The sequence below is a fragment of the Streptomyces puniciscabiei genome (assembly GCF_006715785.1).
Lineage (GTDB): Bacteria > Actinomycetota > Actinomycetes > Streptomycetales > Streptomycetaceae > Streptomyces > Streptomyces puniciscabiei.
In genome coordinates, this window is the sequence record NZ_VFNX01000003.1 from 281,328 (window position 1) to 337,982 (window position 56,655).

A 56,655-nucleotide genomic window follows, 5' to 3' on the forward strand; every position below is an offset into this window, starting at 1 on the left:
CCAGCCGCTTGTAGTACAGGGTCGTCGGGCGCAGCTCGCCGCCGGGACTCTCCGCGTAGTCGGGGATGACGCCGACCGGGGTCCAGCCGGCCGAGCGGTAGAGGTGCTCGGCGGGGCTGCCGGTCTCGGTGTCGAGGTGGAGCAGGGTGATGCCGTCGGCAGCGGCGGCTTCCTCGGCGGTGCTCAGGAGGCGGCGGCCCAGTCCCCGCCCGCGCGCGGAGCGGTGCACCATCAGCTTCACCAGCTCCGCGCGGTGGCGGCTGTTCGGCTTGTCGGGGTAGGCCAGGCTCACCGTTCCGGCCGGCCGGCCGGTGCCGTCGAGTGCCGCCCAGACGGCGAGCCGGCCCGCCGCCGTCGCCTCGGCCCGCTCCCGCCACCAGGCGGCGGCCTCCTCGTGCGTGAGCGCCGCGAGGAAGCCGACCGAGGCGCCACCGGCCACGGTGTCGGCCAGCAGGTCCGCCAACTCCCCCGCCCGGCGCCGTATTTGTGCGGCGTTCCAGCGCTCCACCCTCACGGCCGCACCACCGCCAGCACATACCGTGCCTCGACGGGGCCGGCACAGCGGAACCGGGTCGGGCCGAAGACACGCATCCGCAGGCAGTCCCCGGGGTCCAGGTGGTGGAGCTGCTCCCCGTCGGTCACCTCCAGGGCGCCGTCGAGCACCCACAGGTGCTGTTCCAGGCCGGTCACGGGCGGGCGGTCGTAGGCGATGTCGGCCCCGGGTGCGAGCCGGCCCTCGACCAGTTCGCCGCGCAGCCCCGCGTGCGGCGGGGACACGGACCGCCGGACGAATCCGGAGCCGCGGTCCTGCCAGATCCGCTGGTCGGCGGCCCGGACCAGCGGTGCGGGTGCCGCCTCGACCTCGCTGAGCAGCTGGGACATGGTGCGGCCGTAGACATGGCAGAGCCGGTTCAGTACGGAGGCGGTGGGGCTGATCTCCGCGCGTTCGGCGCGCGACAGGGTGGACCGGCTCACCCCGCTGCGCTCGGCCAGCTCCCCCAGGGACCAGCCGTGCTGGGCCCGCAGCTCGGCGAGGCGGGCGCCGAGCCGGGCGTCGACGGGCTCGGGGACCGAGCCAACCTCACCCTTTCTCATATCAGGGATGCTATCCCGGATATGAAACGCACACCACCTCGTCCGGCGCGCGGACCGCAGGTCCCACGCCGGCGGTTCCCTACGCCCGGGCCGCCTCCCGGAGGGCGTCCAGCACCGGGCGGATCAGCGGGTGCCCCTCGGCGCCGCGCCGTACGGCGGCGAAGACACGGCGCGTGGGGGCCACGCCGTCGACGGGGTGTACGACGACGCCGGTGAGGTCCATGCCGTTCAGCGCGGAGCGCGGTACGAGGGCCACGCCCGCGCCGGCCGAGGCGAGGGCGACGACCGCGCGGAAGTCGTCGGAGGAGTGTTCCAGGCGGGGCTGGAAGCCGGCGCTCTCACAGGCGAGGACGACCACGTCGTGGCAGGGATTGCCGGGGTAGGGGCCGATCCAGGGATCCTTGGCCAGCTCGGCGAGGGAGACCTCCGGGGCGTCCGCCAGGCGGTGGCCGACGGGTACGACCGCGTCGAACGGCTCGGCGTAGAGCGGGACATGGGTGAGCCGGGGGTCGTCGGCGGGCGGGGCGCCCCGGTACTCCACGGCCACCGCCGCGTCGACCTGCCGGTCCAGCACCATGGGCAGGCTCGCGTCGCCCTCGGCGTCCTGGACGCGGATGCGGATGCCGGGCGCGGTGTCCGCGAGCCGGGCCACGGCCGGGGCCACGACCTGGGCGATGCCGGTGGCGAAGGCGGCCACGGTGACCGTGCCCGCCTCGCCCGAGCCGTAGGCCGCCAGCTCGGCCTCGGCCCGCTCCAGCTGGGCGAGGACCGCGTTGGTGTGGCTGAGCAGGATCTCGCCGGCCGGGGTGAGCCGTACGCCCTTGGCGCTGCGCTCGACCAGGCGGTGGCCGGTCTCCTGCTCCAGGGCCGTGAGCTGCTGCGAGACGGCCGAGGGGGTCAGATAGAGGGCGGCGGCCGCCGCGGTGACCGTGCGGTGGTCGGCCACCGCACGGAGGATGTGGAGCCGCCGTGCCTCGATCATGCGGTCAATTATCCCAGGGGATCCGCGCTGGTCAGGCCACCAGTTCGGCGCGCGCGGCCACGAAGGCGTCGACCGCGCGGTTGACGTCGTCCGTGGAGTGCGCGGCGGACAGCTGGACGCGGATGCGGGCCTGGCCCTGCGGGACGACCGGGTAGGAGAAGCCGATCACGTACACGCCCCGCTCCAGCAGCAGTTCGGCCATGCGGCCCGCCTTCGCCGCGTCGCCGATCATGACGGGGGCGATGGCGTGGTCGCCGGGGAGGATGTCGAAGCCCTCCTCGGTCATGCGGCGCCGGAACAGCGCGGTGTTCTCGCGCAGCCGGACGCGCAGGTCGTCGGCGGACTCCAGCAGGTCGAGGACCTTCAGGGAGGCGGCGGCGATCACCGGGGCCAGGGTGTTGGAGAACAGGTACGGGCGCGAGCGCTGGCGCAGCAGGGCGACGATCTCGGCGCGGGCGGCGACATAGCCGCCGGAGGCACCGCCGAGGGCCTTGCCGAGGGTGCCGGTGATGATGTCGACGCGGTCCATGACGCCGTGCAGCTCGGGGGTGCCGCGGCCGCCGGGGCCGACGAAGCCGACGGCGTGCGAGTCGTCGACCATGACCATCGCGTCATAGCGGTCGGCGAGGTCGCAGATCTCGCGCAGGGGCGCCACATAGCCGTCCATCGAGAAGACGCCGTCGGTGACGATCAGCCGGCGCCGCGCGTCGGACGCCTCCTTCAGCTTCGCCTCCAGGTCGGCCAGGTCGCGGTTGGCGTAGCGGTAGCGGCGGGCCTTGGACAGGCGGATGCCGTCGATGATGGAGGCGTGGTTGAGGGCGTCGGAGATCACCGCGTCCTCCTCGCCGAGCAGGGTCTCGAAGACACCGCCGTTGGCGTCGAAGCAGGAGGAGTACAGGATCGTGTCCTCCTGGCCGAGGAACGCCGAGAGCCGGGCCTCCAGCTCCTTGTGGACCTCCTGGGTGCCGCAGATGAAGCGCACGGAGGCCATGCCGTAGCCCCAGCGGTCCAGGGCCTCGTGGGCGGCGGCGATCACCTCGGGGTGGTCGGCGAGGCCGAGGTAGTTGTTGGCGCAGAAGTTGAGGACCTCGCCGGGGCGGCCGCCGGCGGTGACGTTGACGGTCGCCGACTGCGGGGTGCCGATGACCCGCTCGGGCTTGTGCAGGCCGGCGGCGCGGATCTCGTCGAGGGTGGCGCGCAGGTCGTCGCGGACGGTGTTGAACATGAGGTGCTCCATCAAGTGCAGGGGGCGAGTGAGCCGAAGGGGCGCGCCGGTGTCGAGAGCCCGAGCGCGTGCAGGCCCGAAGGGTTGAGCACGGTCGGGCTCTCGACACCGGCTGAAAGCGCCCCGGAGGCGAACCGAGCCAGAAATCAAACAGTCCAGTCCAGAATGACCTTGCCGCCCTTGCCGCTCGCGGCGTCGGCGAAGGCCGCCTCGAAGTCGCGGTAGCCGTAGCGGCCGGTGATCACGGGGGCGAGGTCCAGGCCGCCCTCCAGCAGCACCGACATCGCGTACCACGTCTCGTACATCTCGCGGCCGTAGATGCCCTTGATGGTGATCATCGAGGTGACGATCCGGGCCCAGTCGACCGGGAACTCCTGCGCCGGCAGGCCGAGCATGGCGATACGGCCGCCGTGCGTCATGTTGGCGATCATGTCCCGCACGGCCTCGGGGCGGCCGGACATCTCCAGGCCGATGTCGAAGCCCTCGCGCAGCCCCAGTTCCCGCTGGCCGTCGGCGATCGTGGTCTCGGCGACGTTCAGGGCGAGGCTCACGCCGATCTTGCGGGCCAGCTCCAGACGCTCCTCGCTGACGTCGGTGACGACGACGTTGCGGGCGCCCGCGTGCCGGGCCACGGCGGCGGCCATCAGACCGATCGGCCCGGCGCCGGTGATCAGCACGTCCTCGCCGACCAGCGGGAACGACAGCGCGGTGTGCACGGCGTTGCCGAACGGGTCGAAGATCGCGGCCACGTCGAGGTCGACGGGGATCCGGTGCACCCAGACGTTGGACGCGGGCAGCGCGACGTACTCGGCGAAGGCGCCGTCCCGGCCGACGCCGAGGCCGACCGTGGCACGGCACAGATGGCGGCGGCCGGCCAGGCAGTTACGGCACTTGCCGCACACCAGGTGGCCCTCGCCGCTGACCCGGTCGCCGATGCGGATGTCGGTCACGTCCCGGCCGGTCTCGACGACCTGCCCGACGAACTCGTGCCCGAGCACGAGCGGGGTGCGGATCGCCTGCTGCGCCCAGCCGTCCCAGGCCCGGATGTGCAGGTCGGTGCCGCAGATACCGGTCCGCATGACCTTGATCAGTACGTCACCCGGGCCGATCTCGGGCTCCGGGACGTCCGTCAGCCAGAGCCCCGGCTCAGCCTTCTCCTTGACCAGCGCCTTCACGCGTGCGGCTCCTGTGGTGAGGTCCCGGCCGGCGGGCAGCCGTAAGAAGCCCGCACCGGGTCAGAGGGGTGGAATCACCCTGCAATCTGCCGTACGCGGAGGCCGGGGTCCATCGAGCTTTTCTTAACCGCCGCCTCAGCTTTCCTTCACGCCCCAGGTGCCGCCCGGCGAGCGCGTGCCCGGCCCGTCACAGGGGCAGTCCGTCCTCGGCGCTCCGTTCGAGGCGTACGACGAGATCGGCGGCCAGCGCCTTGATGGTCTCCAGGCCCGATCGGCCCCAGGCCCGCGGCTCGGTGTCGGCCGCGCACACGGTGCCGAGCGCCATGCCGGAGCTGTCGATGAGCGGGGCGCCGAGATAGGAGTGGATGCCGTACTCGTCCACGACGGGGTTGCCGGCGAACCGCGGATAGTCGCGGACGTCCTCGAGCACCAGCGCCTTGCGGCGGACCACCACATGGGGGCAGAACCCGTGCTCGCGCGGCAGGACCCGGCCGAACTCCGGCCGGCTGCCGTCCTCCCTCAGGAACGGCGGGACGACGGGGGCGCACAGGCCCGCGAAGAACTGGTGGTCCTCGCCGATGAAGTTGACCATGGCGTACGGCGCGCCGGTGACCCGGGCGAGATGGTCCGCGAAGGCGTCAAGCGCCGGGTCGGGACGGCCCACCAGGCCGAGCAGGCGCAGTCGGTGGACCCGGGCGGGTGCCTCCTTGTCCTCGGGGGTGAGCAGCAGACCGCGGACCGGCCGGGGCGGCTCGTAGGTCATGGCCGGGCTCCCGGCCGTACTCCTGGCCGTGCTGCTGGCCGCCGGGCTTCGGCACTGTGGGCGTACCTCATATGGGAACTCCGTGGGCGGTAGGGCGGGATCACATGTGGGCGCCATGGCTCGGCGCGGGCGCCGGGGCGTGGGCGAGGAGGTGGCGTACGAGGGTGAGCAGGGTCTGCACGCCGGAGCTGGAGATCCGGGCGTCGCAGCGGACGACGGGGACCTCGGGGTCTAGGTCGATGGCGGCACGCACCTCCTCGGGGTCGTAGCGGTAGGAGCCGTCGAACTCGTTGACGGCGATGATGAAGCCGAGTCCGCGTTCCTCGAAGAAATCCACGGCCGCGAAGCAGTCCTGCAGCCGGCGGGTGTCGGCGAGGATCACCGCGCCGAGCGCGCCCTCGGACAGCTCGTCCCACATGAACCAGAACCGCTCCTGCCCCGGCGTGCCGAACAGGTACAGCACATGGTCCGGATCGAGGGTGATCCGGCCGAAGTCCATGGCGACCGTCGTCTCCATCTTGTTCTCGACGCCGTCGAGACTGTCCGTGCCGACGCTGACCGTGGTGAGCAGCTCCTCCGTGCTGAGCGGCGCGATCTCGCTGACCGCGCCCACGAAGGTCGTCTTGCCCACCCCGAACCCGCCCGCCACCAAAATCTTCAGCGCGGTCGGGAACGGGTCAGAGCTGTCGTCGTAGTCCATCGAGCACTGCCTCCAGCAGAGACCGGTCAGTGGGTGTGTGGTGGAAGGCGGGGGGTTTGGTGGTCAGGACCCCGCAGTCGACGAGGTCCGAGAGCAGCACCTTGGTGACCACCGCGGGCAGTTTCAGGTGCGCGGCGACCTCGGCGACCGACACGGGGGCCCGGCACAGGTCGAGCGCCTGGGCGTGCTCGGGGCCGAGGTAGCCGAGTGGGGTGACGCCTGTGGCCATCACCTGCGACATCAGGTCCAGGGCGATGCTGGGCTCGGTGCGTCCGTTGCTGACCGTGAACGGGCGTACCAGCCGTCCGGCCGCGTCGTCCAGCCAGGGCCCGTCGCCGGCTGCGGCCACGCTCAAGGCCTCGTCGCCGTGGGTTCGACGGCGTGCTGCCGGGGCGCGGTCACCAGGTAGGGGCGGACGCTCTTGACGAGCATCGCCATCTCGTAGCCGAGCACGGCGGCGTCGGCCTCGCGGCCCGCGAGCACGGCGAGGCAGGTACCGGAGCCGGCGGTGGTGACGAACAGCAGGGTCGAGTCGAGCTCGACGACGACCTGGCGGACATCTCCGCCGTCGCCGAACCGGACGCCCGCGCTGCGGCCGAGCGAGTACAGGCCGGAGGCCAGGGCCGCCATGTGGTCGGCGCTGTCGATGTCGAGCCCGTGCACGGATTTGACCAGCCCGTCACAGGACAGGAGCACCGCGCTGGAGGTGTGCGGTACGCGCTGTACGAGGCCGCTCAGCAGCCAGTCGAGGTCGGACGCGTGGGCGGTCGGCGCATCGCTCGCCATGGTGGATCGACTCCTTGGGGTACGAAGGTCTGCGGGAGCGCGGGGAGTTGGGGGTACGTGGTCGCAGGTGGGGGGTGGGTGGACAAGGTGCGGGCGTCAGCCGGCCGGAGCGCTCCCGTCGGGCCGGCCGGTGGTATGCGCACCGTCGGATGCGGGCGCGTGGGTGCGCCCCGGGGATATGGGGGTGGGGTCCATGTGGTCGGAGCCCGTGTGGTCAGAGCCCATGTGGTCGGTCTGTGCACGCGGCGGGTCGGTGAACGCCGGCAGAGCGGGCCGGAGGTGATGGCTCATCATGGGGTCGGCAGGCGCTGTGTCCCTGTGTGCGGACTCCATGTGGGCCCCGTCCATGTGCGTGGCCTCCATGTGGGCGGGTCCTGTGGGGGCTTGGCCCATGTGCCCGGAGTCCAGGTAGCCGGGATCCGGGCGGGCGGGCTCCTGGCTCTCCATGCGCTGCTGCGCCTCGGCGAGTCCGATACCGCGCTGGAAGGCGGCCATCAGCCCAGGATCGTGGCCCGCGACGGTGTCGCCGTCCTGGCGGGGCGCGGGGCCGCCGCGCAACTGCGGGACGATGTGCTGCTGGGCGCGGCGACGGGGCAGTTGGGGCTTGCTCATGGTGCCGCGCACGGTGCCGGCGCGCGGCGTGGGCAGGGTGCCCGCGTGTGCCTCGACCACCGCCCGGTCCCCGGCGCTGATGCCGGGCAGGGCCTCGGCGGGGTTGGGCCGGTCCTGCCGGGCGCCGCGCACGGGCAACGGGGCGAGGCCGCCTTCGCTGCGCCCGCCGTCACCGTGCTCCGCGCCTGGCCACCCGCTCCCGTTCTCCGCACCGGCCGGCACGCCCCCGCTCTCGGCGTCGCGCGGCCCGCCGCCGCGCTGGGCGTGCCGCCGACGCCCGGTCACCGGAACCGGCCCGGAACGGGAACCGGCCTCGCCGCCATAGGCGCTTGCGGCCCCGATCCCGGATCCGTGCGGGGCCGTGGTGCCCGGCGCGGGCCTGGCTTCGGCCCCGGGCCGGGTGTCGGCCTCCGACCCGGTCCGGGCCGCGTAGGCGGTCCCGCCGCCGGAGGCGGACGCGGTCCCGCTCCCCGAGGCGGTTGGCCCGCTCCCCCGGGCGGCTGCCGGATGGCCGGCCGGCCCCATCCCGGTGTGGTCGCCGCCCCCGGTCCGGCCCCTCAGCGGCTGGGCGGGCGACGGCGCCTGCCCCTGCGGCCGCACCTGCGGCGACGCACCGGTGTCCGCTGGATCCTGGGGCCGGTGCGCGCCCGCCCCGGCGACCGCGCCGGCCGGCCCGGGTGCCGTACCCAACAAGGCCTGGGGGACGACGAGTACGGCCTGCACACCGCCGTAGATGTTGGTCTGCAGCCGCACGTGGATGCCGTGCCGCCGGGCGAGCTGGGAGACGACGTAGAGGCCGATACGGCCGTCGGCCAGCAGGCTGGCAACGTTGACCTGGTCGGGGTCGGCGAGCAGGGCGTTCATGCGGTTCTGTTCGCCGACGGGCATGCCGAGCCCACGGTCCTCGACCTCCACGGCGAGCCCGGAGGTGACAAGGCCCGCGCGGAGCAGCACCTGGGTGTGCGGGGCGGAGAACACCGAGGCGTTCTCGATGAGTTCGGCGAGCAGATGGATGACGTCGGCGACGGCGTGGCCGCGCAGCTCGCCGTCGATCGGCGGCACCAGCTTCACCCGGGAGTACTGCTCGACCTCCGCGATGGCCGAGCGCAGCACCTCGGTCATGCTGACCGGGTTGCTCCACTGGCGCCGGGAGACGGCGCCGCCGAGCACGGCGAGGTTCTCCGCGTGCCGCCGGATGCGGGTGGCCAGGTGGTCCACGTGGAACAGGCCCTTGAGCAGCTCGGGATCCTCGATCTCGTTCTCCAGCTCGTCGAGGATCGAGATCTCCCGGTGCACGAGGGACTGGAGCCGGCGCGCGAGGTTGACGAAGACCTCCAGCTTCTGCTCGCTGCCCGTCTGGCTGGAGAGCTGGGCGGCGCGCACGACGGCGGTGACGGCGCCGTCGTGCGCGCGGGCCAGGTCGGCGGCGAGCTGTTCGAAGTCGTCGGCGTCCTCGGGTGGCCGGCGGCGCGGTGCGCGCTGCGGCGGGGCCTCCCCCTGGCGCAGCGCGTCGACCAGGGCGTGCAGGTCGGCCTCGCCGCGCGCGGCGATGCGGCGCAGCGCGTCGACGCGGTCGGAGACCGAGCGGGCGGCCCGGTCGGCGGCCACCGCGGCGATGAGGATGCCGGCGACCGTCACCGCGACCGCTCCGGCGAGTACGGCCCAGAGCGTGGGGCCGGTGCGGGCGCCGGTGGAGCGGATGCTGAAGATGACCGCGGCCGAGGCGCTCAGTGCCACCGCGAGCGGCGGCAGCACGGCGAGCCGCATGAGCTGGGGCCGTATGTGCGTTTCGGGCAGTCCAGGAGCGGGCCGGGCGACCGGTCTCCCGTGCCGGCCGCCCTCTCGGCGGTCGGCACGGTTGGCCGGTGCTCGCAGGTCAGACATCTGCGTCCTCGTACTGGTCCGTCGGGCCCGTTCCTCACGCTGCGCGTGAGGCGGGCATGCGTCATCGCGGTGTCGGCCCGCGGGACCGGCGGACCCGGCCTCGCGACGCGACGGACACTCACAGTAGTTGCCTGAGCATCATGTGCGGTGGGCAGTTGACAAAGTCACCCGAGGAGCGTCCCGCTCTGGTATGAAGCCTCGTACGACAGACCGATAACCCGGTCACGGACCCTGCGACTTGACGAAAAAGAACGAACCGACCTGGTCAAAACCGGTCAGGGAAAAAGCGGGGGCGGTGGACCGCGTCCGTCGGCCCACCGCCCATCCGGTGCCTTTTGCGCGACCGGCAGTCCGCGCCCGCCACCGGGAAACCGTCCCGCTCGACTCCGCCACTCGTCACTTGATGTGACGGAGCGCGAAGCCTTGGCCCTGACTGCCGCGCGGACTCAGGCCCTCTTCGGCGGCTCCGCCACGAACGCGCCCACCGAGCGCCAGGTGCGCCGCACCTCCCCCGCCACGCCGCGCCACCACGCCTCCGCCGGGAGCTTGCCCTCCGGTTCGAAGGGCTCGCCCGGGCGGGGCAGGGCGACCGCCTGCCCGGCCTCCTCGGCCACCTCCTTCGTCCACTCGCCGGGCTCGGCCCAGGGGTGCGGGGCGAGGTTGAAGGTGCCCCAGTGGATCGGCAGCAGCGCGCCGTGCGGTGCGCCGCCCTGCAGGTCGAGGTGGGCACGCAGGCCCTCCTCGGGGGTCATGTGGATGTCCGGCCAGAACTCGCTGTACGCGCCGATCTGGATCATGGTGGCGTCGAACGGGCCGTGGTCCGCTCCGATGTCCGCGAAGCCGTCGAAATACCCGGTGTCACCGCTGTGGTAGATCCGGTGCTCCTCGCCGGCGACGGCCCAGGACGCCCAGAGGGTGTGCTGGGTGTTGCGCAGGGCGCGGCCGCAGAAGTGGCGGGCGGGTGTCGCCGTGAGGGTGAGACCGCCGACCCGGGTCGACTCGTGCCAGTCCAGCTCGCGCAGCCGGTCCGGGGAGACGCCCCAGTGCTCGAGGTGGGCGCCGACGCCGAGCGGCACGGCGAACAGGGTGTCCGTGCCGGCCAGCGCCTTGACGGTGGGCAGGTCCAGGTGGTCGTAGTGGTCGTGCGAGATGACGACCACGTCGACCTCGCCCAGCGCGGCCAGCGGCAGCGGCACGGGGTGCAGCCGCTTGGGACCGGCGAAGGGGAACGGGGAACAGCGCTCGCCCCAGACGGGGTCGAACAGGACCCGGTGGCCGTCGATCTCCGCGAGGACGCTGGAGTGGCCCATCCAGGTCAGCCGCAGTCCCGTGGCGGGCGGCTTGGCCAGGTCGGCGAAGGTGGTGGGGTGCACCGGGACGGTGCCCTTCGGTGCGCGCAGGGGCCGGGTCTCCTTGTCCAGGAACACCTTCGCGAGGTCCAGCGTGGAGCCGGACGGCCGGGTGCGCGCCGCCCCTCCCGGGTTCTGGAAGACGCCGTCCTTGAAGTGGGGGGAGCGACGGATGCGTGCCAGGCGCTCACCGCCCGGTTCCGCGCCGAAGGCCGCGGGCCGCAGCGCGCGGAGGCCGGAGCTCGAGGAACGCGGTCCGGTCACGGTACCTCCCGGTGGAGTGGGTGAGGCTCCCCATTATGGTCGGCCCCTCCGACAGCCCGGACCCGCCGGGGGCACCACCGCACTCCCGGCGAACGCTACTGAACCTCCGTTCAGCACGTTGACAGGGCACCGGCCGGCTCCGGATACTGACCAGCGATTCAGTAGAGCGTTCGGGCGGACTCCGCCCGGCGCCCTTCGGTCCGACCACCGTCCGCGGCCGCCCCGGCGGCACCATGTCCCACCTCGTGTCCGGCCTCCCCACCGGCCTGTCCCGCCCCGCCCCGAGCAGCGCCGTCGGCCTCGCCCGTTCCTCCACCCGGGAGGAGATACGGCCACGCGCGCGTACGATCCGGCCGCGCCGGCGGGCGCCGTGACCCAGCCCCTCGGCCGGCCCGGCCCCACCCTGATCACCGTCCCCGAGGAGACCCCATGACCGCCCCCGCTCCCCTGATGTCGCTCGTCTGGACCGACCATGCCACCGGCCGCCAGGGGTTCTTGGTGGTGGACCGGCTGGTGCGCGGCGTGGCCAGCGGCGGGCTGCGGATGCGCCCCGGCTGCACGCTCGAGGAGGTGGCGGGGCTCGCCCGCGGCATGACGATGAAGGAGGCCCTGCACTACGACCCCGAGGCCCGCTACGTCCCCCTCGGCGGGGCCAAGGGCGGCATCGACTGCGATCCCCAGGACCCAGGGGCGTACGGGCTGCTGGTGCGCTATCTGCGCGCCATGCGGCCGTACATCGAGGGTTTCTGGGCCACCGGCGAGGACCTCGGCCTCACCCAGGACCTGGTCGACCGCGCGGCGGCCGAGGCGGGGCTGGTCTCCTCCGTCCAGGCGGTGTACCCGCTGCTGGACGACGAGGCGGCGGCCCGAAGACGGCTCGCGGACGCCTTCGCGGTCGAGGTGGACGGCATCGGCCTGGGCGAGCTGGCCGGCGGCTGCGGGGTCGCCGAGTCGGTGCTTGCGGCGCTGGACCGGGCGGCCGTGCCGTACCGGGGCACGCGCGTGGCGGTGCAGGGGTTCGGCACGATGGGCGGGGCCACCGCGCGGTTCCTCGCGCGCGCGGGACTGCGGGTCGTGGCCGTTGCCGACATCAAGGGCACGATCGCCAATCCCGCGGGTCTGGACGTCGAGGCCCTGCTGGCCGCACGGGACGGTTACGGCACCGTCGACCGCCGGGTGCTGCGCGGGGGCGACCGCGAACTGCCCGGCGACGCCTGGCTGTCCGCCGATGCCGAGGTGCTCGTGCCGGCGGCCGTGTCGTACGCGATCGACACCGCCGACCAGGGCCGGATCCGCGCCCGCTGGATCGTGGAGGCCGCCAACATGCCCGTACTGCCGGAGGCGGAGGAGCTGCTGGCCGCGCGCGGGGTCACCGTGCTGCCGGACGTGGTGGTCAACTCCGGTACGAACGCCTGGTGGTGGTGGACCCTGTTCGGCGACATCGGCGCCGACGCCGACGCGGCCCTCGCGTACATCCGGCGCCGGATGCGCGCCCTGATCGACCTGATGCTCGCGCGCGCGGACGCCGACGGTACGACGCCGCGCGCGGCCGCCCATGCCCTGGTCACCGACCGGCTGCCACTGATCGCGGACCGCTTCGGGTGGTACCGGTGACGGGCTCCGGCGGGCCTTGAATCGGGCCCCTTCGGCGGTGCCCCTGACAACGGATTAGGGTGACCGCGTGGCGAGAGTGCGGTTGAGCGTGGCCGAGCGGCGGGAAGAGCTGCTGCGGGCCGCCATCGGGCAGATCGAGGCGCGGGGCGTGGCGGCGGTCAGGATCGCCGACGTGGCGGCGGCGCTCGGGGTGAGCAACGCGCTGGTGCTGTACCACTTCTCGACGAAGGAGAAGCTGGTCGCCGCCGCGTTCACCTACGCGGCCGAGGACGATCTCGCGCATCTGCGCAAGCTGCTGGGCCGGCGCACCTCCGCGCTGCGCCGGTTGCGGGCCGCGGTGCGCTGGTACGCGCCGACCGGGCAGGCCAAGGGCTGGCGGCTGTGGATCGAGGGCTGGGCGGTGGCCCTGCGCGAACCGGCTCTGCGCGAGGTCACCCGCGACCTGGACAGGCAGTGGAAGGCGGCGATCACCGAGGTCATCGCCGAGGGCGTGGCGGCGGGGGAGTTCTCCTGCGCCGACCCGGCCGGCGCCGCGCTGCGACTGACGGCGCTGCTGGACGGGCTCGCCGTGCAGCTGACGTCGTACCCGGGAGCGGTGCCACGGACGCGCGCCCAGGAGTGGGTCGACGACGCGCTCGCCCGGGAGCTGGGCCTGGACCGGGAGGCATTGGCCGAACGCTAGGCCCTGTCGTCGAACTCCCTCCCCCCGAGCACGCACCTGCTGCGTACACCCGCCTCCCCCACGCACGAACAGAGCTCGGGAGCTTGACGACAGGACCCGGGCCGCACCGTCGGGCAGGGCGCCGGCGGCGGGGTGGTCACGGGCGCGTCCGGACGTCTCCGCGCCACACGCTTCCCCAGCGGTCCGGCACCACCTCGCCGCAGGGCACGAGCCGCGCGCGACCGTGCCCCGCACCGCGGGCCACCCGGCGCGGGGCACGTCGGTGCGGGTCAGGCCACCGAGGCGATGCGCATCTTGATGTCGTCGGGCGACAGGGTGCCCTTCGCCGTCACATGGTCGCCGGAGGACTCGCCGCGCAGTCGGCGGCCGATCCACGGGACCAGGTACTCGCGGGCCCAGTGGACGTCGTCGCGGCGGATCTCCAGGGTGCCCCGGGGCGGCTGCGGCGGCCACGGCTGCTCGGGGTCGGCCGGGACCTCCAGACCGAGGACCTGACCGGCGCGCAGGGCCACGCGCGTGTGCCCCTCGGGCGAGAGGTGCAGCCGGTCGCTGTCCCAGGCCCTGCGGTCCTGCACGGACTTCAGGGACCACAGGTCGAGCACGGGGCAGCCGTACCGGTCCGCGATGGCGCGGACGTGCCCGTTGTACGTGGCGATCTTGCCGCGCAGATGCTTGAGCACGGGGACGCCACGGGTGTCGAAGCCGGTGGTCACCATGACCGTGCCGGCTGCCTCGGCCAGCCGGACCACGGCCCGCTCGAAGCGCTCGGCCACCTCGTCCGGGTCGGTGCCGGGCCGGATGATGTCGTTGCCGCCGGCGCAGAAGGAGACCAGGTCCGGGGCCAGTTCGACGGCCTTGGGGAGCTGGTCCTGCACGATCTGGTCGAGCAGCTTCCCGCGGACCGCGAGATTGGTGTACTTGAAGTCGCCCTCGGGCCGCCGGTCGGCGAGCAGTACCGCGAACCGGTCGGCCCAGCCGACGAACGCCCCGTCGGGCCCCGGGTCGCCGACGCCCTCGGTGAAGCTGTCCCCCACCGCCACGTACGACCCGATCACTGATGTGTTGTCACTCTTCGAATCGTCTGCCACGTCGGACCATGATTCACCTTCGGATGTGACCTACGCGACCGTAAGGAAGGGTTGACGAACGGTGAGATGTGACACTCTTAAATAATTTGCCAATCCAGGAATAGGCCTGGTGGGGGGCGGGTTGAGTGTGTGGCTTCCGCAGCGAGTGGGACGAGGGCGCCCGTTCGGGCAGAGATCTCAGATGCGGCGCAGCCGGAGAACCGTCGCGTCCAGGTCACCCTTGAGCCCCGTGCGCAGCCCGTGGTGCAGCAGGACGGCACCTCGGTGCACTTCACCCGTGTCACGGCATTCGTACGACGCCGTCGGGTCGAGCCCACGCAGGCGCAGCGCCGGCACCGGCTCGCCGTAGCTCTGCGCCTGGAGCCAGGCGAGGACCACCGTCTCCTCCCCGCGGACGTACTGCACGGCGCTCAGCCCGCCGCCCGGGGGCCGCAGCCGGTGCAGCTCGCCGTGCTGGACGACCGGGCGGATCTCCTTGTAGAGCTCCACCCACCGGCGGGCCTCGGACAGCTCCTCGTCGGTCCACTCGGTGAGGTCGCCGCCGACGCCGAGCACGCCCGCCATGGCGCTGACGAACCGGAAGCGCAGCGAGCTGACCCGGCCGTTGAGCTGGGTGTTCGGGCTGTCGGTGACCCAGGCGGCCATGACCCGGGCGGGGTGGATCTGGCTGAAGCCGTGCTGGATGGCGAGCCGGTCGAGCGGGTCGGTGTTGTCGGAGGTCCACACCTGGTCGGTGCGGCTCATGACGCCGAGGTCGATCCGGCCGCCGCCGCCCGAGCAGGACTCGAAGGCGACCTGCGGGTGGGCCGCGCGCAGCCGGTCCAGCAGGGCGTAGAAGGCCCGGACGTGGTCCACCCACAGGCGCTGCGGGTACGGCTCGCCGGGCCAGCCCGCGTCGGTGAAGCAGCGGTTGAAGTCCCACTTCACATAGTCGATCGGCGCGCTGGAGAGCAGCGCGTCCAGCTGCTCCCAGAGGTACTCCTGGACGTCCACGCGGGCGAGGTTGAGGACGAGCTGGTTGCGCAGTTCCGTCCGCTTGCGCCCCGTCTGGTACTGCGCCCAGTCGGGGTGGGCGCGGTACAGGTCGCTGTCCGGGTTGACCATCTCGGGCTCGACCCAGATGCCGAACTGCATGCCGAGGGCGTGCACCTGGTCGGCCAGTGGCTTCAGGCCGTGCGGGAAGCGGTCGGGGTTGGGCGTCCAGTCGCCGAGGCCGGCGCGGTCGCTGGTGCGGGCGCCGAACCAGCCGTCGTCCACGACGAAGAGCTCCACGCCGATCCCGGCGGCCCGGCGAGCGAGCGCGAGCTGCTGCTCCTCGGAGATGTCGAAGTTCGTCGCCTCCCAGGAGTTGAAGAGCACCGGCCGGTTCCGCTCGGCGTCCGGGATGACGTACGCACGCTGGTAGGCGTGCCAGCTGCGGCTCGCGCCGCCGAATCCGCCGTCGCTCCACAGCCCGGCGAAGACGGGAGTGGTGTACGACTCCCCCGGCTCCAGGCGCAGCAGCCCCGAGTCGTCGTGGCCGGCGCCGCCGGTGATCTGCACGCGCGCGTCCGGGAGTTGGGCGACCGCGATGCGCCAGGAGCCGGACCAGCCGAGCGCGCAGCCGTAGACCTCGCCGCGCTCCTCGGTGGCGTCGGTGTCGAGCGCCACCCAGGGCAGGTGCTGGTGGCCGGTGTGGCCGCGGCGGCTGCCGATGACCTTCTCGCCGTAGGTGAGCGGGGCGGTGGTGAGCAGGGACTCGGCGGCCCAGCGGCCGTGCAGCTGGGACAGCCGCCAGCCGTCGCGGTCGGGCAGCGTCCAGGTGGCCGCGTCGGCGCGCAGCAGCTCCACGCGCGCGTGTGTGCCGTTCGCCACGGTGACCCAGCGCTCGACGACGTCATCGCGCATCCGGTAGTGCAGGGTGATGGCGAGGCCGTCGTCGTCGAAGCGCAGCCGCAGCTCCTCGCCCTCGGTCTCGTACGACACGAAACGCCACTCGGTGCCGCGGCGCTCGTCGGTGCGCACGGACAGTGCGGGACGCACGAAGCGGGGGCCGCCCTCGACCGGGTACTCCTCGCGGCCGTCGAGCGGGGACTCGAAGGGCCAGTAGCCGGGCAGCGGGTCCTTGGCCAGGGCCTCCGCGTCCGGCAGGGCGATGCGTGGCCCCCAGTGCAGGTGGAGCAGCTCGTCCGCGTCGGTGAGATGCAGGGCGTAGCCACTGGTGGGCCCCGACAGGAGCCAGGTACGACCGTCTTCGGCGATGTCCACCACGAAATACCTCACAGGCGCCAACAGATCCGCTCAAGTACAAACATCATCAGGTGCATGGGCCCTGGTGACAATGCCTGTGGACAACTCCTTGCCCGAGGAAACCGATGTCGTATGGTCGACGGAGTGCCCGCCGACGAGCCGCGACGGCGGGGCCCGACCGGGAGGAGCCCCCGTGACGCAGCAGGTCCCGTCGACCGAGCCGGAGCTGGCCGGAGTGCGCAATTTCCGTGACGTGGGCGGGCTGCCCACCACGGACGGACGGCGGGTGCGGTGCGGCGTGCTGTTCCGCAGCGGGCACCTGGCGCACGCGACCGAGGAGGACGCGGCGTTCCTCGCCTCCCTGGGCCTGCACACGATCTTCGACTTCCGCAACGCGGCCGACCAGAAGCTGGAGGGCCCGGACGTCCAGCTGCCCGGCGTGCGCAATGTGAACCTGCCGCTGAGCGACCCGGCGGACGGCGCCGAGTTCTGGAAGATGGTCCGCGACGGCGACCTCGACCAGCTGCGCGCGATCCTCGACGACGGCAAGGGCGCGGCCCGGATGATCGCGTCGTACCGGACGATCGTCAGGGACCGCACCGCCGAGCACGCCCGGGTTCTGCACGCCCTCGCCGAGGACAGCGTGCCCGCCCTGATGCACTGCGCGGCGGGCAAGGACCGCGCGGGCATCTCCATGGCCGTGACGCTCCTCGCGCTCGGTGTGGAGCGGGAGGCGATCCTCGCGGACTACCTGGAGTCCAACGCCAAGCACCGGCGCTACAAGGTCCGCCGCAACGGCAGCGCGGACACCGCGTACACCCCGGAGATCATGGAGCTGCTCAGCCCGCTCTTCGACGCCCGCGCCGAGTACCTCCGGGCGGCGTTCGAGACCATCGAGGAGACCTGGGGCGGAGTGGACACCTACCTGGAGCGGGGCCTCGGCCTGACCCCGGCGTCCCGTGCCGTGCTGCGCGAGCGTCTGCTGGACTGACCGCGGGCGACGGCGGCCGGGGCCCGCTCGTGCCCCGGGTCCGGGCGTGTCATTTCGCGCCGATCGCGAACAGCAGGTAGAGGAAGCCGGCCAGGACATGGCCGAGGGCGATGTAGATGATCAGGCGGATCCACAGCGAGCGGGGGAACTTGGTCTCGAAGTCGCTCATGGCAGCTCTCCGGTCAGCGGCCCCAGGCACAGCGTGGCCGTGGGGCTCTGCAGCAGGGTGTGGACGAACAGCAGCTCGACTCCGCCGTGGTCCTCGGCGGCGAGGCGGTGCGGGGTGAGCGAGTCGAAGTGCGCGCTGTCGCCGGGCGCGAGCAGGTGCGCGGTGTCACCTAGGCGCAGCCGCAGCCGGCCCCGGAGGACGTAGAGCCACTCCTCGCCGGGGTGGACGCGCACGATGTCGCCCTGCGAGCCGTACGGCACGCGCACGCGCAGGGCCTGCATGCCGCGGCCCGGCGCCCCGGCCTGGAAGTACGTCCATCCGCCCGCCCGGGTCGGCTCCATGTCCCCGGCCCGCACGATCGCGTCCCGGTCGGCGACCGTCTCGCCGAGCAGTTCGGACACGGTCGTACCGTAGATACGGGCGAGGGCCAGCAGCATCGGCAGCGACGGCTGCCGGTGTCCGGTCTCCAGCCGGGACAGATGGGCCGGTGAGAGTCCGGCGGCGCGGGCCGCGGCCTCCAGGGTGAGGCCGGCGCGCCGACGCAGCGCCCGCAGCTGCGGTGCGACCGCGGGCAGTTCGTCGCCCGGGCCCGCCGGCGGCCCGGCATCTGAGGCGTTCATGCCTCCATTCAGCCCCAGCTTTGCCTGTGGGGCAATTTTCTTGCCTCTGAGGCAAAGTGGCGGGCATCGCCGCCCCGTGGCCGGCCCCACCGCGCTCGGGACGGGCAGCCCCCTGACGCCGCTGCGGACGATCCTGCTCCGTATGCGCGTGTTCACCGGTCCCGTTATGGTCCAAAGGTGCGATCCGCCCAGATCACCGGTGCGGCGGCGGCCACTGCCGGTCTGCTCTTCCTCGCGGCGGGCGGTACGGCTCTGGGCAGTGTGACGTCAGCCGATGTCCGGGCCGCCGCCAGTTCCCGGCCGGTGACCGTGTCCCGGTTCGTGTCCGGCCCCTGCCCCAGGACGCCCGAGCCGAGCGCCGCGCTGCGCTCCGCACGCTGCGGTGTCCTGGAGGTCCCGGAGAACCGCGCCCGCCCTGGCCGGCGCCCGTACGGCTGGCGGTGGCGGTCATTCCGGCCACGTCGGACAGGCCCGCCGCGGACCGCGTGGTGTTCATGTCCGGCGGTTCCGGTGGCGACGCGTTCGACGACATCCCCTTTCTCGTCGACGCCGGCCTGAACCGGGACCGGGGGCCGATCGTCATGGCCCAGCGCGGGAATCTGCACGCCCAGCCGCATCTCGCCTGCCCGGAGCTGGACCGGTTCTCCGCGGCGGCCGTGGGGCTCCGGTACGACGCCCCCTCGACGCGGCGGCTCCTGCTGACCGCGGTGAAGGAGTGCCGCGACCGTCTGACGGCCGACGGGATCGATCGCAGCGCGTAGCACCCCGAGGGAGTCCGGTCGGTCGGCATCGACGGCATCCTGCCGCCGTCGAGGGCGGGCTCGGCCCTGACCTGGGGCAGCGCCCGGCAGGGCTTCGACGGTCTGTTCCGGGCCTGCGCCGCGCAGCCCGCGTGCGAGCACCGCTATCCGCGCCTGCCGGCCACCTTCGACCGCCTCGTCCATGAGCTCGAGGCCCGTCCGGTCACCACGACCGTCGAGGTGCCCGGCCGCCCGGCGCGGTGAAGGTCGTCCTGGACGGTGGGGCGCTGGTGAACTGGCTGACCCCCGCCACCCATGTGGCGGCCGGGGTGCCGCGCTCGCTCGACGAGCCGGCGCACGGCAGGCCGCAGCGGATCGCCGGGCAGTGGGCGGGCGGCAGGCTCAGCCCCCAGGCCGTCGGACGGGTGCCCCACGGGCTCGCGTACGGCGTCTTCTGCGGCGAATGGGTGCCGTACGAGACCCGGGCCGAGGCGATCCGGGGCGGCCGGGCCGCGTTCCCCTCGTTCCCCGCCTCGGTGCTGGCCCAGGCCCCGCAACTCACCTTCCTCCGCCCGGACTGCGCCGTCTGGAACGTCCCCGCGGCGCCGCGCTCGGTCCGGGACGTCACGCGCAGCGACATCCCCGTCCTGGCCCTCTCCGGCGGCTTCGACTCCCAGACGGGCGCCGGCAACGGGCCGTACGTCGCCCGGACGCTGAGCCGGGCCACCGTCGTCATGGTCCCGTACACCGCCCATGTGACGTTCGCCGCGTCGCCGTGCGCGCAGGCGATCACCCGCTCCTTCTTCGACCATCCGGCCGCGCCGGACACCGGATGCGTCAAGGACGTCAAGCCGCCGCGGTACGAGGTCGGGCCGTAAGCGCTGTCGTGTCAGCGGTTGGCCACCGCCTGTTTGATCAGGGTCTTGCCGAAGTCCCACATCAGGCCGCCGCCGCTGTGTGCGTCGTCCATGACGGCCGTGAACGCGTCCACGAACCGCTCCACGTCCGCCTCGTCGAGGACCAGCGGCGGGATCAGCTTGATCACCTCCAGGTGGTCGCCGGAGACCTGGGTGAGGATCCGGTGCCGCTGCAGCAGCGGTACGACCACCATCTGGGCGAACAGTCCCTTGCGGGCGGCCTGGAGCATGGCCCAGCGGCTGCGCAGCTTCAGCGAGGAGGGCCGGCCGAACTCGATGCCGATCATCAGGCCCCGGCCGCGGACATCGGCGAGCAGCTCGTACTTTCCGGTCAGCGCGGTCAGCCGGGACTTCAGCAGCTCGCCGGTCCGGCGCACGCCCGCGACGATCTGCTCGTTCTCCATGACCGCCAGCACGGCGAGGCCGCACGCCATCGCCTGGGCGTTGGACCCGAAACTCGCCGAGTGGACCAGGACCCGGTCCATGGACGAGTAGACCTTCTTGAAGATCCAGTCCTTGCCGAGGGTGGCCCCGACCGGGACGTATCCGCCGGACAGCGCCTTGGCCACGCACACCAGGTCCGGTTCGACGCCTTCCTCGTGCTGGTAGGCGTAGAAGTCGCCGGTGCGGCCGAGGCCCGTCTGCACCTCGTCGGCGATCAGCAGCGCCTTGTGCTTGCGCAGCAGTTCCTGGGCGGCGCGCAGGTAGCCGGGCGGGGCCTCGTGCACCCCCTTGCCCTGGATCGGCTCCACGATCAGCGCGGCCACGTCGCCCTTCAGCAACTCCCGTGCCAGGGCGTCGAGATCACCGAGGGGCACGGCGGTGTCGGGCAGCAGCGGGGCGAAGCCGTCCCGGAAGCCGCTCTCGCCGTTGACCGACAGGGAGCCGGTGGTCAGGCCGTGGAAGGCGTGTTCGCAGTACAGGACGCGGGGCTTGCCGGTGGCGTAGCGGGCGAACTTCAGCGCCGTCTCGACGGCCTCCGTGCCGCTGTTGCCGAAGAACACCCGGTCCAGGTGCGGGCTGTGGGTGAGGAGCCGTTCGGCGAGCAGGCCGGGCAGCGGCTGGCAGTCGAAGCGGGTGAGGTCGGCGAGGTCCAGGTCGAGCACGTCGTGCAGCGCCTTGCGGACGACCGGGTGGTGGCGGCCGAGGCCCATCACCCCGAAGCCGGCGAGCATGTCCAGGTAGTCGTTGCCGTCGGCGTCGAAGAAGTGGGCGCCCTCGGCCCGCTCGTAGACCTTGTCGAAGCCGATGGTGTGCAGCATGCGCGGGAGCTGCGGATTGAGGTACCTGGTGTGCAGCTCGTAGCGTTCCGCTCCGCGCTCGGCGAGCAGGGCTCCGAGGTCGAACTCCGTCCTCATTCATTCTCCTTGGCTGTGCCGCCCGCGTCCCTGACGGCCAGGCTCGCACTGATCCGCCCGGCGATCTCGACGGGCGTGAGACCGATGTCGGCCAGCACCTCACCGCGCTTGGCGTGCGCGAGGAACTGCTCCGGGATGCCGAACCGCCGTACCGGCACGTCCACGTCGGCGTCGCCGAGGGCCAGCGCCACGGCAGAACCGACGCCGGCCGAACGGCTGTTGTCCTCCACCACGGCCACCAGCCGGTGCTCGGCGGCGAGGCCCGGCAGCGAGGGGTCGACGGGCTTGACCCAACGGGGGTCCACCACCGTGCAGTTGATGCCGCGTGCCTGGAGCAGGTCGGCGGCCTGCAGGCACACCGGGGCCATGACGCCTACGGCGACCAGCAGCACCTCGGGGCGTTCGGCGCGGTGCAGGACGTCCATGCCGCCGACCCGGTCGACCGCGGGGATGTCCGGGCCGACGGACTCCTTCGGGAAGCGGACCAGGGTGGGCGCGTCGTCCACGGCGACGGCCTCGCGCAGCTGGGCGCGCAGCTGGCCGGCGTCGCGCGGGGCGGCGATCCTGAGACCGGGGACGACCTGGAGGACCGACATGTCCCACATGCCGTTGTGGGAGGCCCCGTCGACGCCGGTGACGCCGGCCCGGTCCAGGACGAAGGTGACCCCGCAGCGGTGCAGGGCGACGTCCATGAGCAGCTGGTCGAAGGCGCGGTTGAGGAAGGTGGCGTAGACGGCGACGACCGGGTGCAGCCCGCCGGTGGCGAGGCCGGCGGCGGAGACGGCCGCGTGCTGCTCGGCGATGCCCACGTCCCACACGCGGTCGGGGAAGCGCTCGGCGAACTTGCCGAGGCCCACCGGGTGCAGCATGGCCGCCGTGATCGCCACGACGTCATCGCGCTCCTCGCCGATCCGCACGATCTCGTCACCGAACACCGAGGTCCAGGAGGGGCCGCCCGAGGGCGCGAGCGGCTCGCAGGTCAGCGGGTCCATCACGCCGACCGTGTGGAAGTGGTCCTCCTCGTGGGCGAGGGCGGGCTCGTAGCCACGGCCCTTGACGGTGAGGCAGTGGACCAGGACCGGGCCGTGGAAGCGTTTCGCCCGGCGCAGCGCCGACTCGACGGCCTTGACGTCGTGGCCGTCGATCGGGCCGACGTACTTCAGGCCCAGGTCCTCGAACATGCCCTGCGGGGCGAAGGCGTCCTTGAAGCCCTTCTTCGCGCCGTGCAGGGACTCGTAGATGGTGTTCCCGACGATCGGGGTGCGCAGCAGTACGTCCTTGCCCCAGGCGAGGACCTTCTCGTAGCTGTCGGTGGTGCGCAGGGTGGCCAGGTGGTTGGCGAGGCCGCCGATGGTCGGGGCGTAGGAGCGTTCGTTGTCGTTGACGACGATGATCAGCGGGCGGTCCTTGGCGGCCGCGATGTTGTTCAGCGCCTCCCAGGCCATGCCGCCGGTCAGCGCGCCGTCGCCGATGACGGCGACCACATGGCCCTTCTCCCCCTGCACCTGGTTGGCCTTGGCGAGGCCGTCGGCCCAGCCGAGCGCGGTGGAGGCGTGGCTGTTCTCGATGACGTCGTGCTCGGACTCCTCGCGCGAGGGGTAGCCGGACAGGCCGCCCTTGCCGCGCAGCTTGGAGAAGTCCTGCCGACCTGTCAGCAGTTTGTGGACGTAGGACTGGTGACCGGTGTCCCACAGGATGCGGTCGACCGGCGACTCGAAGACCCGGTGCAGCGCGATGGTCAGTTCCACCACCCCCAGATTGGGCCCGAGGTGACCGCCGGTCCTCGATACCGCCTGCACCAGGAACTCGCGTATTTCGTCGGACAGTTCGCCGAGTTCCGCCTCGGACAGCGCCTTCAGGTCGCGTGGTGTCCGGATGGTCTCCAGAATGGTCACGCTGGGCCCCCTCTCGGTCCGTGCCGTGCTGTGCTCAACTCATTCGTCTGCGGGGCTCGTCCGCTCGGCGAGCTTCATGGCCTCCTCGATGAGGGTCTCCACGATCTTCGACTCGGGGACGGTCTTGATGACCTCGCCCTTGACGAAGATCTGCCCCTTTCCGTTGCCCGAGGCAACTCCGAGGTCGGCCTCACGGGCCTCGCCGGGACCGTTCACCACACACCCCATCACCGCGACCCTGAGCGGCACTTCCATGCCGTCCAGGCCCGCCGTGACCTCCTCCGCGAGCTTGTACACGTCCACCTGGGCGCGGCCGCAGGACGGACAGGAGACGATCTCCAGGCGCCGCTGCCGCAGGCCCAGCGACTGGAGGATCTGGATGCCGACCTTGACCTCCTCGGCGGGCGGGGCGGAGAGGGACACGCGGATGGTGTCGCCGATGCCCTGCGAGAGCAGCGCGCCGAAGGCCACCGCCGACTTGATCGTGCCCTGGAACGCCGGGCCGGCCTCGGTGACCCCCAGGTGCAGCGGGTAGTCGCAAGCCTCGGCGAGCTGCCGGTAGGCCTCGATCATCACGACCGGGTCGTTGTGCTTGACGGAGATCTTGATGTCCCGGAAGTCGTGCTCCTCGAAGAGCGACGCCTCCCACAGCGCGCTCTCGACCAGTGCCTCCGGAGTGGCCCTGCCGTACTTCTGCAGCAGCCGCCGGTCCAGCGAACCGGCGTTGACGCCGATCCGGATCGGCGTGCCGTGGTCCTTGGCGGCGCGCGCGATCTGCTTCACCTGGTCGTCGAACTTCTTGATGTTGCCGGGATTCACCCGGACCGCCGCACAGCCGGCCTCGATGGCCGCGAAGACGTACTTCGGCTGGAAGTGGATGTCCGCGATCACCGGGATCTGTGACTTGCGGGCGATGGTGGCGAGGGCGTCCGCGTCGTCCTGCGTGGGGCAGGCGACGCGGACGATCTGGCAGCCGGACGCGGTGAGTTCCGCGATCTGCTGCAGGGTGGCGCCGATGTCCGACGTACGGGTCGTCGTCATCGACTGCACCGACACCGGGGCTCCGCCCCCGACCGCCACCGGCCCGACGTGGATCTGCCGCGACTGCCGCCGCGGTGCGACCGGCCGGGCCGGTACCTCGGGAACGCCCAAGGGGACGGCGGTCATCGCGTCAGCCCTGCTTTCCGCTCGTCATCGTCTCGCGCGCGGCGCGCAGGGACTCCTTCAGGGAGCCCATCGTGGCGAGTACGGCGGTCGGCTCGTAGCCGCAGTGCGCCATGCAGTTGGCGCAGCGCGGGTCCTTGCCGCGGCCGTACTTGTCCCAGTCGGTCTCCTCGACGAGTTCGCGGTACGTGGACACGTATCCGTCGCTCATCAGATAGCAGGGGCGCTGCCAGCCGAAGAGGGAGTAGCTCGGGATCGCCCAGGCCGTGCAGGGGAAGTCGACCTTGCCCTCGAGGAAGTCGAGGAAGAGCGGGCTCTGGTTGAGCCGCCACTTCTTGCGGTTGCCGCCCGCGAAGGCCTTCTTGAACAGCTCGCGGGTCTGCTGCACACCGAGGAAGTGCTCCTGGTCGGGGGCCTTCTCGTAGGCGTAGGCGGGCGAGAGCATCATCTCGTCCACCTTCAGGTCGTCGTTGAGGTAGTTCAGCACCTCGATGACGGTCTGCGGGGTGTCGGTGTTGAAGAAGGTGGAATTGGTGGTCACCCGGAAGCCGCGCCGCTTGGCCTCCTTGATGGCCTCCACCGCCTCGTCGAAGGTGCCCTCCTTCGCCACCGAGGCGTCGTGCCGCTCGCGCAGCCCGTCGATGTGCACGGCCCACGCGAAGTACGGCGAGGGCTTGAACTTGTCCATCTTCTTGCGCATGAGAAGGGCGTTCGTGCACAGGAACACGAACTTCTTCCTTGCCACCAACTGGCGTACGATCTCGTCGATCTGAGGGTGCATCAGTGGCTCACCGCCGGCGATGGACACCATCGGCGCACCGGACTCCAGCACCGCGCCCACGGCCTGGGCGACGGGCATGCGCTGCTTGAGGACGCCCGCCGGATGCTGGATCTTGCCGCAGCCCTCGCACTTGAGGTTGCACGCGAACAGCGGTTCCAACTCGACCAGAAGGGCGAACTTGTCCCTCTTCCTGAGCTTCTGTTCGAGCAGGTATGTAGCGACCTTGACGGTCTGACGCAACGGCATGGCCATCTGGCTCACCTCCGGGGGAGCAGCAAAGAACGGTGCCATTCGAAAAATGCGGGAAGAACGGAACGAAGAACACGGAAGGCCGATATTCCACCGCGTACCGTGCCGATCCGGACGAGTTCATGTTCGGGAGCGTCCACGACCACCCGTACGGCCGCGACCGGGCGCTCACGGCCGCGCACGGCCGTGAGGAGCGTGGCCGCCGACTCCATGTCGACCGCGATCGCGCCGGTCGCGAGCAGGTCGGACCGCTCGTGGCCGCGCACGACATGGTCGGAGCCGGTGAGCGGGCCGGTGTGGACCGTGCGTCCGGGCAGGATGCGCACGAGTTCCTTGACGAGCAGTTCGGTGCCCACGCAGGCGACGGCGCCGCGCGGGTCACGGGTCTCCTCGGCGACGACCAGGTCGCCGGGGTGCATGCCGGGAGCGAGCCCGGCGCAGAATCCGGTGGCCAGTACGGCCGCGTCGGCCAGCGGCGGTTCCGCGAGCTGCCGGGTGAGGGAGCGTTCCGCCGCACGGGGGCCCATGCCCGTACGGAGGAAGCTGACCGGCCCGTCCGCCCCGCCCCTGTCCCCGGTGCGCAGGGCGAGGTGCTCGATGCCGAGCGCGCAGGCGATCAGCAGCGGGGGCGGGGCGGGCTGGGTGGTCAAGGTCAGCTCCCCTTCACCTCGGGCAGCGGTTTCCGGGCGAGGAGGCCGCGCTCGAAGGGGTCGCCGTGCAGGTACCGGCCGAGCGCGGTGAGCGGGAAGACCTGCCGGTACAGGTGGTAGTTGATGGAGAAGTCCCAGGGGAAGCCGGTGCCGGTGAAGTACGGCTCGTCCCAGGTGCCGTCCTCCCGCTGGGTGTCCGCCAGCCACTGGATGCCGCGCTCGACGGCCTTGGAGTCCTTCTCCCCCGCGGCGAGCAGCGCCATCAGTGCCCACGCGGTCTGGGAGGCCGTGGAGGCGCCGCGGCCGCTCCACTCCTTCACGTACTTGTAGGAGCGCAGGTCCTCGCCCCAGCCGCCGTCGTCGTTCTGCACGCTCTCCAGCCAGGCCACGGCGCGCCGGATCGCCGGGTGCGAGGCGGGCAGCCCGGCCGCGGTCAGCGCGGGCACCACCGAGCCCGTGCCGTAGACGTAGTTGACGCCCCAGCGGCCGAACCACGAGCCGTCCGGCTCCTGTTCGGCGAGCAGCCAGTCGATGCCGCGCCGGGTGCGCGGGTCGTGGGCGAGCCCCTCGGCGGCGAGCATCTCCACGACGTGCGCGGTGACGTCGGCCGACGGCGGGTCGATGACCTCGCCGAAGTCGCAGAAGGGCAGCCGGTTCGGGAACGGGCTGGTGTTGTCGGCGTCGAAGGCGCCCCACGCGCCGTTCTTCGACTGCATCCCGAGGTTCCAGCGCACCGCGCGCCCGATCGCCCGGTCCACGCGCTCGGGGTCGTGGTGCCGGACCCGGCGCAGGGCGAGGGAGACCTCGGCGGTGTCGTCGATGTCGGGGTAGTTGTCGTTGTGGAACTCGAACGCCCAGCCGCCCGGCGGAAGTTGGGGACGCCGTACGGCCCAGTCGCCGGGCCGGACGATCTCCTCGCCCAGCATCCAGTCGGCCGCCTTGACCAGCTGCGGATGGTCGGCGGGCAGTCCCGCGTCGACGAGCGCGATGGTCGCGAGGCAGGTGTCCCACACGGGGGACTGGCAGGCCTCGATCATCCGGGCGCCGTCCTCGCGCCAGACGGCGAAACGGTCCAGCGAGGCGAGTCCCTCGCGGATCACCGGATGCTGGAGGTCGTAGCCCAGCAGATGCAGGGCGATGACCGAGTACACGGCCGGGGGCTGGATGCCGCCCCAGCAGCCGTCGTTCTCCTGCCGCTCGATGATCCAGCGGGCCGCGGAGTTCATCGCGGCCCTGCGGAGTCTGCGCACGGCGACCCTGCGGTAGCCGCGGACCACCTTGTCGAGCCGCTGGAAGAGCCCGTCCCAGCTGGCCACCGGGGCGAGCGGCTGCGGCGGGTTGGGGTTCGCCGGGTCGGTGTGCAGCTCGTCCAGCGCGAACGGGGCCGGGCGCACGGGGCGCTTGGCCGAGACGATGGTCAGCGGCACGATCGTCTGCCGGGCCCAGCAGCCGAAGTCGTAGATGTTGAGCGGGAACCAGGTGGGGAAGTAGATCAGCTCGGGAGGCAGTTCCGGCAGGTCCTCCCACTTCCACCAGCCGAACAGGGCGAGCCAGATCCGGGTGAACACCCGGGAGGCGGCGATACCGCCGCGCTCGCGGATCCAGGCGGAGGCCTTCGCCATGTGCGCCTCGTCGGGCGCGTCGCCGGCCAGGCGCAGGGCGACGTAGGCCTCGACGGTGGTGGACAGTTCACCGGGCCCGCCGTAGAAGGTGGCCCAGGTGCCGTCCTCGCGCTGCTCGCCGCGGATGAACTTCGCGGCTGCCTGGGTGGTCCGCTCGTCGCGGATCCCGAGGAACTGGCGGAGCAGCAGGTCCTCGGCGTCCATGGTGACGTTGGTCTCCAGGTCGCCCTTCCACCAGCCCTGGGCGTCCTGCCGCGCGAGCAGGAAGTCGGTGGCGCGCCGGGCGGCGCGTGCGGCGGCTTCTTGTACCCCGGCCGCCTCGGGGGTGGTGATGGCGGTGGTTTCGCTGGCCGCGGCAGCGCGGGACGGCACAGTCGCCCCGGTGCTTCCGTCGGTCGTCGCTGTCATGGCTTCCCCTTCGTGCAGTCGTGCGAGTCGTGCTGCTGTGGGTCCGCCGTCGGCCGGTGTCCTCGAGTCGATCCTCGGACACCGGCCGGCGACTACGCGAGGCGTGTTCGGCCGATAGTGATCATCTCTTTCGTACGACGACGAAGTCGGCGAGCGCCGTGAAGGCCTCGCGCACCCGGCCGGGCATGTCGACGGCGTCGAGGGCCTCGATGGCGATGGTGTGCTGACGGCGCGCTTCCTCGGCCGTCCAGTCGCGGCCGCCGGCCTGCTCGATGAGGGCCGCGCGGGCCGCGAACTCCTCCTCCGAGAAGTTCTCGAAGTCGCTGCTCTTGGCGTCCGCGGCGAGGATCTCGCCGAGCTGCTCGGAGGCGGGGCCGCCGGCCGCGAGCGCGGCGACGACCGGCAGGGACTTCTTGCGCTGGCGCAGGTCGCTCCAGGTCTGCTTGCCGGTGGCCTCGGGGTCGCCCCAGATGCCGAGGAGGTCGTCGACGGCCTGGAAGGCGAGGCCGAGGTGGTAGCCGTACCGTTCCAGCGCGTCGGCGGTGGCGTCGTCGGCGCCGCCGAGGACCGCGCCGATGGAGCTGGAGGCGGCGAGCAGCGCGCCGGTCTTGTTGCCCTCCATCTCCAGGCACTCCTCGACGGTGACCCGGTCGCGGTGCTCGTAGGAGATGTCCTGCGCCTGGCCGTCGATCAGGGCGCGGGTGGCGGTGGTGAGCCGGCGGGTGGCGCGGCCCGCCTCCACGGTCCCGAGCTCCAGCAGGATCTCGTTGGCGAGGGCGAACAGGGCGTCACCGACCAGGATCGCCTGGGCGGGGCCGTGCACCTTCCAGACGGTGTCGCGGTGCCGGCGCTGCTCGTCACCGTCCATCAGGTCGTCGTGCAGCAGCGAGAAGTTGTGGACGAGTTCGACGGCGACGGCGCCGGGGATGCCCACCTCGGGCGCGGCGCCGGTGACCTCGGCGGAGAGCACGGCGAGCGCGGGACGCACGGCCTTGCCGCCGTCGCCGTCGGCCGGGTTGCCGGCGGCGTCGATCCAGCCGAAGTGGTACGCGGCGACGGTGTCCATGGGAGACGCCAGCCGGTCGACGGCCGCACGCAGGACCGGAGTGGCCAGGGTCCGGCCCCGCTCCAGCAGCGCGGTCACATCCACCGCGGCCCGTGGGGCGGGCGTCGAGGCCGGGGGCACAGTGGGCACAGTCTCTCCTCTTGTTGCGGTACCGGGGGTGCGGGGGCCTGCCGCGGGCTCCTGATCGGGCGTCACGCCGCCTCCTCGAACTCGAAGAGGTGGCGGGGGCGGGGCCGGCCCAGGGCGCTGAGGGCGGCATCGGCCGCGCTCACTCCACTGCGAACCGCACTCTCCATGGTTGCGGGCCACCCGGTGGCGGTCCACGCTCCGGCCAGGTACAGGCCGGGGGCCTTGGTGCGGGCGCCGGGCCGCAGCCGCCCGACGCCGGGGGCGGGGGCGAACGTGGCCGTGCGCTCCCGGGTCACGAAGAAGTCCTTCACCACGGCGCCGCGGGTACCCGGGATCAGCCATTCCAGCTCGGGGAGATAGCGCTCGCGCAGCTCGGCCACGGGCAGGTCGATCTCCCCCTGTGCGGCCGACTGGGACAGCGCCAGGTACTGACCCTCGGTCAGCCCGGACGCCTCCGTGCGGTCGAAGACCCACTGCACGGGGGTGCCGAGGGCCGCGAAGAAGGGGCGCGCGAGCACCTTGCGGTCGTAGACGACATGGACGTTGAGGATCGGCGCGGTGCCGATGTCCAGCAGCTGCTCGGGCGCGTCGAGGGCGCCGGGCGGCAGCAGGTCGTGGGCCTCGCGCTGGGGTACGGCGAGGACGACGGCGTCGGTTTCCAGGTTCTCGCCGGGAACCTGAACGCTCCACGTGCCGTTTTCGTTGGTAGAGACGGAGGTGACGCGTGTACGGACCTCGGTACGGACGCCCGCGGAGTCGAGCGCCTTGCGGGCCAGCCGGTCGTGCAGTTCGCCCAGCGGGACGTGGGCCCAGCCGATGTCGGCCGCGCCCGGGTCGGACAGCAGACCGGTCTTGAACACCATCGCGGCGAGCCCCAGCGAGGCGTCGCCCGCGACCGCGTTGAGGGTGGCGACCCCGACCAGGTCCCACAGGGCCTCGACGGCGCGCGCCGACTGGCCGTGCGCGGCCAGCCAGCTGCCGAAGTCCTGGGTGTCCAGGGCCGGATCGGCGAGGTCGAGCCCCTTCAGCGCGAGCGCGGCCCGCCCGACCGCGGCGCGCTCGGCGAGCGAGAGGTGCGGATAGGTGGCCAGGCTGCGCCCCAGGTGGAGGGGGACGGGCAGCGGGTCGCGCCGCAGCCGGCCGAGCCGCCTGCCCTCGGGCTTGGCGACGTCGACGACGGGCACGTCCAGGCGGTCCTGCAGCGGTGCCAGCGCCGCGCCCTGGATCCTCTCCAGGAACCAGCGGTAGGCGGTGCAGCAGCGCAGGTACACATGCTGGCCGTTGTCGACGGTCAGGTCGCCGCGCTGGAAGGAGAAGGCGAGACCACCCAGCCTGGGTCTGCCTTCGAGCAGGGTGACGCGGACGCCGGCGTCGGCGAGCGCGAGGGCCGCGGTGATCCCGGCGAGCCCACCGCCGACCACGACGGCACGGCGGCCTGCCGCGCCCTCTTCGCCCGCGGTGCCGTGCGCCCGTGCGGAGCGTGAGCCGTCGCTCATGGTGCGTCCTTCCCTACGTGCCGAGCGTGCAGGTTGAACGGTGCACGCTCCGCCGTCGCAGTCAGGGACGCCACGCCGCTGCCCAGGGTTGCCTGTCGCACGTCTCCTGGTTCGGTGAGATCCATCAGGGGCGCCTCCTGACGGAACGCGGGGAGACATGGCGGGTCACATGCCGGGCGTCCAGACCGGACAGACCGCGTACGGCGACGTAGGCCTTCTCGCGTCCGGGCAGCGAGACCCGGCCGCGCAGCACGGCCTCCGGGTCGCGCTCGATGCGGTCCAGCAGCCGCCGGTAGATGCCGGCCATGGCGGCCACGCAGGCGCCGCTGCGCCGGTCGAGCATGGGGAGCAGCCGGTAGCCCTCGGCGAAAAGGGCGCGGGCCCGTCGCACTTCGAAGTGCACGAGGCCCGCGAAGTCGGAACCCTCCGGTGGCGTCGGCCCGTCGAACCCGGCCGAGCAGCCGAACTTGGCGAGGTCGTCGGCGGGCAGATAGGTACGGCCGCCGGCCGCGTCCTCGCGGACGTCTCTGAGGATGTTGGTGAGCTGCAGGGCGAGGCCGAGCGTGTCCGCGTACTCGGACGCGCGCTCGGCGCCGCGCGCCCCCGGTTCTGTGCCGAACACGCCGAGCGAGAGGCGGCCGATGGCACCGGCGACACACCGGCAGTAGACCTTCAGGTCGTCCCAGGTCTCGTAGGTCTCGCCGCGCACGTCCATCTGGACGCCGTCGATCAGCTCGTCGAGGCCGCCGAGCGGGATCGGGAAGGCGCGCGCGGCATGGGCGAGGGCCACGGCGACCGGATCGGTGTCGTCCTCCTCGACCTGGTCCTCGCGGACCCGGGCGAGCAGCGCCCTGGTGTCCTCGAGCCGCTTCAGCTTGACCTCGTCGGCCAGGTCGCCGTCGCCGATGTCGTCCACGCGCCGGGAGAACGCGTACAGCGCCGACATGGCGCGGCGCTTGGGCGTGGGCAGCAAGCGGATGCCATAGGCGAAGTTGCGTGCCTGCTGCCCGGTGACGGTCTCGCAGTAGCTGTAGGCGGCGAGTACCGGTGCGGACACGTGCGACGGAGAATCCACGGTCCGGATCACCCCTCTCCTCGCAGGATCGCGCCCGCCTCACGCAGCAACTGGAGCTTGCGGGGCTTGGGCGGGCCGGGAAGGACGTCGTATTCAGCGGCGGCGATCGCCCGGATCGCCGCCCTTCCCCCCGCCACGAACCCCGCGAGCAGCAGCCTCAGCCTGCCGTGGACGCTACCCACCAGGGGGGCGCCTTCATTCAACAGATCGCGGGCGCGTTGTGCCTCGTATGCAACCAGGGCGCGCACCGATGCGCTCGCGATTTTTGCGCCAAGATCCGTTTCCTGGACGTGAAACCGCTTCATGTCCGTGGCCGGGAGGTAGATCCGGTCACGGCCGAGGTCCTCGGCGACGTCCTGGAGGTGCTCCACGATCTGCAGCGCGGTGCAGATCGCGTCGGAGAGCCGGATCCGCTCGGGGGTGGAGGTGCCGGTGACGGCGAGGACCAGGCGGCCGACGGGGTTGGCGGACAGTTCGCAGTAGGCGAGGAGGTCGTCGTAGGTCTCGTAGCGGGCGACGAGCTGGTCCTGGCGGTTGGCGGCGATCAGGCCGAGGAAGGGCTCGGGGGTGAGGGCACGACGGCGGACGGTGGGCTGCAGCCGGCGCAGCAGCGGATGGCGCGGGGTGCCGTCGAACACGCGGCGCAGGTCGGTCTCGAAGGCGTCGAGGAGGACCAGCCGGTCCTCGGCCTCGGCGGCCGACACGCCGAGGAGACGGGCGTCGGCGCCGCCGGGGGCGAGGTCGCCGTCGCCGATGTCGTCGACGAGGCGGGCGAAGCCGTACACGGCCATGAGGTCGTCGCGCCAGGCCCTGGGCAGGAAGAAGGGGGCCACGGGGAAGTTCTCGCTCGTGGCCTTGTCGAGGGTGGCGCGTTCCGGGTCCGACGCCGTCCCGGTGGCCGTCATCGGGCGCTGCCCGGCGCGGGGACGGCACATGCTGCGTTGAGCTGGGGAGTTTCCGTAGCCATTGCCGTCACATCTCCCGTTCTACACTGCCGACCCAATACACAGTATTTCGGACACGCCGCCCGGCAATCGGCGGCGTCGCCCTGGCGCGGGGTGTCGCGCATTATGGCCCCACTTGCCGCTTTCCGGCACCGGTACAGCTTACGTTGTACAACGCAGCGAGGTTCGTCGGGGTGTCCTGCACATCACAACAACACACCGATTGGCGTCAAGATTCCTCACTCCAAACGGAGTTGACGGTTCCTTTGCGGACGCCTGGCCCCGCCGGACGGCTTCCGGCGGGGCCCTGGCCGAAACGGGCTACTTGCCCGTGAACTTCTCGTACTCCTTCAAGACCTCTTCGGTCGGTCCGTCCATGCGCAGTTCACCGCGCTCCAGCCACAGGACGCGGTCGCAGGTGTCACGGATGGACTTGTTGTTGTGACTGACCAGGAACACCGTCCCGGCCTCCTTGCGCAGTTCCCGGATGCGTTCCTCGGAGCGCTTCTGGAACTTGCGGTCACCGGTGGCGAGCGCCTCGTCGATCATGAGGACGTCGTGGTCCTTGGCGGCTGCGATGGAGAAGCGCAGCCGGGCGGCCATGCCCGAGGAGTACGTGCGCATCGGCAGGGTGATGAAGTCGCCCTTCTCGTTGATCCCGGAGAAGTCGACGATCTCCTGGTAGCGCTCCTTGATCTGCTCCCGGGACATACCCATGGCGAGACCGCCCAGGATCACGTTCCGCTCACCGGTCAGGTCGTTCATCAGGGCCGCGTTGACGCCGAGCAGCGAGGGCTGGCCGTCGGTGTAGACCTTGCCCCGCTCCGCGGGCAGCAGGCCGGCGATGGCACGCAGCAGCGTGGACTTGCCCGAGCCGTTGGAGCCGATCAGCCCGATGGCCTCGCCGCGGTAGGCCACGAAGGACACACCGCGCACGGCGTGCACCTTGCGCACCCCGCGCGCCGCGTCGTCGGAGCCTCGCCTCAGCATCCGGCTGAGGGCGGCGGTCGCGCTGCCCTTGCCGGTCCTGGCGCCGTTGACGCGGTAGACGATGTGCAGGTCGTCGGCGATGACCGTGGGGCGGCGGTCCTCGCGGGCCCCGTCGTTCTGCTCAGCCACGGCCGTACCTCTCCTCCGCCTTCCAGAAGTACACGAACCCGCCGGCGAAGACGGCCACGGCCCAGAACAGCGCGATGGCCCACACGTGCGGCGGCAGGTTCGAGGCGCCGTAGCCGTCGATCAGTGCGTAGCGCATCAGGTCCATGTAGACCGCGGCCGGGTTGACCTGGAGCAGCCGGACCGCGATCTCCGAGCGGCCCTCCATCATCTTGTTGATGGAGAACATGACGCCCGAGGTGTACATCCAGGTGCGCAGGACGAACGGCATCAGCTGGGCGAGGTCGGGCGTCTTGGCACCCATGCGGGCCACGATCAGCGCGAGCCCGGTGTTGAACAGGAACTGCAGCAGCAGGACCGGCACGATCAGCAGCCAGCCGAGGCTCGGGTAGCTGCCGAAGCCCATCGCCACGACGAACATGACGATCATCGAGAACAACAGCTGCTGGAGCTGTTGCAGCGAGAAGGAGATGGGCAGCGAGGCGCGCGGGAAGTGCAGGGCGCGCACCAGGCCCAGGTTGCCGGAGATCGCCCGGACACCCGACATGACCGAGCTCTGCGTGAAGGTGAACACGAACACGCCCGTGACCAGGAACGGGATGTACACGTCCTGGGACAGGCCGCGGCTCGCGTGCAGGATCACGCCGAAGATGAAGTAGTACACCCCCGCGTTCAGCAGCGGCGTCGCCACCTGCCACAGCTGGCCCAGCTTGGCCTGGCTGTACTGCGCCGTCAGCTTCGCCTGGGAGAAGGCGAGGATGAAGTGGCGCCGGCCCCACAGCTGGCGGACGTAACTGGGCAGCGAGGGACGGGCGCCGCTCACGGCGAGCCCGTACTTGGCGGCGAGCTGCGCCGCCGTCAGCCCCTCGTCGACCGGCGGTATCGCGTTCACCGCGACACCGCCGTCATGGGTTGTGTGACTCACGAGTGGAAATCCGGACTCTCTGGTAAGAAGCTTGCTCTCTTCGGGTAAGAGCTAGCTTCTCAGATCACCGGGGGCCGGCCCAGCCGGGTCAGCCGCCACACCGTGCGCCAGCGCATCGGACGGCGGGGACCGCACGGAGTGGTCCAGCCCTCCCTGAACCCTCCGAACCAGGCCTTGAGGGCCGGGCGGGAGGGGCGGCGCAGCAGCGTGAGCAGCATCCAGACCCCGAGGTAGACGGGGACCAGCGGCGCGGGGAGGTTGCGGCGGGCCAGCCACACCCGGTTGCGGGCGACCATGCGGTGGTAGACCGCGTGCCGCGAGGGAGCGGTCGTCGGGTGGTACAGCACCATGTCCGACCGGTAGTCGATCATCCAGCCGGCGTCGAGGGCCCGCCAGGCCAGGTCGGTCTCCTCATGGGCGTAGAAGAACTCGTCCGGCAGCCCGCCGACCTCGGCGAACACCCGGGTGCGGACGGCGTTGGCGCCGCCCAGGAAGGTGGTGACCCGCGAGGAGCGCATCGGATCCGAGGCACGCAGCCGGGGCACGTGGCGGCGCTGGGTCTCGCCGGTCTCCGGGTCGGCGATGCGGAAGCTGATGATGCCGAGCTCCGGGTCCGCGGCGAAGGCCTCGCGGCACAGCTCGGCGGTGTCGTGGCGGGCGAGCAGCCCGTCGTCGTCGAGGAAGAGCAATATGTCGACATCCCGGCCGCTGGGCCCGAAGGCCTCTGTGCCGACGTTGCGGCCGCCGGGGATGCCGAGGTTCTCCGGCAGCTCGATCGTCCGCACGCCCTCGGGCACGTCCGGGACCGGTGAGCCGTTGCCGACGACGACCACCTCGACCCGGTCGCCGTCCTGCTTGGCGACCGAGTCGAGCAGGGCCCGCAGCTCCTCGGGCCGGTTGCCCATGGTGATGATGACGGCACCGACCCGCATGCCCGTGCTCACTTCAGCCTGCTGGAGGCGAGGATGGACACCAGGTGCAGCAGGGTCTGCAGCAGGGCGATGCCGGCCAGCACCGCGACCCCCAGCCGGGAGAAGAACAGGTCGCCGCGCACCTGGTCGGCGATCGCCAGGACCAGGATGAGCAGCGACGCCTCGATGCCGAGGATCAGCCGGTGGAACTTCAGCATGGCGGCGGCCTTGCGGGCCAGCGCCATGCCGGAGGAGCGCATCTCGGACGCCGACTCCTGCACCGGCGGCTTGCCGGCCTGGTGACGGGCGACGCCGACCAGGTCGGTCTCGGCCTTGATGAGGATGGCGCCGAGCGCGGCGAGCGTGCCGAGGAAGGCCCACAGCCAGTCGATACGGCCCCCGCCCCACAGGTCGGCGGCGCGCAGGCCGAAGCCGGTGAGCACCGCGGCGTCGGTGAGATAGGCGCCGACCCGGTCCAGGTAGACGCCGTTCAGCGAGTACTGCTTCTTCCAGCGCGCGATCTCGCCGTCGACGCAGTCCAGCAGCAGATACATCTGGACGCAGACCACGCCGAGCACGGCGCCCCAGATCCCCGGCACGAGAAGTGCCGGGGCCGCGAGCACGCCGAAGACGGTCATCAGGTACGTGAGCTGGTTGGGCGTGACCCTGGTGCCCACCAGATAGCGGTCGACCCGCAGGGACACCTCGCGCATGTAGAGGCGCCCCATCCAGTGCTCACCGCTGCGCCGGTCCTTCACCCCCGCGGGGTGGACGACCGGACGGAGTTCAGCTACCGATGGCCTTGACATAGTCGGCGTAGATGTCCTTGATCTGGTTCGTCTTGAGGTCGAGGTGTTCGATGATCGTGTAGCGGCCGGGGCGGGTCTCCGGGGCGAACTCCACCGCCCGCACGAACTCGTCCACGGTGAAGCCGATCTCCTCCGGCAGCACCGGAAGCCCGTGGCGGCGCAGCACCTCGGCCATGTGCGCCGACTCCTCGTGCGCTCCGCGCAGGTACATCGCGAAGGCCGCGCCCAGGCCGCACTGCTCGCCGTGGGCGGCCGCGCGCTTCGGGTAGAGCAGGTCGAAGGCGTGGTTGATCTCGTGGCAGGCGCCGGAGGACGGGCGGGAGTCGCCCGACACGGACATGGCGATACCGGTGAGGACCAGGGCCTCGGCCAGCACCTGCAGGAAGCCGTCGTCACCGACGCCGCCCGGGTGCCGGAGCACCGCCTCCCCGGCCTGCCGGGCCATGGCGGCGGCGAGGCCGTCGATCTTCTCGCCGTTGACACGGTTGGCCAGCTCCCAGTCCGCGACCGCGGAGATGTTGGAGATGGCGTCACCGATGCCGGAGCGCACGAAACGGACGGGGGCCTCACGGATCACGTTGAGGTCGATGACCACCGCGATCGGGTTCGGCACGCCGTACGAGCCACGACCCGCGTCGTTGTCGAGAGTCGCCACGGGCGAGCACAGACCGTCGTGCGCGAGGTTGGTGGCGACGGCGACCAGCGGCAGGCCGACACGGGCCGCCGCGAACTTCGCACAGTCGATGATCTTGCCGCCGCCGAGGCCCACGACCGCGTCGTAGTGGCCGGCCTTGATGTCGCTCGCCAGCCGGACCGCGTCGTCGATGGTGCCGCCGCCGACCTCGAACCAGGCGGCGCCGGGCAGCGTGGGAGCGACGCGCTCGCGCAGCCGGGCGCCCGAACCGCCGCTGACGGCGATGGCGAGCCGGCCGGACTGCGAGATGCGCTCGTCGGCGAGGACACCGGCCAGGTCGTCCAGGGCACCCGCGCGGATGTCCACCACGACCGGCGAGGGAATCAGCCGGGTCAGTACTGGCACGCGATCTCCCGGCCCTTGGCGAGGTCGTCGTGGTTGTCGATCTCGACCCAGCTGACGTCGCCGATCGGCGCCACGTCGATCCGGAAGCCGCGGTTGACCAGTTCCTGGTACCCGTGCTCGTAGAACTGCTGCGGGTCGGTCTCCCAGACCGTCTTCAGCGCGTCGGCCAGCTCGGGGGCGGCGTCGCCCTCGATCAGGGTGACGCCGATGTACTCGCCGGTCGCCTCGGCCGGGTCCATCAGCTTGGTGATCTTCGTCATGCCCTGCTCGGGGTCGACGACGACCTTCATCTCCTCGTCCGCGAGGGACTTCACGGTGTCCAGCGCGAGGATGATCTTCTTACCTTCGCCGCGGGCCGCGAGCAGCGTCTTCTCGACGGAGACCGGGTGGACGGTGTCGCCGTTGGCGAGGATCACGCCGTCCTTGAGGGCGTCACGGCCGCACCACAGGGAGTAGGCGTTGTTCCACTCCTCGGCCTTGTCGTTGTCGATGAGGGTGAGCTTGAGGCCGTACTTCTGCTCCAGGGCCGCCTTGCGCTCGTACACGGCCTCCTTGCGGTAGCCGACGATGATCGCGACCTCGGTCAGGCCGACCTCGGCGAAGTTCGCGAGGGTGAGGTCCAGCACGGTCGGTTCGCCCTCTATGCCCGCGGGCCCCACCGGCACCAGCGCCTTGGGCAGGGTGTCGGTGTAGGGGCGCAGACGCCGTCCGGCGCCGGCCGCCAGCACAAGGCCGATCATGCGGGTTCTCCTTCGTCGTGTACGGCGGGCGCCCCAGCGGACACCCAGAAGCGGATGCTCTCGACGAGCACCACGAGGGCGACGGCCACGGCGAGGACCGTGAGCGCGACCGTGAACTGCGCGGCGGTGAGCACCGCGGCCAGGAGGGTGACGAGCAGCGTCCGCCCCTCGTGCCCCCCGATGGAGCGCACCAGCCAGGCCGGAGGCGCTCCGGCGTTGCCGCGGATGCGGTACACCGTGTCGTAGTGATGGTAGGCGACGGCGGCCACCAGCCCGAAAGCCGCCGGAAGCGCTCCGTTTACCCCCGCCTTACCCGCGAGCGCGAGGACGGTGCCGTACTCGGCGGCCCGGAAGAGGGGCGGGACCAGCCAGTCGAGGGCGCCCTTGAGGGGGCGGTACAGCGCCTGACCGGAGGTGACGGCGTAGACGACGGCACCCGCCACGGGGGCCCAGGTCACGCCGGAGAAGAGGGACACGGCGAGGATGGCGGTACCGGCGAGCGCCACCAGGAACGGGGAGCCGAGGCGGGCGGGCGTGGAGCGGGCCACGAGGGAGGCGGCCGGGCCGTTGTCGGCAAGGTCCGCGAGCGCCTGGGCCGCCCGGTCGGTGCGCCGGGCCTTGCGGGTCAGGGAGCGCAGCACGCGTCCGGCCGTGGTGTAGGTCGCCGCGAAGGCGCAGCCGATGAGCAGCGCGTAGAAGGTGATCCGCGGGGTGGTGGCCGCGGTGAGGATCGCGATCATCGCCCAGCGTTCGCCGATGGGCAGCACGATCATCCGCCGCACCCACACCGTCCAGCCGACGCTGTCGAGCTTGTCGGAGAGGGCGGCGGTGGGGCTGGTGTTGGCGGTGGCGTCGTGGTTGGCCTCGTTGAAGGAGAAGTCGACCACGTGCCGGCAGGTCTGCAGGACCATCGCGCCGAGGGCGAGGGCCCACACGTCGTCGCCGCCCCGGGCCGCTCCGAGGGCGAGACCGGCGTAGTAGGCGTACTCCTTGGCCCGGTCGAAGGTGGCGTCGAGCCAGGCGCCGAGGGTGGAGTACTTCAGGGCGTAGCGGGCGAGCTGCCCGTCGGTGCAGTCCAGCACGAAGGAGGCGATCAGCAGCACACCGGCCGCGACGAAACCGGCGCGGGTGCCGGTGGCCGCGCAGCCCGCCGCTATCAGGGCGGTGAGCAGCGAGGCCGTGGTGACCTGGTTCGGGGTCAGGCCATGGCGGGCGCACCAGCGGGCCAGGTAGCGGGAGTAAGGGCTGATGAAGAACGTGGTGAAGAAGCCGTCGCGGGACTTCACCGCCGACTTCAGGCGTACGGCCTCGTCGTCGACGGCGGCGACGGCCTGCCGCGCCTCGTTGCGGGCCTGCGGGTCGGCGGGCACGGCGGCGACCAGGCTGCCCAGCTCCGGCCGGTGCACCTCGCAGCCGTCGGCGTCGAGGGCGGTGACGACACGGTCGGCGAGGCTGTCCACGGCGAGCGCGGTGCCGCCGCCGGCCGAGGTCTCGCGGGCCACGGCCCCGGTCAGCGCCTGCCGGGCGGGCCACTGGGCGGTGACGGCGCCGGGGACCGCGGAGAGCGGGAAGCGCGGGTCGGTCAGGCCGAGGCGCAGCGCGTGGGCGTGGCCGACGAAGCGGGCGTCGACCAGGGCCACGCGCTCGCCGGCGGGTGCGGCGGCGAGCAGGGCCTCGGCCTCGGCGGCGTCCACTGCCACCCGGACGTCGAAGCCGAGGGACCGCAGATCGTTCTCGAGTGACGATCCGGGGACCGGCTGACCGGTGACGATGGCGGTCGACAACCGAACTCACTCCCTGGGTGCCGGCGCGCGGGCGCCGGTCTCTTACGTGATGGGGCGCCCTGCCAGCGGCACCCGGGCGGCATGTCGGCAGAGGCTATCGGATGGGCGGGAGCCCGTGTTCACCGGCCGTTCACGGCCCGGCCCACGGAGGCTGCCCGGGCCTTTGCCGCGATCATCATCGGTGATCCGGGGCCCGCCCCACAAACCGCCGGACGCAGATCCGGGCAACCGGGACACCTGAGCGGTCCCCATAGGCTGAACAACCATGACATGGCTGATCACCGGCGGAGCCGGATACATCGGGGCGCATGTGGCACGGGCCATGGCCGGTGCCGGGGAGAGCGTCGTGGCGCTGGACGACCTGTCGGCGGCGGTGCCCGCGCGGCTCCCCGCTCACGTCCCGCTCGTCCGGGGCTCGACGCTGGACGGGGACCTGCTGAAGCGGGTCCTCGCCGAGTACGGCGTCACGGGCGTCGTCCACCTCGCGGCACGCAAACAGGTGGCCGAGTCGGTGGCCCGGCCCACCTGGTACTACCGGGAGAACGTCGGCGGCCTGGCCACCCTGCTGGACGCGGTGGCCGAGGCCGGGATCGGCCGCCTGGTGTTCTCCTCCTCCGCGGCGGTGTACGGCAACCCGGACGCGGACCTGATCACCGAGGACACCCCGTGCGCGCCGGTGAACCCGTACGGCGAGACCAAGCTGGCCGGTGAGTGGCTGGTGCGGGCGGCCGGAAAGGCGCACGGGATCTCCACGGTGTGCCTGCGCTATTTCAACGTGGCGGGCGCGGCGGCACCGGAACTCGCCGACACGGGTGTGTTCAACATCGTGCCGATGGTCTTCGACCGGCTCACCCGGGACGAGGCCCCGCGGATCTTCGGAGACGACTATCCGACGCCGGACGGCACCTGTATCCGGGACTACATCCATGTGGCCGACCTCGCCGAGGCCCACCTCGCGGCGGCGCGGCGGCTCGCCGACGCGGACCCGTCCGGCGATCTGACCCTGAACATCGGGCGGGGCGAGGGCGTCTCGGTCCGCGAGCTGATCAGGGTGATCGGGGAGGTCACCGGGGACCGCAGGGAGCCGGTGGTTCAGGCGCGCCGGCCGGGGGACGCGCCGCGCGCGGTCGCCTCCGCCGAGCGGGCCGCCGAACAGCTGGGCTGGCGGGCCGGGCGCGGGGTGCGCGAGATGGTGGAGTCGGCCTGGCGGGGCTGGCGGCTGCACCACGGGTGAGAAACCGTACCCACCCTGACCTGCGGAACGTTTCCGCAGGTCAGGGCACATGACAACGGTGTTCAGTGCCGCGTTGCCCCATACCCCCCACCCGTAGTTCACTGGGGTGCCGGACGGACAGGGAAGGACGGATCTCATGGGGGCAGGGCACGACCACGGGCACGCGCACAGCCATGCGCCGGCCACGGGTACGGCCGCGGCAGCGTACCGGGGCCGGCTGCGGATCGCGCTGTGCATCACGCTGACGATCATGGTGGTGGAGATCGCCGGCGGCCTGCTCGCGGACTCGCTGGCGCTGATCGCGGACGCGGCGCACATGGCGACCGACGCGGTGGGCCTCGGCATGGCGCTGCTCGCGATCCACTTCGCGAACCGCCCGCCGAGCACCAACCGCACCTTCGGGTACGCCCGCGCCGAGATCCTCGCCGCCCTGGCCAACTGTGTGCTGCTGCTCGGGGTCGGCGGATACGTCCTGTACGAGGCCCTCCAGCGGTTCGTGACGCCCGCGGAGACCCGGGGCGGACTGATGGTCGTGTTCGGTCTGATCGGCCTGGTCGCGAACTCGATCTCGCTGACGCTGCTCATGCGCGGGCAGAAGGAGAGCCTGAACGTGCGCGGCGCCTTCCTGGAGGTCGCCGCGGACGCGCTGGGCTCGTTCGCGGTGCTGGTCTCGGCGCTGGTGATCCTGAGCACCGGCTGGCAGGGCGCCGACCCGGTCGCCTCGCTGGTCATCGGCGTGATGATCGTGCCGAGGACGCTGAAGCTGCTGCGCGAGACGCTGGACGTGCTGCTGGAGGCGGCCCCGAAGGGCGTCGACATGGGCGAGGTACGGGCGCACATCCTGGCGCTGGACGGCGTGGAGGACGTACACGACCTGCACGCGTGGACGATCACCTCCGGCATGCCGGTGCTGTCGGCGCACGTGGTGGTCAGCTCGGACGTGCTCAGCGCCGTCGGCCACGAGAAGCTGCTGCACGAGCTGCAGGGCTGCCTCGGCGACCACTTCGACGTGGAGCACTGCACCTTCCAGCTGGAGCCGAGCGGGCACGCGGCGCACGAGGCCCGGCTGTGCCACTGACGATGCGCACGCATGTTCGACACCCGTCGCGGGCGGTTCCCTGATCCACGGACCGGGCACGATGATCTACCGGGTCCGCCTTCCGGTGCCGCGCCGCGCGCGGACGTGCGGGGAAGTGCCGGGAGTGCCGGATTCGTACGGCAGACTTGGGGTGCGAAGACCGAGGCGAAGGATGGGTATGCCGATCACACCTGCCACCGCGACGCACAGCTCGTCGAACGGCACCGCAGAGGCGATTTTGCTGGAACTGGTCGACGAGAAGGGTGTGACGATCGGCACGGCGGAGAAGCTCGCCGCCCATCAGCCGCCGGGACAGCTGCACCGCGCGTTCTCGGTGTTCCTCTTCGACGAACAGGGCCGGCTGCTGCTCCAGCAGCGGGCGCTCGGCAAATACCACTCCCCCGGTGTGTGGTCCAACACCTGCTGCGGCCACCCGTACCCGGGCGAGGCGCCGTTCGCCGCCGCGGCACGGCGCACCTTCGAGGAGCTCGGCGTGTCCCCCTCGCTGCTGGCGGAGGCGGGCACGGTCCGCTACAACCACCCGGACCCGGCCTCCGGCCTGGTGGAGCAGGAGTACAACCACCTGTTCGTCGGCCTGGTGCAGGCGCCGCTCGCGCCGGACCCGGAGGAGATCGCCCAGACCGCCTTCGTGACCGCGGCCGAGCTGGCCGAGCGGCATGCGCGCGACCCCTTCTCGGCCTGGTTCATGACCGTCCTGGACGCGGCCCGTCCGGCGGTCCGGGAGCTGACGGGCCCGTCCGCGGGCTGGTGACGGTTCTGCCGCGGACACGCGCCTGCGGCAGGGCAGGCCCGCGGAGCGGCTGTGCGACAGGCCCGCGGACCGGCTGTGCGACAGGGGCGCGGGCCCCGCGTGCTACGGCAGCGTCGTGGGCTTGAGCGGCAGGGCGGCCCAGATCACCTTGCCGCCGCTCGCGGTGTGCTCCACGTCGACCATGCCGCCCGCCTCCCGCGCCACCTCGCGGACCAGCAGCAGCCCGCGGCCACCGGTCTGGCCGTGGTCGGCCTCCAGGGCGGTCGGGCGGTAGGGGTGGTTGTCCTCCACGGACACCCGCACCCACTCGGCTCCGACGGCGACCTCCACGGCCAGCATCGGCGACAGCAGCGCCGCGTGCCGGACCGCGTTGGTGACCAGCTCGGAGACGATCAGCAGCAGGCCGTACACCAGCTCGTCGGAGACCGGCACGCCCTGGCGCAGCAGCAGGTCCCGTACGGCGTGCCGGGCCTGCGGGACCGAGGCGTCCACAGCAGCGGCGGTGAACCGCCAGACGCCTTCGTACGGCAGTGGATCGGGCGGCCGCTCGGCGCCCCCCGCTGGGCGCGGGCCGTCCCCGCGCCCGTGGTTGTCCATCGTCCGGTCGCCACCCTCGCGCTCGATTGTCACCACACGTCGAGTGTTGGTAACGCGCCGCTCCGACCCGGGGGACTGAACACAAGTCAGCGGGTATCGAGCGCTTTGTGACCGAGTGCGTATGACACGGTCACGTGTGGGACTGTTCCTGTCGCCCGGACGCCGGATCGCGAACTACTCGGGTCGTGCCGGTCCGGGCTGCTCCTGCTCGGAGACGAGTCCGACGATACGGCGCCCGCCGTAGCCGGTGGCCACGAGGCCGAGGCCGTCGAAGAGCAGGGCGAGCGAGAAGAAGGCACCGATGACGTATTGACCGCTGCTCGGCCAGGAGCCGAGGACCAGGATGCCGAGCAGCAGGTCGAAGGCGCCGAGCAGGGTCCAGCCCAGCTGCGGTCCGCGCACGACCAGGCCGCCGACCAGCCTGAAGAAGCCCGCGGTGAGGAACAGCAGCGCGGCGAACATGGTCGGCGCGGCGGCCGCGGCGTGCGGCAGGCGGATGACGACGATGCCGACCGCGATGTTCAGGGCGGCCGCGGTGTGGACGGGTCCGACGATCCCGGCGAGCACGAGGAGCACACCGAGCACGGCGAGCCGGCTGAAGCCGGGGTGGAGTTTGGTCGCGCTGCCGCTGTGCGTGCCGGCCCTGGCCATCGCGACCTTCCAGGTCCCCGCCGCCCATCCCCTTTTTTCCTCTTTATGCGAATTTCCCAACGCCCCGCCTCTGCCGACCCGCGCTCTCCGTACCGCTCGGACCCCCCGATACGATCCGCGCATGGAGCCCCAGCTGTCGCACCGCGTCGAAGGCGCTGTCGCCACCGTCGTCATCCGCAACCCGGCCAAGCGCAACGCCATGACCGCCGCGATGTGGCGGGCCCTGCCGCCGCTGCTGGACGAGTTGGCGCGCGACCCCGGTGTGCGGGCGCTGGTGCTCACCGGCGAGGGCGGCACCTTCTGCGCGGGGGCGGACATCAGCACCCTCCAGGGCTCTCCCGAGGAGGCACAGCGACTCGCCGTGGCCGCCGAGGAGGCGCTCGCCGCGTTCCCCAAGCCGACCGTGGCCGCTGTGCGCGGACACTGCGTGGGCGGCGGGGCACAGCTCGCCGCGGCCTGCGATCTGCGGCTGGCCGAGGAGGGCGCTCTGTTCGGGGTGACTCCGGCGCGGCTCGGCATCGTGTATCCGGCCTCCTCGACCCGCCGGCTGCTCTCGCTGGTGGGTCCGGCCACCGCCAAGTACCTGCTGTTCACGGCCGAGTTGATCGACACCGGGCGGGCGCTCGCCGCCGGGCTGGTGGACGAGGTGCTGCCGGAGGGCGAACTGGCCAAGCGGGTCGCCGAGTTGGCCCGGATCCTGGTCTCCCGCTCGCAGCTCACCCAAGCCGCCGCGAAGGAGTTCGCGGGCGGCCGTACCGACCGGGACGCCCACTGGGCGCAGGCGGCCCGCGGCAACCCCGACACCGCGGAAGGGGTCGCCGCGTTCCTGGAGCGCCGGCAGCCGCGCTTCACGTGGACCGTGGCTACGTCAGACTGAACCGGCCGCCGGTGCGCAGCTCCTCGACGAGGTGCGCGGGTGCCTTGTCCGGGGAACCGGCGTCGTAGGGCGGCTGGGGGTCGTACTCGGTCAGCAGCTGGACGGCCTGGGCGTGTTCGTGGCCCGCGATCCGGCCGGTCAGGGTGAGCGCCATGTCGATGCCGGAGGAGACCCCCGCGGCCGTGACGTACTTGCCGTCGGTGACGACCCGGTCGCCGGTGGGTTCCGCGCCGAACTCCTTCAGCAGGTCCAGGGCGGCCCAGTGGCTGGTCGCGCGGCGGTCGCGCAGCAGCCCCGCGGCGGCGAGCAGCAGCGAGCCGGAGCAGACCGAGGTCGTCCAGGTGCTCGTCGCGTCGGCCGCGCGCAGCCAGTCCAGCAGCGCCGGGTTCTTCAGCTGGGCGATGGTGCCGGGTCCTCCCGAGACGACCAGCAGGTCGGGGCTGCGCACCTCGGATAGGGCCTTGTCGGCGGTGACGGCCAGAGCTCCCGTGTCGGTGCGGACGGGACCGGTGCGCTCGGCGACGATCACGGTCTCGGCACCGGGGAGCCGGGAGAGGATCTCGTACGGGCCGACGGCGTCGAGGGCGGTGAACCGGTCGTAGACGACGATGGCGATCTGCATGGTGTGTCCCTTCGGTGATCGGAGCGGCGTCGCCCGGCGAGTCCCGGCGATTCCCGGCGGGCGACAGCGGGGCGGAAGCCGTGACGAGGGCTGACGGGGTTCAGTGGGCGCGGCGGCGCACGCCGGGGGCGGGGGTGAGCGCGGGGGCGGACTGTCCGGGGCGATGGAGGCCTCGGCGGGGCGAGGGCTGTAGCGAGCCTTCGTGGCGAGCCTCCGTGGCGAAGCGGACGGGCGAGCGCGGGGGCGGAGCTTCAGGAGCGGACCTTGGCCGGATAGGGGGCGAGATCGGTCGGTGGCCGGGCGTCAGTGGACGGTCACTGCAGTCGGCCGGGCGGCCGGGGGGCGTGAGCACTCACGATCGTCGGCGGCCGGGAACCAGCCGGCACCCACGAAGCAGCACCAGCGGCCGGGGTGAGTCGGCAATCACCGTCAGGGCACCAGCGCCCGGGATCAGCCGGCAACCACGGTCAGGAGCACCGGCGGCCGGCGATCCGTCGGCAACCACGGTCAGGGCACCAGCGGCCAGGGATCCGTCAGCAATCACGACGGTCGGCGGCGGCCGGCTCAGTGGGCCATGGCCGGGCGGAAGCGGCGGCGGTACTCGGCCGGGGCAGTGCCGAGGGTTCTGGTGAAGGCGCGGCGCATGGCCTCGGGGGTGCCGTAGCCGCTGGCGCGGGCGACCTCCTCGATGTTGTCGGTGGTGTCCTCCAGCAGGCGGCGGGCGTGTTCCAGGCGGACCCGGTCGACGTAACGGCCGGGGGTCATGCCGGTCTCCTCCCGGAAGGCGCGCGCGAAGTGGCGCGGTGAAAGCCGGGCGCGGGCGGCGAGCGCGTCCACCGTCAGATCGCCCGCCGGGTGCTCGGTGATCCAGCGCTGGACCTCGCGCAGCGGGTCGCGCCGCGCGGTCTGCGCGGCGAGCTGGGCGCTGAACTGGGCCTGGTTGCCGGGCCGGCGCAGGAAGACCACGAGGTGCCGGGCGACGGCCAGCGCGACGTCCCGGTCCAGGTCCTCCTCGACCAGGGCGAGGGCCAGGTCGATGCCGGAGGTCACCCCGGCCGAGGTGGCGACGTGGCCGTCCCGGACGTAGATGGGCTCCGGATCCACGGCGACCGCCGGGTGGTCGCGGGCGAGCTTGTCGCAGTGGGCCCAGTGGGTCGTCGCCCGCCGGCCGTCGAGGAGACCGGCGGCGGCGAGCAGGATGGCGCCGGTGCACACCGAGACCAGACGCGGGACGCGCGGCCCCCGCTCACGCAGCCAGTCGACCAGCCGCGGGTCGGCACGGCGCGTGCCCTCTCCGCCGGGCACCAGCAGGGTGTGCGGGTCGGCGGCAGCGGTGAGCGCCCGGTCCGGTACGAGGGTCAGGCCGCTGGAGGTGCGCACCGGCCCGCCGTCCAGGGAGGCGGTACCGACCCGGTACGTGCCCGGCGTGTGCTTCTCGGCGCCCGCGAACACCTCGAGCGGCCCGGTGACGTCGAGGCTCTGGACGCCGTCGAAGAGGACGAAGAGGAGCGTTCGCTGCGGCATGTCCTCGATTCTTCGCCGCGCCGCGCATGGCCGCAATGACGTGTTTCCCACCTTTTCCGCCATGGCCGGTGCATGGAGCCAAAGGGGTGAGGTACCCGGAGCCACGTCGAGCGAAGGGAGGAGATTTCCGTGATCGGTGCCATCGCAGACGTACTGCGCCAGGTCGGCGGGGCCGTCGCCACGGTGGTCACGCTGCCGTTCCGGGCCGTGGCCCGGCTGTTCGGCGGGGCGTCGTCCAGCACAGGTGGGAGCCGGGCCTGAGAAACGGCCCGGCGGCCCGCCGGGGGCCGCCCTGATCCCCGGTTGTCGGTGTCACCTGCCACAATTGCCGCGCAACCTCAGTGGAGAAGGCGGTACGGGATCGTGACGACACCCGGGTCCATCGAAGCAGGATCCATCGAAGGCAGGATCGCCGAGGAGCTCGGCGTACGGGAGCGGCAGGTGAAGGCCGCGGTGGAACTGCTCGACGGCGGTTCGACCGTGCCCTTCATCGCCCGCTACCGCAAGGAAGCGACCGAGATGCTCGACGACGCGCAGCTGCGCACGATCGAGGAGCGGCTGCGCTATCTGCGGGAGCTGGAGGAGCGGCGGACCGCGATCCTGGACTCGGTGCGCGAGCAGGGCAAGCTGACCGAGGAGCTGGAGGCCCGCATTCGCGGCGCCGAGACCAAGGCGCGGCTGGAGGACATCTACCTCCCGTACAAGCCCAAGCGGCGCACCAAGGCGCAGATCGCGCGCGAGGCGGGCCTGGAGCCGCTCGCCGAGGGCCTGCTGGGCGATCCCACGGTGGAGCCGCTGGCGGCCGCCGCCGCGTTCGTGGACGCCGACAAGGGCGTCCCCGACCCGCAGGCCGCCCTTGACGGCGCGCGGGCGATCCTCACCGAGCGGTTCTCGGAGGACGCCGACCTGATCGGCGAGCTGCGCGAGCGGATGTGGGTGCGCGGCCGGCTGGCCGCCAAGGTGCGGGAGGGCAAGGAGGAGGCGGGCGCGAAGTTCGCCGACTACTTCGACTTCGCCGAGCCGTTCACCGAGCTGCCCTCGCACCGGATCCTGGCGATGCTGCGCGGCGAGAAGGAGGAGGTCCTGGACCTCGTCCTGGAGCCGGAGGAGGCGACGGATGGCCCGTCCTCGTACGAGGGCATCGTCGCGCACCGGTTCGGGATCGCCGACCGGGGCCGCCCCGGCGACAAGTGGCTGATGGACACGGTCCGCTGGGCCTGGCGCACCCGCATCCTCGTCCACCTCGGCATCGACCTGCGCCTCCGGCTGCGCACGGCCGCCGAGGACGAGGCGGTGAACGTCTTCGCGGCGAACCTGCGTGACCTGCTGCTGGCCGCCCCGGCCGGCACCCGCGCGACGCTGGGCCTGGACCCCGGTTTCCGTACGGGTGTGAAGGTCGCCGTGGTCGACGCGACCGGCAAGGTCGTCGCCACGGACGTGATCTACCCGCACGTCCCCGCGAACAAGTGGGACGAGGCGATCGCCAAGCTGGCACGGCTCGCCAAGGAGCACGCGGTCGAACTGGTCGCGATCGGCAACGGCACGGCGTCCCGCGAGACGGACAAGCTCGCCGGTGAACTCATCGCCAGACACCCGGAGTTGAAGCTCACCAAGGTGATGGTGTCCGAGGCGGGCGCGTCGGTGTACTCAGCCTCGCAGTACGCCTCGCAGGAACTGCCGGACATGGACGTGTCGCTGCGCGGCGCCGTCTCCATCGCCCGCCGCCTGCAGGACCCGCTGGCCGAGCTGGTGAAGATCGACCCGAAGTCCATCGGCGTGGGGCAGTACCAGCACGACCTGTCCGAGGTGAAGCTGTCCCGCTCGCTGGACGCGGTGGTCGAGGACTGTGTGAACGGCGTCGGCGTGGACGTCAACACCGCGTCCGTGCCGCTGCTCTCGCGGGTCTCGGGCATCTCCTCCGGTCTCGCCGAGAACATCGTGGCGCACCGGGACGCCAACGGCCCCTTCAAGTCCCGCGCCGAGCTGAAGAAGGTGGCGCGGCTCGGCCCGAAGGCGTACGAGCAGTGCGCGGGCTTCCTGCGCATCCGCGGCGGCGACGACCCGCTGGACGCCTCCAGCGTGCACCCGGAGGCCTACCCGGTGGTCCGCCGCATGGTGAAGACGACGGGCCAGGAGGTGGCCTCGCTCATCGGCAACACGGGCGTGCTGCGCTCCCTGCGGCCCGCCGACTTCGTGGACGACACGTTCGGCCTGCCGACCGTGACGGACATCCTGAAGGAGCTGGAGAAGCCGGGCCGCGACCCGCGTCCCGCGTTCAGGACGGCCACGTTCAAGGAGGGCGTGGAGAAGATCTCCGACCTCTCCGCCGGGATGATCCTGGAGGGCGTGGTGACGAACGTGGCCGCGTTCGGCGCGTTCGTGGACGTCGGCGTCCACCAGGACGGCCTCGTCCATGTCTCCGCGATGTCCAGGACGTTCGTCAAGGACCCGCGTGATGTCGCCAAGCCCGGTGACATCGTCAAGGTGAAGGTCCTCGACGTCGACATCCCGCGCAAGCGGATCGCGCTGACCCTGCGTCTGGACGACGAGGCCGCACCGCAGTCACAGGGCGGCGGCCGGCAGCAGCGCGGTGGCGGTCCCCGGCCGCCCCAGCAGCGGCAGGGCGGCGGCCAGGGCCGACGCGAGGGCCGCGGTGCCGACCGGGGCGGCCGCCAGGCACCGGCCCCGGCCAACAGCGCGATGGCGGACGCGCTGCGGCGGGCGGGTCTGCTGGATCCGAAGAAACGGTGACCTCACGGGGCCGGAGCCACGCGGCTCCGGCCCCCGGCGGAAAATTCAGCGGACCGCTGGTCACCGGACCGGCAGACTTGCTCCCATGACCGATCCCAAGGACGACCTCCGGGTGTATCTCCAGGACGCCCGCGACGTACTGCTGTGGAAGCTGGACGGCCTGCCGGAGTACGACATCCGGCGCCCCCTGACCCCCACCGGCACGAACCTGCTGGGACTGGTCAAGCACCTGGCCGGCGCGGAGGCGCTGTACTTCGGCACGGCGTTCGACCGCCCCTTCGCCGGTACGCCCCTGTGGATCACCGGCGACGCCGAGCCGGACGCGGACCTGTGGGCGCGGGCCGACGAGACCCGCGAGGACATCGTCGGCCTGTACCGACGGGCCTGTGCCCACTCCGACGAGACGATCGCGGCGCTCCCTCTCGACGCGGTCGGCCGGATACCGGGCGCGCCGAAGGAGACGACCCTGCACCGGATCCTGACCCACATGATCGCCGAGACGCAACGGCACGCCGGACACGCCGACGTCGTGCGGGAGTTGATCGACGGGGCGGTGGGCCAGCGGCCGGACGGGCTCAATGTCGCACCGCACGACCCCGAGCACGTGGGCCGGGTCGAGCGGGCGGCGAAGGAGGCCGCCGCCCGCTGGAGCTAACGCTCCGTCACCTTCCCGTCCGCCACCTCCAGCCGCCGGGTCACCCGGACCGCGTCCAGCATGCGGCGGTCGTGGGTGACCAGCAGCAGAGTGCCCTCGTAGGAGTCGAGGGCCTGCTCCAGTTGCTCGATGGCGGGCAGGTCGAGGTGGTTCGTGGGCTCGTCCAGGACGAGGAGGTTCACTCCCCGGCCCTGAAGCAAGGCCAGGGCGGCGCGGGTGCGTTCGCCCGGGGAGAGGGTCGCGGCCGGGCGCAGGACGTGGTCGGACTTCAGGCCGAACTTGGCGAGCAGGGTGCGGACCTCGACCGGCTCGGTGTCGGGGACGGCCGCGCAGAAGGCGTCGAGCAGGGTCTCGGGGCCGTGGAAGAGCCCCCGGGCCTGGTCGACCTCGCCGACCAGGACCCCCGAGCCGAGCGCCGCATGCCCCGAGTCGAGCGGGACACGGCCGAGCAGCGCGCCCAGCAGGGTGGACTTGCCGGCGCCGTTGGCCCCGGTGACCGCGACCCGGTCCGCCCAGTCGATCTGCAGGGACACCGGGCCGAAGGTGTATCCGCCGCGCCGCACCTCGGCGTCCCGCAGCGTCGCCACGACCGCGCCGGAGCGCGGGGCGGCGGCGATCTCCATGCGCAGGTCCCACTCCTTGCGGGGCTCCTCGACCACCTCCAGGCGCTCGATCATGCGCTGGGTCTGCCGCGCCTTGGCCGCCTGCTTCTCGCTGGCCTCGCTGCGGAACTTGCGGCCGATCTTGTCGTTGTCGTTGCCGGCCTTGCGGCGGGCGTTCTTCACACCCTTGTCCATCCAGGCCCGCTGCATCTGCGCGCGGTCCTGGAGAGCGGCCTTCTTGTCGGCGTACTCCTCGTAGTCCTCGCGCGCGTGCCGGCGGGCCACGTCGCGTTCCTCCAGGTAGGCCTCGTACCCGCCGCCGTAGAGGTTGATCTGCTGTTGCGCCAGGTCGAGTTCGAGGACCTTGGTGACCGTACGGGTGAGGAACTCGCGGTCGTGGCTGACGACGACCGTGCCGGCGCGCAGGCCGCCGACGAAGCGTTCCAGGCGCTCCAGGCCGTCTAGGTCGAGGTCGTTGGTGGGCTCGTCCAGCAGGAAGACCTCGTAGCGGGACAGAAGGAGCGAGGCGAGACCGGCGCGGGCCGCCTGGCCGCCGGACAGCGAGGTCATCGGCTGGTCGAGGTCCACGGCGAGACCGAGCGAGTCGGCGATGTCCTCCGCGCGCTCCTCCAGATCGGCGCCGCCGAGGCCGAGCCAGCGCTCCAGGGCGGTCGCGTAGGCGTCGTCGGCACCGGGGGCTCCGTCCACGAGCGCCTGAGTGGCCTCGTCCATGACCCGCTGGGCCTCGGCGACACCCGTCCGACGCGCCAGGAAGTCCCGCACGGTCTCCCCCGGCCTGCGCTCCGGCTCCTGCGGCAGATGACCGACGGTCGCGGTCGGCGGGGACAGCCTGAGCTCGCCCTGTTCCGGCGCAGTGAGTCCGGCGAGCAGCTTCAGCAGGGTGGACTTGCCCGCGCCGTTGGCACCGACGAGACCGATCACGTCACCGGGCGCGACGACGAGGTCCAGCCCGGAGAAGAGGGAACGGTCGCCGTGCCCGGCGGCGAGGTTCTTGGCGACGAGGGTGGCAGTCATCAGGACGCCGATCCTAATGGGCCCGGCGCCCGCGTCTCAGCCGCGTTCCCCGTGGCCCGCAGCAGAGTCTCGGCCCCGCCTGCCACCGGCACCTGCGCACCGCGGCCCCTAGCCGGTTTCCGCCGGTGACCCCACGCCACGTCTCAGCCTCGCTTCCCAGCGGTCCGCTCCCGCACGCCAGCCACCGCTTCACGATGGACCGCTCCCGCCCGTCACCCCTTCCCGGCGGCCCGTCCCCGCCCTCAGCCCCCTTCCCGGCGGCCCGTCCCCCTCAGCCCCCTTCCCAGCCTCGCCCCCGCAGCCCAGCCCCCATCTCCCCGCCGACCACCGCCATGCCTCACCCCCGCTCCCAGCGAGCCACGACCGCCCCTCACCCCGCTCCCAGCTACCCAGGACCGCCCCTCAGCCCCCCGCTCACGATGGACCACCCGCCCCGCAGCCCGCTTCCCACCGCTCCGCCCCCGCAGCCCAGTCCTCGTCTTCCAGCCGACCACTGCAGTGCCTCAGCCCCGCTCCCAGCGGCACACCGCCCCGTGAGCCCCCGCTTCACGACGAACCACTCCCGCCCTTCAGCCCCCCGCTCACGATGGACCACCCGCCCCTCAGCCCACCGCTCACGATGGACCACCCGCCCCGCAGCCCGCTTCCCACCGCCCCGCCGCCGCAGCCCAGTCCCCGTCTTCCAGCCAATCACTGCCATGCCTCACCCCCGCTCCCAGCGAGCCACGACCGCCCCCCAGCCCCCCGCTTCACGACGGACCACTCCCGCCCCTCAGCCCCCGCTTCACGACGAACCACTCCCGCCCCTCAGCCCCCGCTTCCCAGCGCCCGCCCCGCCGCCGCCCCTCGGCCCATGCCGCCCCTCGGCCCATGCCGCTCGGTGGCCCACCCCCGTGCCCGAGCCTCCGTCTCCTGCCGCACGTGCCCCGCACGTCAAAGCCGTTTTCCGCCGGTGACCGGTGCCGCGAGCACGCCTCCCGTCGTGCGGGCGACGACGTACGCCTCCCCCTTGACCGCCTTCGGGTCCAGCGGGACGCGGTGCCGGCCGGGCTCCAGGATGCCGTCGAACACCTCGCGGGCGTGGGTGCGGTAGAGCCGGTCGAGGCGATAGGCGGTGATCCGTACCCGGCACGCCGAGGTCACCTCGACGTCCGCGGTGCTGCCGGCCACGGTCAGCCCCACGAGCCGGCGCTGCGGGAGCGGGCTGCGGTCGAGGGCGTGCTCGATCTGGGCGACCAGCAGCGGCACGATCGGGGCCAGGCCGTCCACGCGGGCGATGTCGACCCCGGCGTGCTCGAAGGCCTCCACCACGGCGGCTCGTTCCTCCTCGCCGACCGCGCGGCCGAAGGCGACCGCGCCGTAGTCGCGCAGTTCCTCGGCCGGGACGGCCCGGGCGTCCTGGGTGATGTCGGCGCCGATGCCGATGGTGCGCAGCGCGGCCGCCAGCTTGGCCAGGACCGCGACCCGGGCGCCGATCAGCAGAACGCGCCGGCGGGGTGCGGCGGAGCCCCCCACCAGGGCACCCAGTGCGGCGCGGTAGTCGGCGCCGCGGAAGCGGAACGGCCCTATGCCGTGGTAGCCGTTGAGCTCCAGGTCGGCGCGCTCGTCCGTCTGCCAGGCGAAGTCCCGCCAGATGTAGTCCTCGCCGTCGCGCTCGATGACGGCGGTGACCGCCCCGCACGCCAGGTCCGCACACTCGGGGCAGCCGTAGATGACGAACCGGCCGTCCGGAAGCGGCGGTTCGTCCTCCAGGAGCAGTGCGCGCACCTGCGCGGTGAAGATGGCGGGCGGGACGTCCGAGGCGAGCGGGGAGACGGCGTCCAGGTCGGACAGCCGGAACAGCAGCGGACGGCCGTCCACGACGAAGTCCACGAAGTCGCGGTGGACCTGGTAGCCGCCGTCGGCGAGCACGCCGCCGGCGCGGATGGCCGGTGCCAGGTCGAAGGTCGCGTATGCGGCAGACATGCTGTGAGTATCCCCACACCGGCACGGATGTGAGCGCGGCATGACAGAGTCGTCCGGACAGGGCCTATCGTCCTGGCGTGGACAGCGAGCCGAGTGACGAAGTGATCGTGGTCGGGAGCGGGGTCGCCGGGCTGACGACGGCCGTGGTCCTGGCGGAGTCGGGGCGCCGGGTACGGGTGTGGGCGCGGGGGCCCGCCGAGCGTACGACCTCGGCCGTCGCCGGCGGCCTGTGGTGGCCGTACCGCATCGAACCCGAGCCGCTGGTGGGTGCGTGGGCGCTCGCCTCCCTGGCCGTGTACGAGGAGTTCGCGCACCGGCCGGACGAGACGGGCGTACGCCTGGTCGACGGTGTACACCGGGGGACCCGGCTGGACGAACTGGGCGCCTGGGCGGGCGGGGTGGCGGGGCTGCGGACGGCGGCCGACGGTCTCGCCGCCCGGCTGCCGGTGATCGACATGCCGGTGCATCTGGCGTGGCTGCGCGAGCGGCTCGCGAAGGCGGGAGGCGTGATCGAGCCGCGCGAGGTGACCGACCTGGCCTCGGTGCCGGCGCAGGTCGTGGTCAACTGCACCGGCCTGGGCGCGCGTTCGCTGGTACCGGACCCGGCCGTGCGACCGGTGCGCGGGCAGCTGGTGGTCGTGGCGAACCCGGGGATCAGGACCTGGTTCACCTCCGTCGGCCACTCCTCCACCACCTCCACGTACGTCATCCCGCAGCCGGGTGGTCTGCTGCTCGGCGGTACGGCGGAGGAGGACGACTGGTCGCTGGAGCCGGACCCGGCCACCGCCGCGGCGATCGTCGCCCGGTGCGCGGCGATCCGGCCGGAGATCGCGCAGGCACGGGTGCTGGCCCACCGGGTCGGACTGCGGCCGGCCAGGCACGCGGTACGACTCGAACGGCAGCCGCTGCCCGACGGCCGGGTACTGGTGCACAACTACGGCCATGGCGGGGCCGGGATCACGGTGGCGTGGGGGTGTGCGCGGGAGGCGGCCGGGTTGGCGTTCCCGGCCGCCTGACCGTACTGCGGCGCCCCGTTCAGGCCGCCCCTCGGCGCGCCTCCGGTCAGTCGAACGGGATGTGCCGGTACACGCCCGGTCCGCGGACGCCGTGCAGAATCACCGGCGCGGGAGTCGCCACCGTGCTGCCGGCCGTCGCCCGGGCGAACTCCGACGCGCCGCCGACCAGCGGAAGGCTCGCCGTCGTACCGGACAGACCGACCGTCACGGTCGGCTTCGTGGACGGTGGGTCGATCAGGTCCTTGTCCGTGCCCGCGATGATCAGCGCCAGCCGGTGCCCCTTGGGGACGACATGGTCGGTCGCCGCCAGACGGAGCGTCATCGTGTACGCCTTGCCCGGGGTGAGCGGGACACCCTTGCCGAGCGAGGCGTAGTGGCCCAGGTCGGCCCAGCCACGGCTGAACACGGTGTAGTCCACCTTGGCCGTCCTGGCCGCGGTCTCCTTGAAGCACGCGCTGTCGCCGGCCGTGCTCGCGCCCCAGCAGGTGCGCTGGGTGAGGGTGGTGATGCCCTCGCCGCCGTCGGCGTAGTCGCGGATGGTGTCCGGGCCGAGGTCGACCAGGACGGCGGAGAGGTGGGCCGAGGTGGTGGTCGGTGTCGCGGTCACCGTCACCGTGGACGAGCCCGACAGGCGCAGGTCGCGGGTGAGCGGCGCGGTGAGGAAGCCGGCCTTCTCCGGGGTCGGCGTGGTGAGGCGGGCCGCCCAGTCGGTCTCGCTGAGCTTCGGGGCGTCGGTGAAGGTCTCGGTGCCGGTGGCCGGGTGCAGGCCGAGCGTGCCGACTCCGGCCTGGGTGCCGGGGGCGGGGTGCAGGACGGTGGTGCGGGTGGTCTGCGGGGGCCAGACGCGTGAGGTGACCCACTGGTCGGGGTGGCGTTCGATGTCGGCCATCGGCTCGCGGTCGATGCCGTTGTCGTAGCCGAGGAGTTCATGGTCGAACCAGCGGTGCAGGGTGTCCACCCAGGCGCCGCGCCGGTAGTCGAAGGGGTCGACGTGTCCGGTCTGGGACAGCCAGATCTTGCGCTTCACGCCGTGCTTGGCCAGCGCGTCCCACCACTGGCCGAAGTGCTTGGTGCGGACGTTGAGGTCCTGCATGCCGTGCACCAGGAACACGCTGGCGCGCACCTTGGCCGCGTCCTTGACGTAGTCGCGCTCGGTCCACAGCGGGGTCCAGTCGCCGCTGCGCGGGCTGCCGTCGGCGAGTTTCCTCTGGACGGCGGCGCAGTGGGCGT

53 protein-coding genes (2 of these 53 running past the window's edge) are annotated in these 56,655 nt (G+C 72.3%); 13 read left to right on the forward strand and 40 right to left on the reverse strand.

Features of this window, described 5'->3' with window-relative positions:
* From FB563_RS37135 to FB563_RS37200, 11 genes are all read right to left on the reverse strand, one after another.
* A protein-coding gene (locus FB563_RS37135; RefSeq protein ID WP_199832951.1) for a GNAT family N-acetyltransferase crosses the window boundary here: on the reverse strand, positions 1-514 show its 5' portion. The gene continues 17 nt to the left of window position 1, outside the view; only the first 514 of its 531 coding nucleotides appear in the window; it begins with the start codon at positions 512-514; the stop codon falls past the left edge of the window.
* Positions 511-1,095 (reverse strand): helix-turn-helix domain-containing protein, encoded by a 585-nt coding sequence (locus tag FB563_RS37140; RefSeq protein WP_055708799.1) that lies wholly within the window; start codon positions 1,093-1,095, stop codon positions 511-513. Before FB563_RS37140 ends, FB563_RS37135 begins: the two co-directional genes overlap by 4 nt.
* Before the next feature lie 79 nt (positions 1,096-1,174).
* On the reverse strand, positions 1,175-2,077 hold the full coding sequence (locus tag FB563_RS37145) for a LysR family transcriptional regulator (protein ID WP_055708800.1): 903 nt from the start codon (positions 2,075-2,077) through the stop codon (positions 1,175-1,177).
* A 31-nt stretch (positions 2,078-2,108) separates the two neighbouring features.
* Positions 2,109-3,302, reverse strand: coding sequence for a glycine C-acetyltransferase (locus tag FB563_RS37150; protein ID WP_055708801.1), 1,194 nt, complete (start codon positions 3,300-3,302; stop codon positions 2,109-2,111).
* Between the two features lie 146 nt (positions 3,303-3,448).
* A complete protein-coding gene (gene tdh / locus FB563_RS37160; protein WP_055708802.1) occupies positions 3,449-4,477 on the reverse strand; it encodes an L-threonine 3-dehydrogenase in 1,029 nt (342 codons plus the stop codon).
* Positions 4,478-4,664: 187 nt separating this feature from the next.
* Positions 4,665-5,240 (reverse strand): GAF domain-containing protein, encoded by a 576-nt coding sequence (locus tag FB563_RS37165; RefSeq protein WP_055708803.1) that lies wholly within the window; start codon positions 5,238-5,240, stop codon positions 4,665-4,667.
* Between the two features lie 100 nt (positions 5,241-5,340).
* Positions 5,341-5,940, reverse strand: coding sequence for a GTP-binding protein (locus FB563_RS37170; RefSeq protein ID WP_142219195.1), 600 nt, complete (start codon positions 5,938-5,940; stop codon positions 5,341-5,343).
* Entirely contained in the window at positions 5,918-6,289 is a 372-nt protein-coding gene (locus FB563_RS37175; protein WP_142219210.1) for a DUF742 domain-containing protein, read from the reverse strand. The genes FB563_RS37170 and FB563_RS37175 overlap by 23 nt, the downstream gene beginning before the upstream one ends.
* Positions 6,290-6,291: 2 nt before the next feature.
* Positions 6,292-6,726: a roadblock/LC7 domain-containing protein gene (locus FB563_RS37180; protein ID WP_142219196.1), complete on the reverse strand. Its 435-nt coding sequence runs from the start codon at positions 6,724-6,726 to the stop codon at positions 6,292-6,294.
* Positions 6,727-6,822: 96 nt separating this feature from the next.
* Positions 6,823-9,222 (reverse strand): ATP-binding protein, encoded by a 2,400-nt coding sequence (locus FB563_RS43345; protein ID WP_244329069.1) that lies wholly within the window; start codon positions 9,220-9,222, stop codon positions 6,823-6,825.
* Positions 9,223-9,668: 446 nt separating this feature from the next.
* The gene (locus tag FB563_RS37200) at positions 9,669-10,835 is read right to left on the reverse strand and encodes an MBL fold metallo-hydrolase (protein WP_055709931.1); all 1,167 of its coding nucleotides are present in this window, start codon (positions 10,833-10,835) and stop codon (positions 9,669-9,671) included.
* Positions 10,836-11,264: 429 nt separating this feature from the next.
* Between FB563_RS37200 and FB563_RS37205 the strand changes: the two genes are divergently transcribed.
* Together FB563_RS37205 and FB563_RS37210 are read left to right on the forward strand one after the other, a co-directional pair.
* Complete coding sequence (locus FB563_RS37205) at positions 11,265-12,449, forward strand: Glu/Leu/Phe/Val dehydrogenase dimerization domain-containing protein (RefSeq protein WP_055704426.1); 1,185 nt, start codon at positions 11,265-11,267, stop codon at positions 12,447-12,449.
* Between the two features lie 67 nt (positions 12,450-12,516).
* The gene (locus FB563_RS37210) at positions 12,517-13,131 is read left to right on the forward strand and encodes a TetR/AcrR family transcriptional regulator (RefSeq protein ID WP_107100520.1); all 615 of its coding nucleotides are present in this window, start codon (positions 12,517-12,519) and stop codon (positions 13,129-13,131) included.
* A gap of 269 nt (positions 13,132-13,400) precedes the next feature.
* Here the strand turns inward: FB563_RS37210 and FB563_RS37215 are convergent, their stop codons facing one another.
* Positions 13,401-14,186, reverse strand: coding sequence for an SGNH/GDSL hydrolase family protein (locus tag FB563_RS37215; RefSeq protein WP_055704424.1), 786 nt, complete (start codon positions 14,184-14,186; stop codon positions 13,401-13,403).
* Between the two features lie 210 nt (positions 14,187-14,396).
* Positions 14,397-16,469: an alpha-galactosidase gene (locus FB563_RS37220; RefSeq protein ID WP_055704423.1), complete on the reverse strand. Its 2,073-nt coding sequence runs from the start codon at positions 16,467-16,469 to the stop codon at positions 14,397-14,399.
* A 172-nt stretch (positions 16,470-16,641) separates the two neighbouring features.
* Here FB563_RS37220 and FB563_RS37225 point away from each other — a divergent pair, with 172 nt between their 5' ends.
* Complete coding sequence (locus FB563_RS37225) at positions 16,642-17,439, forward strand: tyrosine-protein phosphatase (RefSeq protein WP_055704422.1); 798 nt, start codon at positions 16,642-16,644, stop codon at positions 17,437-17,439.
* 49 nt (positions 17,440-17,488) lie between these two features.
* On the opposite strand, the gene FB563_RS37230 is transcribed toward FB563_RS37225, so the two are convergent.
* Both FB563_RS37230 and FB563_RS37235 read right to left on the reverse strand, forming a co-directional pair.
* Positions 17,489-17,608, reverse strand: a complete 120-nt coding sequence (locus FB563_RS37230; RefSeq protein ID WP_055704421.1) for a DUF6126 family protein — start codon at positions 17,606-17,608, stop codon at positions 17,489-17,491.
* Positions 17,605-18,228: a helix-turn-helix domain-containing protein gene (locus FB563_RS37235; protein WP_055704420.1), complete on the reverse strand. Its 624-nt coding sequence runs from the start codon at positions 18,226-18,228 to the stop codon at positions 17,605-17,607. The genes FB563_RS37230 and FB563_RS37235 overlap by 4 nt, the downstream gene beginning before the upstream one ends.
* 494 nt (positions 18,229-18,722) lie before the next feature.
* Here FB563_RS37235 and FB563_RS44625 point away from each other — a divergent pair, with 494 nt between their 5' ends.
* Both FB563_RS44625 and FB563_RS44630 read left to right on the forward strand, forming a co-directional pair.
* A complete protein-coding gene (locus FB563_RS44625; RefSeq protein ID WP_234357591.1) occupies positions 18,723-18,989 on the forward strand; it encodes a hypothetical protein in 267 nt (88 codons plus the stop codon).
* 269 nt (positions 18,990-19,258) lie between these two features.
* Positions 19,259-19,846, forward strand: coding sequence for an alpha/beta hydrolase (locus tag FB563_RS44630; protein ID WP_234357590.1), 588 nt, complete (start codon positions 19,259-19,261; stop codon positions 19,844-19,846).
* 11 nt (positions 19,847-19,857) lie between these two features.
* Here the strand turns inward: FB563_RS44630 and FB563_RS37245 are convergent, their stop codons facing one another.
* The 18 genes from FB563_RS37245 to FB563_RS37325 all read right to left on the reverse strand — a co-directional run bounded on the left by FB563_RS37245 (position 19,858) and on the right by FB563_RS37325 (position 40,046).
* Positions 19,858-21,243: an aspartate aminotransferase family protein gene (locus tag FB563_RS37245; protein WP_055704417.1), complete on the reverse strand. Its 1,386-nt coding sequence runs from the start codon at positions 21,241-21,243 to the stop codon at positions 19,858-19,860.
* On the reverse strand, positions 21,240-23,138 hold the full coding sequence (dxs, locus tag FB563_RS37250; protein ID WP_055704416.1) for a 1-deoxy-D-xylulose-5-phosphate synthase: 1,899 nt from the start codon (positions 23,136-23,138) through the stop codon (positions 21,240-21,242). The genes FB563_RS37245 and dxs overlap by 4 nt, the downstream gene beginning before the upstream one ends.
* Before the next feature lie 39 nt (positions 23,139-23,177).
* On the reverse strand, positions 23,178-24,305 hold the full coding sequence (ispG, locus tag FB563_RS37255; RefSeq protein ID WP_055704415.1) for a flavodoxin-dependent (E)-4-hydroxy-3-methylbut-2-enyl-diphosphate synthase: 1,128 nt from the start codon (positions 24,303-24,305) through the stop codon (positions 23,178-23,180).
* A 4-nt stretch (positions 24,306-24,309) separates the two neighbouring features.
* Entirely contained in the window at positions 24,310-25,335 is a 1,026-nt protein-coding gene (hpnH, locus tag FB563_RS37260; protein ID WP_055704414.1) for an adenosyl-hopene transferase HpnH, read from the reverse strand.
* Positions 25,336-25,340: 5 nt separating this feature from the next.
* Positions 25,341-25,982 carry a phosphorylase family protein gene (locus FB563_RS37265; RefSeq protein ID WP_055704413.1) on the reverse strand — a complete coding sequence of 214 codons (642 nt, stop codon included), beginning with the start codon at positions 25,980-25,982 and terminating at the stop codon, positions 25,341-25,343.
* Between the two features lie 2 nt (positions 25,983-25,984).
* Positions 25,985-28,012, reverse strand: a complete 2,028-nt coding sequence (gene shc / locus FB563_RS37270) for a squalene--hopene cyclase (RefSeq protein WP_055704412.1) — start codon at positions 28,010-28,012, stop codon at positions 25,985-25,987.
* Between the two features lie 121 nt (positions 28,013-28,133).
* Complete coding sequence (locus FB563_RS37275; RefSeq protein WP_079048553.1) at positions 28,134-29,273, reverse strand: polyprenyl synthetase family protein; 1,140 nt, start codon at positions 29,271-29,273, stop codon at positions 28,134-28,136.
* Positions 29,270-30,703, reverse strand: coding sequence for a hydroxysqualene dehydroxylase HpnE (gene hpnE, locus FB563_RS37280; protein WP_055704410.1), 1,434 nt, complete (start codon positions 30,701-30,703; stop codon positions 29,270-29,272). The genes FB563_RS37275 and hpnE overlap by 4 nt, the downstream gene beginning before the upstream one ends.
* Complete coding sequence (locus FB563_RS45670) at positions 30,700-30,828, reverse strand: DUF6380 family protein (protein WP_411573166.1); 129 nt, start codon at positions 30,826-30,828, stop codon at positions 30,700-30,702. Before FB563_RS45670 ends, hpnE begins: the two co-directional genes overlap by 4 nt.
* Positions 30,828-31,790, reverse strand: coding sequence for a presqualene diphosphate synthase HpnD (hpnD, locus tag FB563_RS37285; RefSeq protein WP_055704409.1), 963 nt, complete (start codon positions 31,788-31,790; stop codon positions 30,828-30,830). Before hpnD ends, FB563_RS45670 begins: the two co-directional genes overlap by 1 nt.
* Positions 31,787-32,683 (reverse strand): squalene synthase HpnC, encoded by an 897-nt coding sequence (hpnC, locus tag FB563_RS37290; RefSeq protein WP_055704408.1) that lies wholly within the window; start codon positions 32,681-32,683, stop codon positions 31,787-31,789. Before hpnC ends, hpnD begins: the two co-directional genes overlap by 4 nt.
* A 360-nt stretch (positions 32,684-33,043) precedes the next feature.
* On the reverse strand, positions 33,044-33,841 hold the full coding sequence (locus FB563_RS37295; RefSeq protein ID WP_055704407.1) for an ABC transporter ATP-binding protein: 798 nt from the start codon (positions 33,839-33,841) through the stop codon (positions 33,044-33,046).
* The gene (locus FB563_RS37300) at positions 33,834-34,763 is read right to left on the reverse strand and encodes an ABC transporter permease (protein WP_055704406.1); all 930 of its coding nucleotides are present in this window, start codon (positions 34,761-34,763) and stop codon (positions 33,834-33,836) included. Before FB563_RS37300 ends, FB563_RS37295 begins: the two co-directional genes overlap by 8 nt.
* 59 nt (positions 34,764-34,822) lie before the next feature.
* Positions 34,823-35,695 (reverse strand): glycosyltransferase family 2 protein, encoded by an 873-nt coding sequence (locus tag FB563_RS37305; protein ID WP_055704405.1) that lies wholly within the window; start codon positions 35,693-35,695, stop codon positions 34,823-34,825.
* 8 nt (positions 35,696-35,703) lie between these two features.
* The gene (locus FB563_RS37310) at positions 35,704-36,483 is read right to left on the reverse strand and encodes a CDP-alcohol phosphatidyltransferase family protein (protein WP_079048554.1); all 780 of its coding nucleotides are present in this window, start codon (positions 36,481-36,483) and stop codon (positions 35,704-35,706) included.
* Positions 36,461-37,522, reverse strand: coding sequence for an iron-containing alcohol dehydrogenase family protein (locus FB563_RS37315; protein WP_055704403.1), 1,062 nt, complete (start codon positions 37,520-37,522; stop codon positions 36,461-36,463). Before FB563_RS37315 ends, FB563_RS37310 begins: the two co-directional genes overlap by 23 nt.
* Positions 37,510-38,262 carry a phosphocholine cytidylyltransferase family protein gene (locus tag FB563_RS37320; protein WP_055704402.1) on the reverse strand — a complete coding sequence of 251 codons (753 nt, stop codon included), beginning with the start codon at positions 38,260-38,262 and terminating at the stop codon, positions 37,510-37,512. Before FB563_RS37320 ends, FB563_RS37315 begins: the two co-directional genes overlap by 13 nt.
* A complete protein-coding gene (locus FB563_RS37325) occupies positions 38,259-40,046 on the reverse strand; it encodes a DUF5941 domain-containing protein (protein WP_055704401.1) in 1,788 nt (595 codons plus the stop codon). Before FB563_RS37325 ends, FB563_RS37320 begins: the two co-directional genes overlap by 4 nt.
* 265 nt (positions 40,047-40,311) lie before the next feature.
* Between FB563_RS37325 and galE the strand changes: the two genes are divergently transcribed.
* From galE to idi, 3 genes are all read left to right on the forward strand, one after another.
* Positions 40,312-41,280, forward strand: a complete 969-nt coding sequence (galE, locus tag FB563_RS37330; protein WP_055704400.1) for a UDP-glucose 4-epimerase GalE — start codon at positions 40,312-40,314, stop codon at positions 41,278-41,280.
* A gap of 136 nt (positions 41,281-41,416) precedes the next feature.
* Complete coding sequence (locus tag FB563_RS37335; RefSeq protein ID WP_055704399.1) at positions 41,417-42,358, forward strand: cation diffusion facilitator family transporter; 942 nt, start codon at positions 41,417-41,419, stop codon at positions 42,356-42,358.
* Positions 42,359-42,536: 178 nt separating this feature from the next.
* A complete protein-coding gene (idi, locus tag FB563_RS37340; protein WP_055704398.1) occupies positions 42,537-43,130 on the forward strand; it encodes an isopentenyl-diphosphate Delta-isomerase in 594 nt (197 codons plus the stop codon).
* Between the two features lie 102 nt (positions 43,131-43,232).
* On the opposite strand, the gene FB563_RS37345 is transcribed toward idi, so the two are convergent.
* Positions 43,233-43,727, reverse strand: a complete 495-nt coding sequence (locus tag FB563_RS37345; RefSeq protein ID WP_055704427.1) for an ATP-binding protein — start codon at positions 43,725-43,727, stop codon at positions 43,233-43,235.
* Between the two features lie 174 nt (positions 43,728-43,901).
* Positions 43,902-44,378 (reverse strand): hypothetical protein, encoded by a 477-nt coding sequence (locus FB563_RS37350; protein WP_055704397.1) that lies wholly within the window; start codon positions 44,376-44,378, stop codon positions 43,902-43,904.
* Between the two features lie 121 nt (positions 44,379-44,499).
* Between FB563_RS37350 and FB563_RS37355 the strand changes: the two genes are divergently transcribed.
* Positions 44,500-45,255 carry an enoyl-CoA hydratase/isomerase family protein gene (locus FB563_RS37355; protein ID WP_055704396.1) on the forward strand — a complete coding sequence of 252 codons (756 nt, stop codon included), beginning with the start codon at positions 44,500-44,502 and terminating at the stop codon, positions 45,253-45,255.
* Here FB563_RS37355 and FB563_RS37360 read toward each other — a convergent pair.
* The gene (locus FB563_RS37360; protein ID WP_055704395.1) at positions 45,242-45,877 is read right to left on the reverse strand and encodes a DJ-1/PfpI family protein; all 636 of its coding nucleotides are present in this window, start codon (positions 45,875-45,877) and stop codon (positions 45,242-45,244) included. The genes FB563_RS37355 and FB563_RS37360 overlap by 14 nt on opposite strands.
* 564 nt (positions 45,878-46,441) lie before the next feature.
* Entirely contained in the window at positions 46,442-47,401 is a 960-nt protein-coding gene (locus FB563_RS37365; RefSeq protein WP_142219197.1) for a GlxA family transcriptional regulator, read from the reverse strand.
* Between the two features lie 129 nt (positions 47,402-47,530).
* Between FB563_RS37365 and FB563_RS45030 the strand changes: the two genes are divergently transcribed.
* The 3 genes from FB563_RS45030 to FB563_RS37375 all read left to right on the forward strand — a co-directional run bounded on the left by FB563_RS45030 (position 47,531) and on the right by FB563_RS37375 (position 50,807).
* The gene (locus tag FB563_RS45030) at positions 47,531-47,662 is read left to right on the forward strand and encodes an LPFR motif small protein (RefSeq protein ID WP_267888669.1); all 132 of its coding nucleotides are present in this window, start codon (positions 47,531-47,533) and stop codon (positions 47,660-47,662) included.
* A 102-nt stretch (positions 47,663-47,764) separates the two neighbouring features.
* Entirely contained in the window at positions 47,765-50,152 is a 2,388-nt protein-coding gene (locus FB563_RS37370; RefSeq protein ID WP_055709417.1) for a Tex family protein, read from the forward strand.
* A gap of 85 nt (positions 50,153-50,237) precedes the next feature.
* Complete coding sequence (locus FB563_RS37375; RefSeq protein WP_055709418.1) at positions 50,238-50,807, forward strand: DinB family protein; 570 nt, start codon at positions 50,238-50,240, stop codon at positions 50,805-50,807.
* Here FB563_RS37375 and FB563_RS37380 read toward each other — a convergent pair.
* Positions 50,804-52,444, reverse strand: coding sequence for an ABC-F family ATP-binding cassette domain-containing protein (locus tag FB563_RS37380; protein ID WP_142219198.1), 1,641 nt, complete (start codon positions 52,442-52,444; stop codon positions 50,804-50,806). The two genes, FB563_RS37375 and FB563_RS37380, sit on opposite strands and share 4 nt — an antisense overlap.
* 933 nt (positions 52,445-53,377) lie before the next feature.
* Complete coding sequence (locus FB563_RS37385; protein WP_055710224.1) at positions 53,378-54,409, reverse strand: hypothetical protein; 1,032 nt, start codon at positions 54,407-54,409, stop codon at positions 53,378-53,380.
* A 101-nt stretch (positions 54,410-54,510) separates the two neighbouring features.
* Here FB563_RS37385 and FB563_RS37390 point away from each other — a divergent pair, with 101 nt between their 5' ends.
* Positions 54,511-55,425 (forward strand): FAD-dependent oxidoreductase, encoded by a 915-nt coding sequence (locus FB563_RS37390; protein ID WP_055710226.1) that lies wholly within the window; start codon positions 54,511-54,513, stop codon positions 55,423-55,425.
* Positions 55,426-55,471: 46 nt separating this feature from the next.
* On the opposite strand, the gene FB563_RS37395 is transcribed toward FB563_RS37390, so the two are convergent.
* On the reverse strand, positions 55,472-56,655 hold the 3' portion of the coding sequence (locus tag FB563_RS37395) for a Xaa-Pro dipeptidyl-peptidase (RefSeq protein WP_055710225.1). Its footprint extends 796 nt past the window's final position; only the last 1,184 of its 1,980 coding nucleotides appear in the window; its start codon lies off the right edge, out of view; the stop codon is at positions 55,472-55,474.

Coding starts and splice junctions, on each gene's coding strand:
- FB563_RS37140 (WP_055708799.1), bottom strand. CDS start 1,095: ATGAGAAAGGGTGAGGTTGGCTCGGTCCCCGAGCCCGTCGACGCCCGG.
- FB563_RS37145 (WP_055708800.1), bottom strand. CDS start 2,077: ATGATCGAGGCACGGCGGCTCCACATCCTCCGTGCGGTGGCCGACCAC.
- FB563_RS37150 (WP_055708801.1), bottom strand. CDS start 3,302: ATGTTCAACACCGTCCGCGACGACCTGCGCGCCACCCTCGACGAGATC.
- FB563_RS37165 (WP_055708803.1), bottom strand. CDS start 5,240: ATGACCTACGAGCCGCCCCGGCCGGTCCGCGGTCTGCTGCTCACCCCC.
- FB563_RS37170 (WP_142219195.1), bottom strand. CDS start 5,940: ATGGACTACGACGACAGCTCTGACCCGTTCCCGACCGCGCTGAAGATT.
- FB563_RS37180 (WP_142219196.1), bottom strand. CDS start 6,726: ATGGCGAGCGATGCGCCGACCGCCCACGCGTCCGACCTCGACTGGCTG.
- FB563_RS43345 (WP_244329069.1), bottom strand. CDS start 9,222: ATGTCTGACCTGCGAGCACCGGCCAACCGTGCCGACCGCCGAGAGGGC.
- FB563_RS37205 (WP_055704426.1), top strand. CDS start 11,265: ATGACCGCCCCCGCTCCCCTGATGTCGCTCGTCTGGACCGACCATGCC.
- FB563_RS37230 (WP_055704421.1), bottom strand. CDS start 17,608: ATGAGCGACTTCGAGACCAAGTTCCCCCGCTCGCTGTGGATCCGCCTG.
- FB563_RS37235 (WP_055704420.1), bottom strand. CDS start 18,228: ATGAACGCCTCAGATGCCGGGCCGCCGGCGGGCCCGGGCGACGAACTG.
- FB563_RS44625 (WP_234357591.1), top strand. CDS start 18,723: ATGTCCGGCGGTTCCGGTGGCGACGCGTTCGACGACATCCCCTTTCTC.
- FB563_RS37245 (WP_055704417.1), bottom strand. CDS start 21,243: ATGAGGACGGAGTTCGACCTCGGAGCCCTGCTCGCCGAGCGCGGAGCG.
- ispG (WP_055704415.1), bottom strand. CDS start 24,305: ATGACCGCCGTCCCCTTGGGCGTTCCCGAGGTACCGGCCCGGCCGGTC.
- hpnH (WP_055704414.1), bottom strand. CDS start 25,335: ATGGCCATGCCGTTGCGTCAGACCGTCAAGGTCGCTACATACCTGCTC.
- shc (WP_055704412.1), bottom strand. CDS start 28,012: ATGACAGCGACGACCGACGGAAGCACCGGGGCGACTGTGCCGTCCCGC.
- hpnE (WP_055704410.1), bottom strand. CDS start 30,703: ATGAGCGACGGCTCACGCTCCGCACGGGCGCACGGCACCGCGGGCGAA.
- FB563_RS45670 (WP_411573166.1), bottom strand. CDS start 30,828: ATGGATCTCACCGAACCAGGAGACGTGCGACAGGCAACCCTGGGCAGC.
- hpnC (WP_055704408.1), bottom strand. CDS start 32,683: ATGACGGCCACCGGGACGGCGTCGGACCCGGAACGCGCCACCCTCGAC.
- FB563_RS37305 (WP_055704405.1), bottom strand. CDS start 35,695: ATGCGGGTCGGTGCCGTCATCATCACCATGGGCAACCGGCCCGAGGAG.
- FB563_RS37310 (WP_079048554.1), bottom strand. CDS start 36,483: ATGTCAAGGCCATCGGTAGCTGAACTCCGTCCGGTCGTCCACCCCGCG.
- FB563_RS37320 (WP_055704402.1), bottom strand. CDS start 38,262: ATGATCGGCCTTGTGCTGGCGGCCGGCGCCGGACGGCGTCTGCGCCCC.
- galE (WP_055704400.1), top strand. CDS start 40,312: ATGACATGGCTGATCACCGGCGGAGCCGGATACATCGGGGCGCATGTG.
- FB563_RS37335 (WP_055704399.1), top strand. CDS start 41,417: ATGGGGGCAGGGCACGACCACGGGCACGCGCACAGCCATGCGCCGGCC.
- idi (WP_055704398.1), top strand. CDS start 42,537: ATGCCGATCACACCTGCCACCGCGACGCACAGCTCGTCGAACGGCACC.
- FB563_RS37345 (WP_055704427.1), bottom strand. CDS start 43,727: ATGGACAACCACGGGCGCGGGGACGGCCCGCGCCCAGCGGGGGGCGCC.
- FB563_RS37350 (WP_055704397.1), bottom strand. CDS start 44,378: ATGGCCAGGGCCGGCACGCACAGCGGCAGCGCGACCAAACTCCACCCC.
- FB563_RS37355 (WP_055704396.1), top strand. CDS start 44,500: ATGGAGCCCCAGCTGTCGCACCGCGTCGAAGGCGCTGTCGCCACCGTC.
- FB563_RS37360 (WP_055704395.1), bottom strand. CDS start 45,877: ATGCAGATCGCCATCGTCGTCTACGACCGGTTCACCGCCCTCGACGCC.
- FB563_RS37365 (WP_142219197.1), bottom strand. CDS start 47,401: ATGCCGCAGCGAACGCTCCTCTTCGTCCTCTTCGACGGCGTCCAGAGC.
- FB563_RS37375 (WP_055709418.1), top strand. CDS start 50,238: ATGACCGATCCCAAGGACGACCTCCGGGTGTATCTCCAGGACGCCCGC.
- FB563_RS37380 (WP_142219198.1), bottom strand. CDS start 52,444: ATGACTGCCACCCTCGTCGCCAAGAACCTCGCCGCCGGGCACGGCGAC.
- FB563_RS37385 (WP_055710224.1), bottom strand. CDS start 54,409: ATGTCTGCCGCATACGCGACCTTCGACCTGGCACCGGCCATCCGCGCC.